The organism is Cupriavidus sp. GW822-FHT03E04, from assembly GCF_058801495.1.
This window is the reverse complement of sequence record NZ_JBXANI010000008.1, coordinates 227437-282808: the sequence shown is the minus strand read 5'-3', so window position 1 is coordinate 282808 and position 55372 is coordinate 227437. Positions and strand designations below refer to the sequence as shown.

Annotated in this window: 55 protein-coding genes (2 of these 55 running past the window's edge); 22 read left to right on the top strand and 33 right to left on the bottom strand. The window is 66.9% G+C overall.

Annotation, left to right across the window (positions count from 1 at the left end):
• Positions 1–2224: the 3' portion of a CusA/CzcA family heavy metal efflux RND transporter gene (locus tag AC1RQC_RS13820; RefSeq protein ID WP_492883675.1), read on the top strand. 983 nt of this gene lie to the left of the window's left edge; only the last 2224 of its 3207 coding nucleotides appear in the window; its start codon lies off the left edge, out of view; it ends in the stop codon at positions 2222–2224.
• A gap of 107 nt (positions 2225–2331) precedes the next feature.
• Here the strand turns inward: AC1RQC_RS13820 and AC1RQC_RS13815 are convergent, their stop codons facing one another.
• Positions 2332–3777 (bottom strand): heavy metal sensor histidine kinase, encoded by a 1446-nt coding sequence (locus tag AC1RQC_RS13815; protein ID WP_492883673.1) that lies wholly within the window; start codon positions 3775–3777, stop codon positions 2332–2334.
• 25 nt (positions 3778–3802) lie between these two features.
• Positions 3803–4477: a heavy metal response regulator transcription factor gene (locus tag AC1RQC_RS13810; protein WP_492374689.1), complete on the bottom strand. Its 675-nt coding sequence runs from the start codon at positions 4475–4477 to the stop codon at positions 3803–3805.
• Between the two features lie 156 nt (positions 4478–4633).
• On the opposite strand from AC1RQC_RS13810, the gene AC1RQC_RS13805 reads away from it, so the two are divergent.
• The 6 genes from AC1RQC_RS13805 to AC1RQC_RS13780 all read left to right on the top strand — a co-directional run bounded on the left by AC1RQC_RS13805 (position 4634) and on the right by AC1RQC_RS13780 (position 9268).
• Positions 4634–5170: a hypothetical protein gene (locus AC1RQC_RS13805; RefSeq protein WP_492387198.1), complete on the top strand. Its 537-nt coding sequence runs from the start codon at positions 4634–4636 to the stop codon at positions 5168–5170.
• 87 nt (positions 5171–5257) lie between these two features.
• Positions 5258–5566 carry a hypothetical protein gene (locus tag AC1RQC_RS13800; RefSeq protein ID WP_150986579.1) on the top strand — a complete coding sequence of 103 codons (309 nt, stop codon included), beginning with the start codon at positions 5258–5260 and terminating at the stop codon, positions 5564–5566.
• A gap of 9 nt (positions 5567–5575) precedes the next feature.
• The gene (locus AC1RQC_RS13795) at positions 5576–7000 is read left to right on the top strand and encodes a TolC family protein (RefSeq protein ID WP_492373634.1); all 1425 of its coding nucleotides are present in this window, start codon (positions 5576–5578) and stop codon (positions 6998–7000) included.
• A 2-nt stretch (positions 7001–7002) separates the two neighbouring features.
• On the top strand, positions 7003–8304 hold the full coding sequence (locus tag AC1RQC_RS13790; RefSeq protein WP_492883670.1) for a multicopper oxidase family protein: 1302 nt from the start codon (positions 7003–7005) through the stop codon (positions 8302–8304).
• A 29-nt stretch (positions 8305–8333) separates the two neighbouring features.
• A complete protein-coding gene (locus AC1RQC_RS13785) occupies positions 8334–8843 on the top strand; it encodes a cupredoxin domain-containing protein (protein WP_492828280.1) in 510 nt (169 codons plus the stop codon).
• Positions 8844–8908: 65 nt separating this feature from the next.
• Positions 8909–9268, top strand: a complete 360-nt coding sequence (locus tag AC1RQC_RS13780) for a copper-binding protein (RefSeq protein WP_492373636.1) — start codon at positions 8909–8911, stop codon at positions 9266–9268.
• Between the two features lie 19 nt (positions 9269–9287).
• Here the strand turns inward: AC1RQC_RS13780 and AC1RQC_RS13775 are convergent, their stop codons facing one another.
• The 11 genes from AC1RQC_RS13775 to AC1RQC_RS13725 all read right to left on the bottom strand — a co-directional run bounded on the left by AC1RQC_RS13775 (position 9288) and on the right by AC1RQC_RS13725 (position 19698).
• Positions 9288–9620, bottom strand: a complete 333-nt coding sequence (locus AC1RQC_RS13775; protein ID WP_492373637.1) for an H-NS family nucleoid-associated regulatory protein — start codon at positions 9618–9620, stop codon at positions 9288–9290.
• 250 nt (positions 9621–9870) lie between these two features.
• On the bottom strand, positions 9871–10269 hold the full coding sequence (locus AC1RQC_RS13770; RefSeq protein ID WP_441637696.1) for a DUF350 domain-containing protein: 399 nt from the start codon (positions 10267–10269) through the stop codon (positions 9871–9873).
• 60 nt (positions 10270–10329) lie between these two features.
• On the bottom strand, positions 10330–11073 hold the full coding sequence (locus tag AC1RQC_RS13765; RefSeq protein WP_492373638.1) for a hypothetical protein: 744 nt from the start codon (positions 11071–11073) through the stop codon (positions 10330–10332).
• Positions 11074–11099: 26 nt separating this feature from the next.
• Entirely contained in the window at positions 11100–12272 is a 1173-nt protein-coding gene (locus tag AC1RQC_RS13760; RefSeq protein WP_492883667.1) for a glutathionylspermidine synthase family protein, read from the bottom strand.
• Positions 12269–13678, bottom strand: a complete 1410-nt coding sequence (locus AC1RQC_RS13755) for a saccharopine dehydrogenase NADP-binding domain-containing protein (protein ID WP_492883665.1) — start codon at positions 13676–13678, stop codon at positions 12269–12271. The genes AC1RQC_RS13760 and AC1RQC_RS13755 overlap by 4 nt, the downstream gene beginning before the upstream one ends.
• An 83-nt stretch (positions 13679–13761) precedes the next feature.
• The gene (locus AC1RQC_RS13750; protein WP_241754747.1) at positions 13762–14724 is read right to left on the bottom strand and encodes a phosphatidate cytidylyltransferase; all 963 of its coding nucleotides are present in this window, start codon (positions 14722–14724) and stop codon (positions 13762–13764) included.
• Between the two features lie 6 nt (positions 14725–14730).
• Complete coding sequence (locus AC1RQC_RS13745; protein ID WP_416052836.1) at positions 14731–15357, bottom strand: lysophospholipid acyltransferase family protein; 627 nt, start codon at positions 15355–15357, stop codon at positions 14731–14733.
• A gap of 6 nt (positions 15358–15363) precedes the next feature.
• On the bottom strand, positions 15364–15834 hold the full coding sequence (locus tag AC1RQC_RS13740; protein ID WP_492373642.1) for a hypothetical protein: 471 nt from the start codon (positions 15832–15834) through the stop codon (positions 15364–15366).
• On the bottom strand, positions 15815–17236 hold the full coding sequence (locus AC1RQC_RS13735; RefSeq protein WP_492373686.1) for a phosphatase PAP2/dual specificity phosphatase family protein: 1422 nt from the start codon (positions 17234–17236) through the stop codon (positions 15815–15817). The genes AC1RQC_RS13740 and AC1RQC_RS13735 overlap by 20 nt, the downstream gene beginning before the upstream one ends.
• Entirely contained in the window at positions 17236–19026 is a 1791-nt protein-coding gene (locus AC1RQC_RS13730; RefSeq protein WP_492373643.1) for a bifunctional alpha/beta hydrolase/class I SAM-dependent methyltransferase, read from the bottom strand. Before AC1RQC_RS13730 ends, AC1RQC_RS13735 begins: the two co-directional genes overlap by 1 nt.
• A 6-nt stretch (positions 19027–19032) precedes the next feature.
• Positions 19033–19698 carry a CDP-alcohol phosphatidyltransferase family protein gene (locus tag AC1RQC_RS13725; RefSeq protein ID WP_492373644.1) on the bottom strand — a complete coding sequence of 222 codons (666 nt, stop codon included), beginning with the start codon at positions 19696–19698 and terminating at the stop codon, positions 19033–19035.
• 505 nt (positions 19699–20203) lie between these two features.
• Here AC1RQC_RS13725 and AC1RQC_RS13720 point away from each other — a divergent pair.
• Positions 20204–20470, top strand: coding sequence for a hypothetical protein (locus AC1RQC_RS13720; protein ID WP_253929871.1), 267 nt, complete (start codon positions 20204–20206; stop codon positions 20468–20470).
• 23 nt (positions 20471–20493) lie between these two features.
• Here the strand turns inward: AC1RQC_RS13720 and AC1RQC_RS13715 are convergent, their stop codons facing one another.
• Both AC1RQC_RS13715 and AC1RQC_RS13710 read right to left on the bottom strand, forming a co-directional pair.
• Positions 20494–21336, bottom strand: a complete 843-nt coding sequence (locus tag AC1RQC_RS13715; RefSeq protein WP_492828271.1) for a beta-keto acid cleavage family enzyme — start codon at positions 21334–21336, stop codon at positions 20494–20496.
• Positions 21337–21399: 63 nt separating this feature from the next.
• Positions 21400–22371, bottom strand: a complete 972-nt coding sequence (locus tag AC1RQC_RS13710) for a 3-hydroxyacyl-CoA dehydrogenase family protein (protein WP_492883663.1) — start codon at positions 22369–22371, stop codon at positions 21400–21402.
• Between the two features lie 203 nt (positions 22372–22574).
• Here AC1RQC_RS13710 and AC1RQC_RS13705 point away from each other — a divergent pair, with 203 nt between their 5' ends.
• Entirely contained in the window at positions 22575–23501 is a 927-nt protein-coding gene (locus AC1RQC_RS13705) for a LysR family transcriptional regulator (protein ID WP_492373687.1), read from the top strand.
• Positions 23502–23698: 197 nt separating this feature from the next.
• Positions 23699–25831 (top strand): cation:proton antiporter, encoded by a 2133-nt coding sequence (locus AC1RQC_RS13700; RefSeq protein ID WP_492883661.1) that lies wholly within the window; start codon positions 23699–23701, stop codon positions 25829–25831.
• Positions 25832–25883: 52 nt separating this feature from the next.
• Here the strand turns inward: AC1RQC_RS13700 and AC1RQC_RS13695 are convergent, their stop codons facing one another.
• The 3 genes from AC1RQC_RS13695 to AC1RQC_RS13685 all read right to left on the bottom strand — a co-directional run bounded on the left by AC1RQC_RS13695 (position 25884) and on the right by AC1RQC_RS13685 (position 30244).
• Positions 25884–27455, bottom strand: coding sequence for a sensor domain-containing diguanylate cyclase (locus tag AC1RQC_RS13695; protein WP_492373688.1), 1572 nt, complete (start codon positions 27453–27455; stop codon positions 25884–25886).
• 256 nt (positions 27456–27711) lie between these two features.
• Complete coding sequence (locus AC1RQC_RS13690; RefSeq protein ID WP_492373647.1) at positions 27712–28386, bottom strand: GntR family transcriptional regulator; 675 nt, start codon at positions 28384–28386, stop codon at positions 27712–27714.
• A 58-nt stretch (positions 28387–28444) separates the two neighbouring features.
• Positions 28445–30244 (bottom strand): IlvD/Edd family dehydratase, encoded by a 1800-nt coding sequence (locus tag AC1RQC_RS13685; protein ID WP_492373648.1) that lies wholly within the window; start codon positions 30242–30244, stop codon positions 28445–28447.
• 245 nt (positions 30245–30489) lie between these two features.
• Here AC1RQC_RS13685 and AC1RQC_RS13680 point away from each other — a divergent pair, with 245 nt between their 5' ends.
• On the top strand, positions 30490–31518 hold the full coding sequence (locus AC1RQC_RS13680; RefSeq protein ID WP_492373649.1) for a Bug family tripartite tricarboxylate transporter substrate binding protein: 1029 nt from the start codon (positions 30490–30492) through the stop codon (positions 31516–31518).
• A 202-nt stretch (positions 31519–31720) separates the two neighbouring features.
• Positions 31721–32311 (top strand): phasin family protein, encoded by a 591-nt coding sequence (locus tag AC1RQC_RS13675; RefSeq protein ID WP_492373650.1) that lies wholly within the window; start codon positions 31721–31723, stop codon positions 32309–32311.
• Between the two features lie 206 nt (positions 32312–32517).
• Here the strand turns inward: AC1RQC_RS13675 and AC1RQC_RS13670 are convergent, their stop codons facing one another.
• Complete coding sequence (locus tag AC1RQC_RS13670; protein ID WP_492373651.1) at positions 32518–32934, bottom strand: hypothetical protein; 417 nt, start codon at positions 32932–32934, stop codon at positions 32518–32520.
• A gap of 396 nt (positions 32935–33330) precedes the next feature.
• Here AC1RQC_RS13670 and AC1RQC_RS13665 point away from each other — a divergent pair, with 396 nt between their 5' ends.
• Both AC1RQC_RS13665 and AC1RQC_RS13660 read left to right on the top strand, forming a co-directional pair.
• On the top strand, positions 33331–34434 hold the full coding sequence (locus AC1RQC_RS13665; protein WP_492373652.1) for a GGDEF domain-containing protein: 1104 nt from the start codon (positions 33331–33333) through the stop codon (positions 34432–34434).
• A complete protein-coding gene (locus AC1RQC_RS13660; RefSeq protein ID WP_492373653.1) occupies positions 34431–35183 on the top strand; it encodes a GIN domain-containing protein in 753 nt (250 codons plus the stop codon). The genes AC1RQC_RS13665 and AC1RQC_RS13660 overlap by 4 nt, the downstream gene beginning before the upstream one ends.
• A 15-nt stretch (positions 35184–35198) precedes the next feature.
• On the opposite strand, the gene AC1RQC_RS13655 is transcribed toward AC1RQC_RS13660, so the two are convergent.
• The gene (locus AC1RQC_RS13655) at positions 35199–36299 is read right to left on the bottom strand and encodes a M14 family metallopeptidase (RefSeq protein WP_492373654.1); all 1101 of its coding nucleotides are present in this window, start codon (positions 36297–36299) and stop codon (positions 35199–35201) included.
• A gap of 17 nt (positions 36300–36316) precedes the next feature.
• Positions 36317–37165 carry a VOC family protein gene (locus AC1RQC_RS13650; RefSeq protein WP_492373655.1) on the bottom strand — a complete coding sequence of 283 codons (849 nt, stop codon included), beginning with the start codon at positions 37163–37165 and terminating at the stop codon, positions 36317–36319.
• Between the two features lie 255 nt (positions 37166–37420).
• Between AC1RQC_RS13650 and AC1RQC_RS13645 the strand changes: the two genes are divergently transcribed.
• The 7 genes from AC1RQC_RS13645 (at position 37421) to AC1RQC_RS13615 (ending at position 44203) form a co-directional block, all read left to right on the top strand.
• On the top strand, positions 37421–39022 hold the full coding sequence (locus AC1RQC_RS13645; protein ID WP_309403549.1) for an ABC transporter substrate-binding protein: 1602 nt from the start codon (positions 37421–37423) through the stop codon (positions 39020–39022).
• 7 nt (positions 39023–39029) lie between these two features.
• Positions 39030–40013, top strand: a complete 984-nt coding sequence (locus AC1RQC_RS13640; protein WP_492373656.1) for an ABC transporter permease — start codon at positions 39030–39032, stop codon at positions 40011–40013.
• Positions 40010–40840: an ABC transporter permease gene (locus tag AC1RQC_RS13635; RefSeq protein ID WP_492373657.1), complete on the top strand. Its 831-nt coding sequence runs from the start codon at positions 40010–40012 to the stop codon at positions 40838–40840. The genes AC1RQC_RS13640 and AC1RQC_RS13635 overlap by 4 nt, the downstream gene beginning before the upstream one ends.
• Complete coding sequence (locus tag AC1RQC_RS13630; protein WP_492883658.1) at positions 40837–42486, top strand: ABC transporter ATP-binding protein; 1650 nt, start codon at positions 40837–40839, stop codon at positions 42484–42486. Before AC1RQC_RS13635 ends, AC1RQC_RS13630 begins: the two co-directional genes overlap by 4 nt.
• An 86-nt stretch (positions 42487–42572) precedes the next feature.
• Positions 42573–43517 carry an NAD(P)-dependent oxidoreductase gene (locus AC1RQC_RS13625; protein WP_492373659.1) on the top strand — a complete coding sequence of 315 codons (945 nt, stop codon included), beginning with the start codon at positions 42573–42575 and terminating at the stop codon, positions 43515–43517.
• A 233-nt stretch (positions 43518–43750) separates the two neighbouring features.
• Positions 43751–43933: a glycine zipper 2TM domain-containing protein gene (locus AC1RQC_RS13620; RefSeq protein ID WP_150986604.1), complete on the top strand. Its 183-nt coding sequence runs from the start codon at positions 43751–43753 to the stop codon at positions 43931–43933.
• Between the two features lie 111 nt (positions 43934–44044).
• On the top strand, positions 44045–44203 hold the full coding sequence (locus AC1RQC_RS13615; RefSeq protein WP_150986605.1) for a DUF3309 family protein: 159 nt from the start codon (positions 44045–44047) through the stop codon (positions 44201–44203).
• A 129-nt stretch (positions 44204–44332) separates the two neighbouring features.
• On the opposite strand, the gene AC1RQC_RS13610 is transcribed toward AC1RQC_RS13615, so the two are convergent.
• The 4 genes from AC1RQC_RS13610 to AC1RQC_RS13595 form a co-directional block, all read right to left on the bottom strand.
• Complete coding sequence (locus tag AC1RQC_RS13610) at positions 44333–45505, bottom strand: acyl-CoA dehydrogenase family protein (protein ID WP_492373660.1); 1173 nt, start codon at positions 45503–45505, stop codon at positions 44333–44335.
• 7 nt (positions 45506–45512) lie between these two features.
• Positions 45513–46487, bottom strand: a complete 975-nt coding sequence (locus tag AC1RQC_RS13605; RefSeq protein ID WP_492373661.1) for a Bug family tripartite tricarboxylate transporter substrate binding protein — start codon at positions 46485–46487, stop codon at positions 45513–45515.
• Positions 46488–46589: 102 nt separating this feature from the next.
• Positions 46590–47567 (bottom strand): Bug family tripartite tricarboxylate transporter substrate binding protein, encoded by a 978-nt coding sequence (locus AC1RQC_RS13600; protein WP_492373662.1) that lies wholly within the window; start codon positions 47565–47567, stop codon positions 46590–46592.
• Between the two features lie 110 nt (positions 47568–47677).
• Complete coding sequence (locus tag AC1RQC_RS13595) at positions 47678–48076, bottom strand: cupin domain-containing protein (RefSeq protein WP_043355682.1); 399 nt, start codon at positions 48074–48076, stop codon at positions 47678–47680.
• A gap of 329 nt (positions 48077–48405) precedes the next feature.
• Here AC1RQC_RS13595 and AC1RQC_RS13590 point away from each other — a divergent pair, with 329 nt between their 5' ends.
• Positions 48406–49161, top strand: coding sequence for an IclR family transcriptional regulator (locus AC1RQC_RS13590; protein ID WP_492373689.1), 756 nt, complete (start codon positions 48406–48408; stop codon positions 49159–49161).
• A gap of 51 nt (positions 49162–49212) precedes the next feature.
• Here the strand turns inward: AC1RQC_RS13590 and AC1RQC_RS13585 are convergent, their stop codons facing one another.
• The 8 genes from AC1RQC_RS13585 to AC1RQC_RS13550 all read right to left on the bottom strand — a co-directional run.
• Positions 49213–50316 carry a Rieske 2Fe-2S domain-containing protein gene (locus AC1RQC_RS13585; RefSeq protein WP_492373663.1) on the bottom strand — a complete coding sequence of 368 codons (1104 nt, stop codon included), beginning with the start codon at positions 50314–50316 and terminating at the stop codon, positions 49213–49215.
• Positions 50317–50516: 200 nt separating this feature from the next.
• Entirely contained in the window at positions 50517–51215 is a 699-nt protein-coding gene (locus AC1RQC_RS13580) for a 4'-phosphopantetheinyl transferase family protein (RefSeq protein WP_492373664.1), read from the bottom strand.
• A gap of 16 nt (positions 51216–51231) precedes the next feature.
• On the bottom strand, positions 51232–51684 hold the full coding sequence (locus AC1RQC_RS13575) for an excinuclease ATPase subunit (protein WP_174427567.1): 453 nt from the start codon (positions 51682–51684) through the stop codon (positions 51232–51234).
• Between the two features lie 73 nt (positions 51685–51757).
• Complete coding sequence (locus AC1RQC_RS13570; protein WP_492373665.1) at positions 51758–52984, bottom strand: beta-ketoacyl-ACP synthase; 1227 nt, start codon at positions 52982–52984, stop codon at positions 51758–51760.
• The gene (gene fabG / locus AC1RQC_RS13565; protein ID WP_492373666.1) at positions 52981–53712 is read right to left on the bottom strand and encodes a 3-oxoacyl-ACP reductase FabG; all 732 of its coding nucleotides are present in this window, start codon (positions 53710–53712) and stop codon (positions 52981–52983) included. Before fabG ends, AC1RQC_RS13570 begins: the two co-directional genes overlap by 4 nt.
• Entirely contained in the window at positions 53709–54179 is a 471-nt protein-coding gene (locus tag AC1RQC_RS13560; protein ID WP_492373667.1) for a hotdog family protein, read from the bottom strand. The genes fabG and AC1RQC_RS13560 overlap by 4 nt, the downstream gene beginning before the upstream one ends.
• Positions 54180–54181: 2 nt before the next feature.
• Positions 54182–55363, bottom strand: coding sequence for a beta-ketoacyl-ACP synthase (locus tag AC1RQC_RS13555; RefSeq protein WP_492883655.1), 1182 nt, complete (start codon positions 55361–55363; stop codon positions 54182–54184).
• Positions 55360–55372, bottom strand: the 3' portion of a protein-coding gene (locus AC1RQC_RS13550) for a DUF3261 domain-containing protein (protein WP_492373669.1). 641 nt of this gene lie beyond the right edge of the window; 13 of the gene's 654 nt are visible here — the last part of the coding sequence; its start codon lies off the right edge, out of view — the gene reads right to left on this strand; its stop codon occupies positions 55360–55362. The genes AC1RQC_RS13555 and AC1RQC_RS13550 overlap by 4 nt, the downstream gene beginning before the upstream one ends.

The following is a 55372-nucleotide window of genomic DNA, read 5'->3' as shown; positions in this document are numbered from 1 at the left end:
CGTGTACGACCGCACCGTGCTGGTGGACCGCGCCATCGCCACCGTCAAGAAGAACCTGGTCGAGGGCGCGATCCTGGTGATCGTGATTCTCTTCCTGTTCCTCGGCAACCTGCGCGCCGCCATCATCACCGCGCTGGTCATCCCGCTGTCCATGCTGTTTACCTTCACCGGCATGGTGAGCTACAAGATCAGCGCCAACCTGATGAGCCTGGGCGCACTGGACTTCGGCATCATCATCGACGGCGCCGTGGTGATCGTGGAGAACTGCGTGCGGCGCCTCGCCCATGCCCAGCAACAGCACGGCCGCCCGCTCACCCGCAGCGAACGCTTCCACGAAGTCTTTGCGGCCTCCCGCGAGGCACGCCGCCCGCTGATCTTCGGCCAGCTCATCATCATGATCGTGTACATCCCGATCTTTGCGCTGACCGGCGTGGAGGGCAAGATGTTCCACCCCATGGCGATGACCGTGGTGCTGGCGCTGATCGGCGCGATGATCCTGTCGGTCACCTTCGTGCCGGCGGCCGTGGCGCTGTTTATCGGCGACAAGGTGGCCGAGAAGGAAAACCGCCTGATGCTGTGGGCCAAGCGCGCCTACGCGCCCATGCTCGGCAAGACCATCGCCAACACACCGGTGGTGCTGACCCTTGCCGCGGTGGCGGTGCTGTTGAGCGGCCTGGTGGCGACGCGGCTGGGCAGCGAGTTCATCCCCAATCTGAACGAAGGGGATTTCGCCGTGCAGGCGCTGCGCATTCCCGGCACCAGCCTCACCCAGTCGCTCGCCATGCAGCAGCAGATCGAGACGCGCCTCAAGGAGAAATTCCCCGAAATCGAGCGCGTCTTCGCTCGCACCGGCACTGCCGAGATCGCCTCGGACCCGATGCCGCCCAACGCCTCGGATGGCTACATCATGCTCAGGCCTCGGGCGAAGTGGCCCGATCCGTCCAAGACGCGCGAGCAGCTGCTGGCGGAAATGGAGGCCGAACTGGCAACCATCCCCGGCAACAAGTACGAGTTCTCGCAGCCGATCCAGCTGCGCTTCAACGAGCTGATCTCCGGGGTGCGCAGCGACGTGGCCGTGAAGATCTTCGGTGACGACAACGCCGTGCTGGAGGACACCGCGCAAAAGGTCGCCACCGTGCTGCGGGCCGTGCCCGGCGCAACCGAGGTCAAGGTCGAGCAGACCAGCGGCCTGCCAATGCTGACGGTGGACGTGGACCGCGCCCGCGCGGCCCGCTACGGCCTCAACATGATCGACGTGCAGGACACCGTGGCCATTGCCGTGGGCGGCAAGGACGCCGGCATCTTCTTCCAGGGCGACCGCCGCTTCAATATCGGCGTACGCCTGCCGGAAGGCATCCGTGGCGATGTGGAGGCGCTGCGCCGGCTGCCGATTCCCTTGCCGAAGGGAAATACGGCAGCCGCCAGCTATATCCCGCTGGGCGAAGTGGCCACACTAACGCTGGCCCCGGGCCCCAACCAGGTCTCGCGCGAGAACGGCAAGCGCCGCATCGTGGTCAGCGCCAACGTGCGCGGGCGCGACGTGGGTACCTTCGTGCCCGAGGCGATGGCGTCGCTGGATCGTCAGGTCAAGGTCCCGGCGGGCTATTGGGTCACCTGGGGTGGCACCTTCGAGCAGTTGCAATCGGCCGCCACGCGGCTGCAGATCGTGGTGCCCGTGGCGCTGCTGATGGTGTTCGTGCTGCTGTTTGCCATGTTCGGCAATGTGCGCGATGGCCTGCTGGTCTTTACCGGTATCCCCTTTGCGCTCACTGGCGGCATCCTGGCGCTGTGGCTGCGGGGCATTCCGCTGTCGATCTCGGCGGCGGTGGGCTTTATCGCTTTGTCCGGCGTGGCGGTGCTCAACGGGCTGGTGATGCTGTCCTTCATCCGCAGCCTGCGCGAAGAAGGCAAGCCGCTCGATGAAGCCATCCACACCGGTGCGCTGACCCGGCTGCGCCCGGTGCTGATGACCGCGCTGGTGGCATCGCTGGGCTTTATCCCGATGGCGATTGCCACCGGGACCGGGGCCGAGGTACAGCGTCCGCTGGCCACGGTGGTGATAGGTGGCATCCTGTCTTCCACCGCGCTGACCCTGCTGGTGCTGCCGGTGCTGTACCGGCTGGCGCATCGGCGCGACAAGGATGAGGCTGGCGTGGAAGATGACGCAGGCAGCGAACGCCTGGCTGGCAGCTTGCCGGTGCCACCGGCATTGCCCAACGGCTAATCCTGGCGGCAGCAGGAGTGGCACGCCGCTCCTGCCATCAAGCACCGCTGCGCCATGGCATGGTGACGCGTTCACATGTGTGGCAATGCGTGGCAACAAGCGGGCTCTTAACCTCTACCCGCCGGGTCTGCCGCGGACCGGGCATGTTGCATCGGAAACATCAGCTCCGCCACCGTCTCACCGGGCCGGCTGCGCATGCTCACACTGCCTCCGTGCAGCCGCATGATCGTATCCACGATGGCCAGCCCAAGCCCGGTCGAACCCGCCGAATTGCTGCGCGCGGGATCGCCTCGGTAAAAACGCCCGAACACATGCGGCAGCGCCTCGGCGGCAATGCCGGTGCCCCCGTTGCTCACCTGGATCCGGGTAGCGGCGGTGTCCGCCGCTACCCGGATGTCCACGGCACTGCCCGCGGGCGCGTGCCGCAAGGCGTTGTCGACGAGGTTGGTCACCGCGCGCCGCAGCAGCGTCTGGTCAGCGCGCACGGCGCCCTGGCCTGCAAGTTGTACCTTGATGTCGCGGTCCGCCGCCACGGCTTCATAGTACTCGGCAACCTTGTCCAGCTCCGCGCGCGCGTCCAGCTCTCGCACCTTCATGGCCACCTGGGCATGATCCGCGCGCGCAAGGAACAGCATGTTCTCGATCATGCGGGCCAGCCGCTCGTATTCTTCGAGGTTGGATTCCAGCAGGTTCTCGTACTCCTGCACCGGGCGGCTATGGCCCAGCGTGACCTGGGTCTGGCCGATCAGGTTGCTGATGGGCGTACGAAAATCGTGCGCCAGGTCGGCAGAGAATTCGGAGAGCCGATGGAAGCCGTCTTCCAGCCGTGCCAGCATGTCGTTCAGCGCGGCGACAAGCGCGCGCACCTCGGTGGGCGCCTGGCCGGCATCGAGCCGCGTGGCGAGCCGGCTCATGGTGACGGCGGAAGCGTCCTGCGCCATGCGCCTGAGCGGGCGCAGGCCGCGCCTGGCCAGCAGGTATCCCAGCCCCGCCGCGACCGCCGCGCCGCATAGCGTTGCCCACAGCATCTGCGTCTGGTAGGCCTTCATCAGCGCCACGCGATACCCGGCATCACGCAGCACCACGATCTCGACCGCGCGCTCGGAATCCCCCAACTGCCCGAGCGCGGAGATGCCGCGCGAGGCGACGCCATTGCGGGGATACCAAGTATGCAGCTGGGATTTGTCGGGCGGTGTGGCCGCCGGCAGCACCGGCAATGCCGGCACCGGCTCATGGCGTGGGTTCAGGGTGACCAGCGGCTCGCCGCCGCTGCCGCGCACCAGCAGGATCAATCCTTCATGGCCCAGCGCGAGATCGGCGAAGCGATGCGTGTCGGCGCGAATCTCCGCCTCCGAGCCCACCTCGCGCAGCAGATGGCGCACCAGCAGCACTTCGCTGACCAGTTCGCTCTCGTCGCGATCCTGCAACTGGGCGGCAAGCGCGCTCGCCAGGTAGGTGCCAACGGCCACCAGGATGGCCACAGTGGCAGCGCCGTAGGCCAGCGCCAGCCGTGCCGTGAGCGATGCCGGCAGGCGGAGTACGGCGCGGATCAAGCGGCGGCCCCTGACATGGACCGGCTCACCGGGCTTCCTCTTCCAGCACGTAGCCCATGCCCCGGCGCGTGTGGATCAGCTTGGCGGGAAATGGGTCATCGACCTTGGCACGCAGCCGGCGGATGGAGACATCGACCACATTGGTGTTGCTGTCGAAATTCATGTCCCAGACGTGGGAGGCAATCAGCGAACGCGACAGCACTTCGCCGCTGCGGCGCGCCAGCAGTTGCAGCAGCGCGAACTCCTTGGAGGTCAGTTCCAGCTTCTGGCCGTCGCGCGTGACGCGGCGCTTGACGGTATCGATCTGCAGGTCCGCTACTTCGATCAGCTCGCTTTCACGCAGCGGGCCGCGCCGCAGGATGGTGCGGATGCGCATGACCAGCTCGGCGAAGGCGAAGGGCTTGACCATGTAGTCGTCCGCGCCCAGCTCCAGGCCCTTGAGCCGGTCGGAAAGCTCGTCGCGCGCGGTGAGGAACAGGACCGGCGTATCGCGCTCGCGCCGCAGTTCCTGGAGCACCTGCCAGCCATCCATGCCCGGCAGCATCACATCCAGCACGATGAGGTCGTACTCCTGCCCGCGTGCGTGGGCCAGGCCGTCCACGCCATCGCGCGCCAGGTCCACCACGAAACCGGATTCGCTCAGGCCCTTGCGCAGGTAGTCACCTGCCTTGGGCTCGTCTTCGACAATCAATATGCGCATAGTTATTCACTCCGGGCCATCAGCCGGCCCCGCTAGACCGACACGCTATACGAGGAAGCACCGCCGCAGCCGAAGATGTCAGCATTGTCATGTTGGCGTCACGCTACCGCACCTTTCGATGCAGGTACAATATCGGCTGCTCATTCCCCTGCCCCGATGAAACGCGTCCTTAGCTACTTCCTGTTATGCCTTGCCATGATCGCGCTGCCCGCACAGGGTGTCGCGGCGGCAGTCATGATGGTCTGCAGCGCGGCGCAATCTGTGCAATCGTGGCCTTCGGCGCAGGTGCCATCCGTCGTACTGCCGGCCGATTCGCCGGCCGTGGAATCGATGATGTTACGCCATGCGGCCATGAAGTCGCAGGCGGAAACCGCCCTTGGCAGCCATGCCGGCGCGCATTGCCATGACGCGGCGGACCCGGCCCAGCAGCGGGACGAGATGGTCAGTGAATCTGGCATGACCGGCATGACTGGCCAGCCAGCCCATCAAGACCATCAGGATCACCACGCCAGCCATGGCGCCGGTGGCGCCTGCAGCGCCTGCTCGGCCTGCGCGCTCGGGGCCATCATGCCCACCATCCTGCCTGAGCTCGCCCTGGCCAGCCATGGCCACGCCGCACCGGTAGCCGCCCTGGCCGCCTACGCCGGCTTCCTCCCCGCCCCCTCCGACCGCCCGCCCGCCGCACGCTGCTGACACCCGAGGTGCGTCCAGCGCACGCTCGCCCCCCGTTCGTCTTACCCCGCGCCGTCATTCGCGCATCCCACGAACACTGAGGTTGTCATGCATTTCGTCCGCATTCTTGCGGCGGCTTGCCTGGTGCTCGGGCCGACCTTGTCGTCGGCCCAGTCCAGCGCACCCGCCGCCGATCCACTCGATCCGCGCGCATCCGTGCCGCCGCTGCCGGCACCGAACGTGCTGGCGGGCTACGTGCCATTCCAGGCGCAAGCCATCGCCCCATGGCGCGAGTCCAACGCGCAGGTCACGCCGATGGCGGGCAAGGACGCAACGGGCGCCAATGCGCCCATGTCCATGCCCGCGTCGACACCAGCGGCCAAGCCCGCTGCCGCCGGCCACGGCCACCACCACTAAGGAGGCCACATGTCTTTCCCATTGCCAATCCGGCCGGGACTGGCCGCGGCGGCCTGCGCCCTGCTGCTGGCCGGCTGCGCCGGATTTTCCGCCGATGGTGGCTTCGGCACCGCGGCCACCGCCGCGCGCGAGCGCCTCGGCAAGGAGGCCATCTGGGTCCGCTCCGACCAGGACCGCGCCGCCGTCTACGAGCGCACCCAGGCCTTGCTGGCGCAGCCGCTCGACGCCGACAGCGCCGTGCAGATCGCGCTGCTCAACAATGCCGGCCTGCAGGCGGCCTTTGCGGACCTGGGCATTTCCGAGGCCGAGTATGTCCAGGCAACGCGCCTGCCCAATCCGGGATTCTCCTTCAGCCGCACGCGCCAGGGCGACGACCTCAAGATCGACCGCGCCATCTCTGTCGGCCTGATGAACCTGCTGGTGCTTCCGCTGGCGGCCCGCATCGAGCAGGACCGCTTTACCCAAACCCGGCTCGCCGTGGCCGACACTTTGCTGCGCCAGGCGCTGGAAACTCGCAAGGCCTTCGTCAACGCGGTGGCCGCGGAGCAATCGGCGCGCTATGCGGAGCAGGTCAAGAACGCCGCCGAAACAGGCGCGCTGTTCGCCCGCGACCTGGCGCGTGCAGGCAACGTCAGCGCGCTCGATCACGCGCGTGAGCAGGCCTTTTACGCCGAGGCCGCGACCCAGCTGGCCCGCACCCGGCAGCAGGCACTGGCCGCGCGCGAGCAGCTCACGCGCCGGCTTGGCCTGTGGGGCACCGGCGCGCAATACCGGCTCCCCGAACGCCTGCCGGACTTGCCGAAGGGGCGTCCCGCCATGGCGGACCTGGAGGGCTATGCCATTGCCAGCCGCCTCGACCTGCAAGCCGGCAAGCTGCAACTGGATAGCCTGGCGCGCTCGCTTGGACTGACCCGCGCTACGCGCTTTATCAGCGTGCTGGACGTGAGCTACCTGCACAACTCGGAAACCGGCAAGCCGCGCGAGACCGGCTACGGCATCGATATCGAGATCCCGCTGTTTGACTGGGGCGGCGCCCGCGTGGCGCGTGCCGAAGCGGTCTACATGCAGGCCGCCAGCCGGCTCGCCGAGCGTGCCATCAATGCCCGCTCGGAAGTGCGCGAGACCTACGCCAGCTATCAGGCGCGCTACGACATCGCCCGGCATTACCGCGACGAGGTAGTGCCGCTGCGCAAGCGCATCTCCGACGAAGGCATGCTGCGCTACAACGGCATGCTGGTCAGCGTGTTCGAGCTGCTGGCCGACGCGCGCGAGCAGGTCGGCGCCGTCAACGGCTATCTCGATGCGCTGCGCGAATACTGGGTGGCCGAAACCGAGCTGCAAGGCGCGCTCGGCGGACGGCTGCCGGACGGCAGCGCATTGCCTGCGCCTGCATCCCCCACCCCGGCCTCGCCCGCCACGCCCAAAGGACAATGACCATGGTTACCCGAAGACAATTCCTGCATGGCTCCGGCGCCACCATGCTCGGCGCGGCGCTGGTGACGCGCGCCGGCGCCGCGGTGCTGCCCGAGGCCGCGCTGCAAGCCAGCCCCGCCACCCAGCCGCCGCTGGCGCCTGCCACTGGCCGCCCGTACAACCCGGTAGTGACCCTCAACGGCTGGACCCTGCCCTGGCGCATGCGCCAAGGCTGGAAGGAGTTCCACCTGGTGGCGGAGCCCGTCGAGCGCGAGTTCGCGCCCGGCATGAAGGCGCACCTGTGGGGCTACAACGGCCAGAGCCCCGGCCCCACCATCGAGTGCGTGGAAGGCGACAAGGTGCGGATTTTCGTCACCAACAAGCTGCCGGAACACACCACCGTGCACTGGCACGGCATCATCCTGCCGGCGGGCATGGACGGTGTCGGCGGCCTCTCACAGCCGCATATCCCGCCCGGCATGACCTTTGTCTACGAGTTCGAGATGAAGCACGCCGGCACCTTCATGTACCACCCGCATTCCGACGAGATGGTGCAGATGGCAATGGGCATGATGGGTTTCCTTGTGGTGCATCCGAAAGACCCGGCGCAGATGCGGGTCGATCGCGATTTTGTGTTCCTGATCTCGGCCTACGACATCGACCCCGGCTCCTACACGCCGCGCGTGGCCGAGATGACGGATTTCAATATGTGGACTTGGAACAGCCGCGTGTTCCCGGGCATCGACAGCCTGCCGGTACGCCTGGGCGATCGCGTGCGGATACGCTTTGGCAACCTGACCATGACCAACCACCCGATCCACCTGCACGGGCACCGCTTCGAGGTGAGCGGCACGGACGGTGGCTGGGTGCCCCCGTCCGCGCGCTGGCCGGAGGTGACCACCGACGTGGCGGTGGGACAGATGCGCGCCATCGAATTCATCGCCGACAACCCCGGCGACTGGGCCTTCCACTGCCACAAGTCCCACCACACCATGAACGCGATGGGCCATCAGCTGCCGACCATGATCGGCGTCAAGCAAAAGGACCTGGCCAAGCGGATGAACGCGCTGGTACCGGAGTACATGGCGATGGGCGAGGCAGGCATGGCGGACATGGGCGGCATGGAGATGCCGTTGCCGGACAACACCTTGCCGATGATGACAGGACAGGGACCATTCGGGCCGATCGAAATGGGCGGCATGTTCACGGTGCTCAAGGTGCGCGCCGGACTTGGCCGCAACGACTACCGCGACCCCGGCTGGTATCGCCATCCCAAAGGCACGGTTGCCTTCGAATACGCCGGCACGCCAGGCGCCAGCCAATGACCACGCCAGCCAGAAAAAGGAAAGACAACATGCGAAACAGGAAATCCCGCGCCGCTACCGCCTGGATGGCGGTGGCCAGTGCCGTTGCCCTCGCCCTCCCGTGCGCCGGCGCCATCGCCGCCGGCAACCACGGCGGCCATCATGCCGGCGAGGCCGCCAGCGCCGCCAGCGCTATTGGCGAGCCTGGCGACGCGGCCAGCGTGAGCCGCACTATCCAGGTCAGCATGACCGACAACATGCGCTTCAGCCCGGCCAATATCCAGGTCAAAGCTGGCGAGACCGTCCGCTTCGTGGTGCGCAACGAAGGCAAGCTACGGCATGAGATGGTGCTCGGCACCGAAGCCGACCTGAAGGCGCACTACGCCGAGATGCTGAAGATGCCCGAGATGGAACACGCCGACCCGAACGCCGTCACGCTCGAAGCCAGCCAGCGCGGCGACATGGTGTGGCGCTTTACGCGCAGTGGCCGGGTGGACTTTGCCTGCCTGCAGCCCGGCCACTATGACGCCGGCATGCGCGGCAAGGTCAGCGTGCGCTAAGCGATTTCGCGGCGCGGCGACACCGCGCCCTGTATTCAATACCAGCCAACCAGGAAGGAATGCAAATGAACCCCAGCAAGAACCTGCTCGCGCTGCTGCCGCTACTGGCAGCCTTCGCCACCTTGCCGGCCCAGGCCGCCACCAATGCCGGCAATGCTCTCGCCCCGGCCAGCGCGGCGCAAGCCGAGGCTGTGCCAATGACCGATGGGGAAATCCGCAAGGTAGATGCCGCGGCTGGCAAGCTGACCATCAAGCATGGCCCCATCACCAACCTGGATATGGGCGCCATGACGATGATCTTCCGCGTGCAAGACCCGGCCCTGCTGGGTCAGGTCAAGGAAGGCGACCAGGTGAGGTTCAGCGTGATCCGGGCCAACGGCGCGCTGACGGTAACCGCGCTGGTGGTGCAGCCGCCAGGGAAGTAAGAGGATGTTTTTCCGACGTTTATCCGACCCGGAAGAAATCGACCGTCTGCCCCGCGTTGACTGCCCGCTGTAGCCACTCCGGACGCTCGCCGGTACCGTCCCAACTCTGGCCCATGGCGTTGCGGTAAAGCGCCCGGGCTGGCTTTTCCGGGTCGGGGGCTGCCGCCGGCGCAGCAGCCGGGGGCGCAACGGCCAGCGTGGCCCTTGGCACTGCCTGAGCCGGTGCCGGCGGAGCCGGGGGGACAGCGAAACAGCCCGCTTCGAGTAAATCGTCGAGCGTGAGGCCGTGGCGATCCATCTGCTCACGGACCCACGTCGCCGCGGCTAGTTTGGCTTCATCAGACTCTGACATGACTTTCGTAATTGACTTTGCCGCCGGACAGATGGCCGGCAAAGCGGAGGAAGGGGGGGCAATCCAGCGGGTCAAGCCGCCTGTGAGGCAAGATTTTACAGGGTCTTGCGTCTTTGCTGGCGCAGACATTTCCTAAGCGTTAATGCCAGTTGCCGCGCGGCCCCTGGCACTCCCTCCGATCCCGCCAACGCACCGCAAGGTGCACACTCCGTCTCTCGGCGCCCGCCCGCATGCCAAAGCAGCGGCGACACTAGGCCAGGCAGGCGGCATTGACAATGCCGGCCGCCAGCGATACCACCCCCATCAGCGCACCCATGCCGCGATTATCCGCGGTGATTTCCTCGCTGACGCCGCGCAGCGCCCGCGCCACCAGCACATAGGCCAGCACCTGCACCACGAAGGCGCCAAAGCCCCACAGCACGAACATCGAGAAGGCGGCATTGTGCTGGATGCTGGCCGAGAGCGTCAGCGAAAACCCTAGCACCGCGCCGCCCAGCGACAAGGCCGCCGCCACATTGCCCTGGCGTATCAGTTCGAACTCACGGTGCGGCGTGATCCGCGTGTATACGAGCAGAAACAGCCCCAGCATGGCGAAGCTCGAGAGAATATAGATCAGGTAGGCGTAGACCGGTTGTAGGGGCAATGTCATGTGGATTCCTGGTTGGGTTGGACCGGATTTGGAGCGAATCTGAAAGGGTGCGATGCGGCCTTAGCCGCCGCCGGAGCGCCCAGACCCGCCAAAGCGGCTGGTAAAGCCGCCGCGCGAGGACACGGCAGGCGCCCGGCTGACAGCGGCCGCGCGCATCGACATGCCGCCGCTCGCGCCACGCCCGAGACTGCCGCGGCTCAGCGTGGCCTCCTCGACCATCGTCGCATGCGGCGTGCCCGGCGCCTGGCTCACGCGGGTCAGGTTGCCGTTGCTGTCATAGACACCCATGGGCCGCGAATTGCCGCTCGACATGTCGCGCCGGGTCTGCGTGCCGTCTGGGTGGTAGACGGTGCCGGACTCGGTGTAGTACGGGCCGTACCAGCGGGCCATGCCGCCGTGATATCCGCCGTAGTAGCCGCCGCCATGGCCACCGCTGCTCGTGCTGGCGCTGCTGCCGTCGCTACCACCCGTATCCGCCAGGCTGGAGGCGTAGATGTTGTCGAGCGGCACGCCCTCGCAATCCTCGGGCGCATTCCAGTCAGCCACGCAATCGGCTTGCGAGGCATAGCTGGCACGCCGCACGGTGACGGCTTCATCGTCGCCATCATCGCGGCATGAACCGATCACCGCCACGCCGGCCGCCAGCGCGCAAGCGCCGATCAGCCATAGCGCCGGCGAGCGGGACTTGCGCCGGAGCGCGGGCTGGCCGGACCATGCGGACCGGCTGGAGCCGCTCGCCCGCGGCTGGTAGGAGCTGCCGTACTTTGACGGCTGGCCGCCCTTCTTGCCTTTCTTCTTGGCCATTGCGCTGCGTTTCTCCTTTCTTCGGATTAGCCGTGCTGAAAATAATGCGGGACGAAGAAGCTGGTGTTCTTGGCGATCGGTCCCAGTTCCTCGCGCACGCACAGGCCACTGGGCACGTCGTCGACCAGCCATACGCCGAGCGTGGTGTAGCGATCGTCAAAGCGCTGCGCGCTCGCGTAAGCCTGGTAGATGAAGCCTTCCTCGCCGTACTCGCCGGGATTCTCGAAACGCCCCTGCGGGGTCACCAGCGCCACGCTCTCGCCCTCGCGCGACAGGAACGGCTTCCTGGCGTAAGAGCGCCCGGCAAAGGTGGCTTCGCGAAACGAGGCCTCGAGCAGATTCGGATGGCCGGGGAACAGGTCCCACAGGATCGGCAGGATGGCCTTGTTGGAGAGCACGGCCTTCCAGGGTGGCTCCACCCATCGCACCGCACTGCCCGCCAGCTCCGTGCGATAGTCGGAAGTGGCCATCCATTCCCACGGGTAGAGCTTGAAGACCAGCTCCATCGGCTGGTCGTCGCCGTCGTAGAAGCCGCCGCGCCCATCGGAGCCAACCTGCTCCAGGTCGGTGAGCTTGACCGACCACCCTGCCTGCAGCGCCGTGTCCATCAGGTACTCGACATTGCAGACATCCTCCTGGCTGTCAAACATGCAGGCAAAATGCAGGACCTTGGCGTCGCGATAGTGGCGGCGCAGCCATTGCCAGCGCGACACCAGCGCTTCATGCAGGCTGTTGAACTGGTCGGCATCCGGGCGCACCGCCGCCTTCCAGAACCATTGCGCCAGGCTCGATTCGATCAGCGAGGTGGGCGTATCGGCGTTGAACTCGTACATCTTGGGTACGCCAAGCGCATCCATGGTCATGTCGAAGCGGCCGAACAGCGTCGGCTCGTCGCGGTCCCAGGAGGTGCGGATCAACTCGGCAAAAACCGGGGCAATGGCGAGCCGCGCAAACAGGTTGTGGTCAATCACGTGCTGCACGGCTTCCAGGCAGCGCTGGTTCAGATCGAGCGCGGCGGCATACAGCGCCTCGATCTCATGCGCCTCGAACTCGTAGGCGACGTCTTCGCGCCAGTAGAAGAACGTGTTGCGATCCACCTGGCGCGGCAGGTTTTGCTCGTCGAGCGAGTGGAAGTGAAAACCGATGCGCTCAAGCTGCTGCGGCCAGTCGGCACGCGGGGTCTGGGCAATGCGTTTCATGGCAGGGCGATCTCCGCGGCGCTCGGCGTTGGCGCCGGCGCGGATGCGGTAATGAGGAATTCGTCGAAGGCCAGCGAGCGACGGCCCGGCCTGGGCGTCCAGTCGGTGAAGCGCGTGACGAGAGGCGCCCACCAGCCGGCTGCGTGCTCCAGCACCGCGTGGTGATCCATGGCATCGGACTCGGTCACACCGCGCGCCGGATTGGCCTGCGCCCAGCGCATCCCGGCGACGATGCTGGAGGCCACCTGCAGGCTGGTGGCGGAGTTGTGCGGCGCCAGCGCGCGTGCCCGGTGGATGTCGAGCTGCGAGCCGTGCCACACCGCACCATGGCGCCCGCTCATCAGCAGCACGCCAAGCTCATCCACGCCATCGACGATCTCGTCCTTGAGGATGCGGTGGCTGGCAATGCGGCTGGCGTCGCGCTCGCCCAGCCACTGCATGGATGCCATCGTGGCGCGGGTGGGACGGTAGGCGTAGTAGGCCGTGGGCCGGTAATGCGGCTCGCCGGGCGTGGCACAGCTGAAATACTCGGCAATCGAGATCGATTCGTTGTGCGTGATCAGGTAGGCATCGAACGGACCGTGCAGCGCGGACCAGGAGCGCACACGGGTGCGGTGCCCGGGCCGGTCCAGCACGATCGCCGCATCGCTGCCGTAGCCATGGCGCCGGCCACCGGCAGGCAGCGCGGGCTCGTGGCTGCCCCAGCCCAGTTCGGCGTCCTGCAGGCATTCCGTGATGAAGCCGTCGGCCGACCAGGTATTGGCGAATTCGCCGTGCGCCGGATAGCCCGGGGCGCACTGGCTGTCGTGCTCCGCCACCTGGATCACGCGCACGTCGAGCCGGCGCGCGAGCCGGGCCCAGCCAGCCTGGTCCTGCGGTGGGGTGTCCGGCACGCCGGCGTGCCGCGCGAGTTTCAGCAAGGCCGCCTTGACCAGTAGCGAGACCAGCCCGGGATTGGCGCCATGAGCAACCAGCGCGGTGGACATCCGCTCGCGGCCGCGGGCAAATGCCAGCATCTCGCTGCGCAGAGCGTAGTTGCTCAGATGGGATGAGGCGGCGCCGTCTTCGTAGTCCCATGGTTCGATGCCGCTATCTAGGTAGAGCGCATGGTGTGCCTGCGCCAGCGCGATCAGGTCGCGGCTGCACACGGCGGGCGCCAGGTTAAGCAGGCAGGTTTGCGCCCCCAGCAGCGGACTCAGCACCCGCGCAAAGTTGTCCGGCGCTACCGTGGCATGCAGCGGCGTGGCCCGGTATTGCCGGGCCAGCGCCAGGCGGTGGGCGTCCATGGCCCGGTCGACAACCGTAACCGCCGCTTCCGGGTGCGCCTGCGCCAGCAAGGGCAGGATGGCCTGGCCGATGCAGCCAAAACCGACAATGACGATATGCTCGATGCGCTTGCTAGACATGATGACAAACAACGTGCCGGGCCAACACGCGGGCTGGGCCGGCAAAATTCAAAGAAAAATGAGGACGAAGGCGATGGACCCGCTCAGGGCACCCACCAGTACCGCGTGATGTGAAAGAAGATCGGCGCGGCGAACACCACCGAATCCAGCCTGTCCAGCATACCGCCGTGGCCCTGGATCATCTGGCCCCAGTCCTTGATGTTGCGGTCGCGCTTGATGGCCGACATCACCAGCCCGCCCAGGAAGCCCATCAAGGCGATCACCAGCGCGATCAGCCCCGCCTTCCAGGGTGAGCCGTACGGCGTGATCCACCAAAGCGAGGCGCCCAGCGCGGTGGCGCTGGCCACGCCGCCGACAAAGCCTTCCACGGTCTTGGACGGCGACAGCAGCGGCGCGATCTTGGTCTTGCCTAGCAGCTTGCCCCACACGTACTGCAGCACGTCGCTGCCCTGCACCACGATCACCAGGAATGCGATCAACAGCAGGTTGCGATCCTCGAAGCCCGGAATCGGCAAGGTCAGCAACGCCGGCACATGCGATACGCAGAACACGCAGATCATCACCGCCCACTGCACCCCCGCGCAACGCTCGAGAAAGCGCGTGGTCTCCGCAGACAGCGCTGAAAGTATGGGCAGGATCAGGAAAGCGTAGACCGGGATGAAGATGGAAAACAACCCATACCAGCCGGTGTACACCAGCACGTATTGCAACGGCAGGAAGACGAAGAAGGCGGCGACGATGGCGCGATGGTCCCCCCGCCGCGTGGTGGTGATGGTGATGAACTCGCGCAAGGCGAAGAACGACAGCAGGTAGAACAACACGATGATGGCGGTGCGCCCCATCACGAACGCTACCCCTAGCACGCCGATCATCCACCACCATGCCGATACGCGCGCGGCAAGGTTGTCGATGACCGCGTGCGGGCCGCCCCTGGCCACGCGCCAGCGCAGCAGCGCGGTCACCGTGGAAGCCAGCACGAGTACGCCCAGCACGCCGCCAAACAGCAGCCAGGTCTCATGCATCATGGTCAGGTGAGGAAAGGTCATGGGTTCTTAGTCCAGCGCGGGCGCCAGCGTCAGCAGGCCGTCCCGGCAGCGCGCCAGGAAATCATCCTTGGCTTCTTCCGCGCCCAGGGTCAGCGGCTTGCCGAAAGTCACGGTGCACAGCAGCGGCACCGGCACGATCTCGCCCTTGGGCATCACGCGGTTGAGGTTGTCGATCCACACGGGCACGAACTCGATCTCTGTGCAAACCTTCGCCAGGTGGTAGATGCCGCTCTTGAAGGGCAGGAGCCGTTCGTCGGTGGTATTGCGCGTGCCCTCGGGAAACAGGATCAGCGAGTCGCCTTTGCGCACCGCCTGCTGCATCAGGGCCACGGGATCGCTGCCCGGCTCGCTGCGGGTGCGATCGATCAGCAGCGCGTTGAATACATCCTTGCCGATAAAGCGGCGCAAGGCCGACTTGTTCCAGTAATCCGCGCCGGCCACGGGCCGCGTGAGCGAGCGCAGCTCCGGCGGCAGGCAGCCCCAGATCAGCACGAAGTCGCCGTGGCTGCTGTGATTGGCAAAATAGATACGCTGCGCCGCGGCGGGCATGCAGCCGTTCCAACGCGCCTGCATACCGGTCAGCAAGCGCGCGAACAGGATGATGGCGCGCGCCACCAGTCTGGAAATCCACATCGTGTGTTATCTCAGCAGCAGTAGCAGCAAGGCCACCAGCAATTGCAGGGCAGCGAGTCCCGCGGCCCAGTGGAGAAAGCGCAAAGCGCCGCGAGCGCGCTGCACCAGGGATCGCCCGCCGGCCTCGGGACCCGCCCATCCGAGCAGCCCCAGCGCCTGGTCCAGCGAGGCCAGCGTCGAGACTGGATCGGCGATGCGCAAGGCCTCGGCAAGCGCCGCAAACAAGCGGCGGTCGATTGCCACGCGGATCAGCAGCCACAGCTGGACAGCGCCGAGCAACGCCGCCACGATGCCAAGCACCAGATAGACCTGCCCCGCCGGCGACAAGGTACCGGCCAGCAGCAGATTGATGAGTGCCAGCACCAACCCGGCCCAGAGCACGCGGCCGGCGCCATCGAGGCCACCCACCGCAGCCTGCGCCATCCAGTGCCCGGCGGCAGCATCCAGGTGATGGTCGTCATGCATCGGAACGGACATGGCCTGCTCCCCCAGAAGACTGTGCGGCCGCCTGCCGGCGGCGGATGAATTGCGACAGCGCCGCCACGCTATCCGGGCCCAGCACCACGGCCGGGCGCCCCTTGCGCAGCAGGGCCAGCGCCTGCCCGGCATCGCGCGCGCCGGCGTGGCCCGCGAGCCAGGCGGCGGCCACCAGCGCGCTGCGCGAATAACCAAGCGCGCAGCATACAAGCACCTTGCGGCCATCGCGATGCCATGATTCAAGCACGGCCACCGCTTCGTCCAGTTGCGCCGGCGCGGGCACCGTCAGGTCCAGCACCGGCACGCAGCGGTACCAGGCGGCATCCGCCAGCCGCGGCAACTCGGCGGTCAGGTCGAGCACGGCATCGGCCCCGAGGCGGCGCAATTCGGCGCCGCCGGGGAAGCGGCCGACCCAGAGGCCGGGCACGATCTGGCTGGCGCCGGGCTGGCGGCGCGTCCACCAGCGTGAGTTGGCCAGCGCGCCCAGCAGGTAGGGCGCCAGCACCCAGCGCGCGGCCATCGGCATGGTGCCGTCGTGCCGCTTCTGGAACATGGCCGGAACGCCCTGCCGGTAGATCGCCGCGACGCAAGCCAGCGACAGGGCCAGCCAGCCCAGCAGCAAGGCGGCCAGGGCCGAGGCGGGCAATAACGCCAGCGCTACCGCCCCGACGGACAGTGCGCCCACTGCGTAGCGCCCGGCCAGTTGCCGCGTTCGCACGCGGGCAGCGGGCACCGCATTGCCCTGCCCCATCCCGAAGGGAAACAGGAAAACGCAGAACCAGCCCACCAGCCAGCCGGTGGGCACGTCGATGACATGGTGCTGGTACGTGGTCAGCACCGACACACCGATCAGCGCGGTCCAGCCGTGCAGCAGCCAGCGCCAGGCCCCGCGCGCGTGCACGGCATAGGCCACCCACAGGATCACCAGCAGGCTGATGTGCAGTGACGGCGCCTGGTTGAACGGCTTGTCGAAGCCGCCCAGCAACGTGAAGAGGTGGCCGGGCACGCCGTCGGCCTGCGGGCGATCAAAGGCGAATCGCAGCGGAAAGGCAATGAAGCAGGCAACCGAGATCAGTTGCGCCGCCAGCAAGCGCTTGGCATGGACGAGCAGGTCGGCACGCGTGCGCCAGAGGAAAAAGGACAGGCCGTAGAGCAGGTCGATCGACCAGTACGGCACGATGCTCCAGGGCACAAAGGGAATATGCCGCTCCCATTCAAAATAGAAGAACGGGACGTCGGCACGCTGGCTCGCCAGCCAGTTGGCCAGCCCATAGGACGAGAAAAACAAGGCGCCCATGCCGGCCAGCAGGACCAGGGCAAGGCCCCAGGGGCGAGCCTCGGCAGCGCCCGGCTCCCCTGCGGCCATGTCCGCGGCCCCGTCTTCGGCCTGCTGGCGCAGCATCACGCGACCCTGCGCGCCAGGCTGACTGTGAAGATGCCCCACGGGTCGATGCGCTGCGCGATCTTCTCGAAGCCGGCTTGCCGGACCAGTTCATCCATCTCCGCTTGCGAGCGGCGCCGCATCACCCAGGCCGAGCCTGCGCGATGGCTGGTGAGCGCCCGCGCAATGAACTCGAGCTGCGGATGCCAGGGCTGCCCGGTATAGACCAGGTAGCCGCCCGGCGCCACCGCCCGCGACAGGCCGCCAAGCGAACGAGACACCATGCCGTTGTCGCCGAACAGCTCATACAGGCCTGAGACGATGGCCAGCGTGGGGGCCGGATCGAGCGCGGCGAGATCGTCGCCGTCGAAGGCGTCGCCCTTCTCGAAGCGGGCAATATCGGACAGGCCCTTGCTGCGGATCAGCGCGCGGCCCTGTTGCACGTTGATATCGCTGTAGTCGCGCAGCAGGATGCTCTGCACCTGTTGCGCGGCCGCTCCGTTGATGCCCTTGGCTGCCAGCGCCTCCAGCACGTAGCGGCCATGGCCCGCGGCGATATCGACGATGCGCACCGGCACGCCGGCGGCGCGCAGGCTGCCGATGGCAACGCCAAGCAGCTCCTCGATGTTCACCTTGCGCTGGCGGATGCCCCGCCAGCCAATCGCGTCCAGGTAGTTGCGGTCGACCATCGAGCCGACGCCAAACCGCCCCTGCGCCTTGTTGCAGTAGACGTAGTCGAGCGTGGAGCCAGAATCGAAACCGGTCTTGTGCCCGAGCCGCACCCCGTCGGACAGCAGGCCGCCGAACTTCAGGCCGGCGCGCGTGAGGCCCCAGTAAATGCCTGCCGGGCTGGCCGCGGACAGCGGCTGCGCCAGCCGGTCGGACTCATCCTTGAAGGCGCCGCCGCGATCGGCGTTCAGCAAGGAGACCGGCGCCGATGGCGTCTCGAATTCGCGCACGATAAAGCGCCGCGCCGCCGCCACGGCCTGCGCGCGGTCGCGCTCGCCCAAGGTGTCGTGGTAGAAGCCGTCCAGCACGATGCGCTCCTTGACGCTGGAGCCCAGCCGCTCATAGAACGCATCCTGCGGGCCGCGATGCACCACCCAGTCCGCGCCGGAGATCAGCAACTGCGTGGGCACGGTGATGGCGGCCGCATCGGCCACGATGCGATCAGCCGTCTCGTAGAGATCCAGCAGGATATTGACGGCAATCGGGCGCGTAATCAGCGGATCTTGCTGGTAACTGGCGACCCGGTCGGGATCGTGCGTGAGAAACCTGGCCTTGACGTAGCTGTTGACGAAGAACTTGCCCCGCAGCTTGTGCATGAGCTTGAGGCCCGGCCGCGCCAGCGGCACGTAGAGCTTGACCTTGAACGCCGGCGAAGCCAGCACAAGGGCGCGGATCCGCGGCGCGTAGTCGTGCACCCACGTTGACGCCAGGACAGCGCCAACGCTCTGCGCGACCACGGCAATGCGCTCTACCGGAATGCCGTGCTCGGTGGCGATGTGGTCGATGAACGTCTGGATATCGCGCACCGACGTGGCCAGGCTGGGGCTATAGCCGCGCTCGCCCGGCGAACGGCCATGGCCACGCGCGTCCCAGGCGAAGAAGGCGTGGCCGGGCAAGCCCAGTTCGTCCACCAGGTGGGCGATGCGGCCCGAATGCTCGTGCCCGCGGTGAAACAGCACAACGGCGCCCTGCGGCGCCTGGCCTGTGGCAGGCGCCGCAGGCCAGTGGCGATAGAACAGCGACTGGCCATCGTGGGTTTCGAACTGTGACTCAATAGCGGTACGGCCGGTTTGACTATCCACGTAGTATCACTCCACGGGTTGGGAAGACGATTTGGCGTGCGGGGCTGCCTGGGCACGGGCCTGGCGTGCCTGCTCGCCCTCGGCCACGCCGCGGCGCACCCGGTTGGCGATGGTCAGCAACGACAGCAGCGACAACAGCACCCACAGCCAGTGAGCGGCATGCGCCAGGCTCAGCCCGAGGCCTGCCCATAAGCCCAGCGCACCCAGCACCAGGGCCCGGTCGCTCTTGCCCAGGGGGCCATCGTAGCGGCGGCTGGCACCGGCCAGCGGCCCGATCAGGCCAGCGCACTCGACGATGACGGCCAGCAGCGCGAACACCATGATCTCGCCAGCGCCAAACGGCGCAACGAGGGCGAACGGCAGGATCAGCGCAATATCGGAGACGATGTCCCCAAGTTCGTTGAGATAGGCGCCCAGCAAGCTCTGCTGCCCGTGCTCGCGGGCCAGCATGCCGTCGATGGCGTTGAGCGCCATGCGCACGAACAGCCATAGCGGCATCAGCAGGAAGACGCCCGGCAGCCAGGCCAGCGCGGCCACCAGCGCCCCCACCACCAGTGACCCGCCAGCCGCCGCCAGCGTGACCTGGTTGGCGGTGACGCCGCGCGCGGCGAGGCGCTTCACCAATGGCCGCAGAAGGGCCTGGAACTTCGGTTTGATCTGGTAAAGCGTCATGTTTCACGACCTTTTCAGGCCTAATGTCATCTTCGGTCGTCATTTTCGGCCATGGTATCCGCGCCCGCGGCCACTGGCCATGCCGGACCCGTTGCTCAGCCTCGCTGCAGCCGCCTTTGACGCGCGGATGGTGTGCTGCACGCCCGACAATCGGGCAAGCATAGCTTGATTGCGCGTTTTCGCCAATCACTAAGAACTTATGAGATTTTTGGCACATTTTCGACACAGTTTGGGCGTGCCGAGCCAAGTTGCTACCCGCCAGGATTAGCGAGTCACGCCAGTTGGCAAAAGTTGGGGCGCAACGGGGAGAAATTGCGCGAACTTCGAAGGCGTTGGAACTTGTGGAAATCACGTGGCGGCGGACAAGGAGTGCCGCCGAGGCAACGCCCGCCGCATGACAGCATTGTCATGTGCCGGTCATGTTGTCGTGGGTGCCTGTTTGTTAGACTGCCAGCACGGTCGATCGAAAGAGATTGCCCGCCCCTCGAATCCTCGGAGAAAAACAATGCGTACACTCAAGCAAGCCCTGCTCGCCACTGCGCTGGCCGCCACCCTTGGCGGTGTCGCCAGCCTCGCCAGCGCCGCCCCGCGCAGCGTGGACCCGTATCTCGATGGCGCGGCCACCGGCCAGGCGCGAGACATTTACACCCAGGGCGCCAACAAGCTCGGCCCGCGCGACCCGTTCACCGACGGCGCACGCAGCGGCACGCGGGACCCGTTCACCGACGGCGCGCGCAACGGCACCCGCGACTCGTTCAGCGACGGCGCATAAGCATCGGCGCCGAGCGCCGCCGATCAGCGGATCTCGCTGTAGATTTGCCTGGCTTCGTTGGCCGAAGCTAGCGGGCGCCCAAGCGTGCGCGCGCCTTCGGCCGCCTGCCCGACAAGTGCCGCGTTGCCTGGCGCGGTGCTGCCGTCGCGCAGCTTCAGGTTGTTCTCGAAGCCCACCCGCACGTGCCCGCCAAACGCAGCGGCCGTGGTCACGCAGGCATTCTCCTCGCGCCCGAAGGCGCAGATTGCCCACGGCAGCGCGCCGTCATAGACCTGCAGGAACGGCAGCAGGTCGCGCGGCGACGATACCTGCCCCGCCGAATACCGGCCCAGCACAAACAGCACCGACCACGCACCCGGCGGCACCAGCCCGCGCGCGCGCAGCGCTTGCCAGCGCGCCACGTCGGCTGCGTCGTACAGGATGATCTGCGTCAACACCCGCTCGCGTGCCAGCCAGGCCAGGAAATCGGCCAGCTCGGCCTCGGCAATGTCCGGCACGGCGATCTCGCGCAGCCCGATGGAAACTGCCTCCGGGCGCAGCTCGCGCACCATGGCGATCTGCTCGGCCGCGCGGTAGATGCCGGCGGCTTCGCTGGTCACCTGGACCAGCAAGGCATCGCCCACTTCTTTCTTCACCACGGCAAGCGCTTCGCGATAAATCTGTGGATCCAGCGAATGACGGCCGTCGGGCTGGCGCACGTGCATGTGCATCATGGCCGCGCCGGCTTCCAGGCAGGCCCGCGCGTCCGCCGCCAGTGCCGCCGCGGTCAGCGGCACGGCCTGGTGGTCCTTGGCGGTCTTGTAGGCGCCGTTGGGCGCGACGGTAATGATCAGCGGCGAATCCGCCAGCAAGGTGTGTTCACTCATAGTGCGCTCTGGTCGACCTGGTCGATCTAATCGATTTAGTAAATCTGGTGGATCTGGCGAGGTTCAGGGTTCGATCTTGGGCAGCTCGGGCGCGATCAGGTCGAGCCCCGCGCGCAGCAGCCGATCATAGCGCTCACGTTCCGCGGCGATGGTCTGCGGCATCCACTGGTAAAAGCCTTCACCGCTCTTCATGCCGTGGCGGCCGTCCGCCGCGCGCTCGGTCAGGCACCGGGCCGGCTCCGCCGCGTTGTTGAACGTGGGATACATGGTAGCCCCGGCCGCCGCGTGCACGTCGATGCCAGCGTGGTCGCGCTGCATGACCGGCCCGGCGGCCAGGAAACGAAAGCCGAAGCCAAAGCGGACCGCCGCATCCACATCCTCGGGCGAGGCGATGCCGCGGTCGATCAGGTCGAAGGCTTCGCGCGACAGCGCGTGCTGCAGGCGGTTGGCGAGGAAACCCGGCAAATCCTTCTTCACCTTGACCGGCACCATGCCGCAACGCCGCATGAAAGCGATCAAGGCGTCGGCGCCCGCCTCGGCGCTGCCCTCGCCCAGCACCACCTCCACCAGCGGCACCAGGTGCGCGGGCATGAAGAAATGCAGGCCGAGCATGCGCTCGCGGGTGGGCAGGCCCGCGCCGATGGCGCTGATCGGGAAACTCGAGCTATTGCTGGCGAGGATGGCATCCGGGCGCGCACGCTGGGCCAGGTCGGCGAACAGCGCACGCTTGATGTCGAGCCGCTCGGGGATGCACTCGATCACCAGGTCGACCGTGCTCCAGTCGACCGTGTCGAGCCCTGCGGCTACCGTCAATCCCGCCAGGCCAACCTCGGCCGCAGGGCCAATCGCGGCGAGATTGGCGGCTACCCTTGCGGCGACTGCCTGCGCGCGCGGCGCATCCGGCTCCACGACGGTGGTGCGGCAGTGCGCACGGGTGAGCACCACGGCCACGTCGGCGCCCATGGTGCCGCCGCCTACCACCACGGCGTGTGCGGTGCCAGGTGCGGCTAGCGAAAAGTGGGCGGCGTCGGGCATGGCGTTCCTTTGAACTGTCTGGTGTTGTCGTTGGGCGGCTGAACCCGTGTTTGCCATGAAAATATGGCGAAAACATCGCCTGCGCCACGTCATGGCCCGGGTTCAGCGGGATTGACCATGAGTGTAGACAAGCCGCTTTGATTGATGAATCAGATTTTCTGGATAGAATGATCGACAATCAAGATCAATCCGCCGTCCATGCCGTGAAAATCAATCTGTCGATGCGCGATGTCGAGACCACCCTGGTGCTTGGCCGCACCCTGAACTTCCGCCAGGCAGCGGGGCAGTTGCACCTGTCACAATCGGCGCTGTCCACCCAGATCCTGCGCATCGAGGAATCCCTCGGCGTGCGGCTGTTCGATCGCACCACCCGCACCGTGCGGCTGACCGCGGCAGGCGAAGTCTTCATGCAGCAGGCTGCGATCCTGCAGGCCGCCTTCCGGGACGCCATCGACGCCGTGAGCGGCATTGCCAGCGCCGAGCGCGGCCATGTTGCGGTGGCCGCCCTGCCCTCGCTGGCCGCCCGCCTGCTGCCGCGCGTGCTGATGGCCTACCGGCGGGAGCATCCCAAGGTCACGCTCAAGGTCTTCGATACGCTCTCCGGCCCGGCCTTCGACCTGGTGCGTGCGGGCGAGGTGGATTTCGCGCTGACCGCGGCCGACCCGCAGCAGGCGGACCTGCACTACGACCCCATGATGTCCGACCGCTTCGTGTTGCTGATTCCCAGCGAGCACCCGCTGGCCCACGGCAAGGGGCCGGTGCGCTGGGCCGATACGGTGGACGCCGGCCATGTTTCCATGACGCACCCCAGCAGCGTGCGCCAGTACGCCGAATGGGCCTTCCTGCAGAACCGTATCCGCTTCCAGCCGGTGTTCGAGGCCGAGCACCTGGCCACCATCGCGGCCATGGTCGAATGCGGCTTCGGCGTGGCGGCGCTGCCTGAGATTGCGGCCGGCACGGTGCGCCAGGCCGGCATTGTCGAGCGCTTGCTCACCGCGCCGGTGACGGAGCGCTCGATCGGGCTGGTGACGGCACGCAACCGCAGCCTGTCGCCCGCGGCGGCGGCGCTGGTCGGCGTGCTGCGCGCCCACCTGGCCCAAGCCGACGGCGGTGTTGCCGATCCGGCATGAGCGAGCGGGGACGGGATCGCGAGAAGCGGTGGGCAAAGCGGTGGGCAAAGCGCACAAGGCTTGAAAGCGCGCGCGATATCGCGGTATGTTCGGAGCCGGCAGCCACCTAAGCGCAAGGATCCCTTAGTGACACAGTCGTCGCCCACAGTACACACAATGCAACCCGGGCCCTCCCGCGCCCGGCAACGGAGGCGCGCTTGAATATCGTCGTCGACGTGCTCATCCTGGCGGGCGCGCTGCTGGCCATCGTGGCGGTGGTGCAGGTCGCCGCCGCCAAGCTGGCACTGCCTGAGTCCACGCTGCTCTCGGCCATCGGCATCGCTATCGGCGCGGGCTATGTAGCCGTCGACGCCGCCTACCCGCAGTTCGCCTTGCATTTCCTCCATCCCCTGATCGACCCGGCGCTCCCGCCCGAGGCCTATCTGTGGATCTTCCTCCCGCCTTTGCTGTTCCACGCCGCGCTGACCGCCGATGTGCGCAGCATGTTGCCGGACGCCGCGCCGATCCTGCTGCTGGCCATCGTCGCGGTGATCGTGGCCACGGGCGTGATCGGGCTGGTCACCACGCTGGTCAGCGGCGCCAGCCTGGTGGTGTGCCTGCTGCTGGGCGCGGTGGTAGCCACCACCGACCCGGCCGCGGTGATCGCCATCTTCCGCGATGTCGGCGCGCCCGGCCGGCTGATCCGGCTGGTGGAAGGCGAGAGCCTGCTCAACGACGCCGCCGCCATTGCCATTGCCGGCGTGCTGGTGGCCATGCTGACCGGCCATGGCGCCGAGGCCACGCTGGCCGCTGGCGCGCGGGAACTGGCCTGGTCATTCGTGGGCGGCGTGGTGTGCGGCGCGATCGCCGGACGCCTGCTGGCCGACCTGCTGCCGCGCCTGGCCGGGCTGGCCATGGCCGAGGGCGCGCTGACGCTGGCGCTGCCCTATCCGCTCTACCTGCTTGCCGACCAGTTGCTCGGCGTGTCCGGGGTGGTGGCCGTGGTATGCGCCGGCCTGATGGTGAGCGCGCTCGGGCCCACCCGGCTGAGCCCGCGCAACTGGAACCACATGCGCATGATCTGGGAGCAGTACGCCGGCATCACGGGGGCCGTCGTGTTCTTGCTGGCGGCGGTGCGCGTGCCGTCCTTGCTGGCCGGGGTGACCGTGCATCACGGCTTGCTGCTGCTGGCACTCGTAGTGGCCGCGCTGGGGGCGCGCCTGCTCACGCTGTTCGGCTTGCTGCCACTGCTCTCCTGGCTGAAGGTCAGCGCGCCGATCAGCAATGCCTACAAGCTGGCCATTGCGTGGGGCGGCCTGCGCGGCGCGGTGACGCTGGTGCTGGCGCTGGGCATCGCCGAGAACGAGGCGCTGCCGTACGAGGCACGGCACTTCATCGCCATCCTGGCCACCGGATTCGTGCTGGTCAGCCTGCTGCTCAACGGCACCACCCTGCGCGGGCTCATCCACCGGCTCGGGCTGGACCAGCTCACCGCCCAGGACCGGGCATTGCAGCAGCAGGCCATCCAGCTCTCCACCGAGGAGGTCGAAACCACGCTCAACCACATCGCGCAGACCTTCGACCTGCCTCCCGCGGCGGCGCGCGAGGTGGCGCAGCACTACCGGCGCGACATCGAGCTGGGCGCGCTGGAGTTCGATTTCGACGCCGCGCTATCCGAGCGCGACCGCGTCACCATTGGCCTGGTCACGCTGGCCACGCGCGAGCGCGAACTGATCCCGGAGTACGGCGACGGTGTGATCTCGGTAGCCAACCTCGACGCCATGATGCGCAACACCACGCTGATGATCGACGCCGCGCGCGAGCATGGCCGCCTGGGCTACAACCGCGCCGCCCGGCATATCCTGGATTACCAGCGCGGCTACCGCGTGGCGCTCTTCCTGCACCAGCGCCTGTCGATCGACCGGCCGCTGGCCCACGCGCTGGCCGACCGCTTCGAGCTGCTGGTCTGCCGCCAGACGGTGCTGGAGCGGCTGCGCCAGTACAACCGCTCGCTGCTCACGCCGGTGTTCGGCGCGCGCATGGCGACCTTGCTGGACGGCGTGCTGGAGGAGCGCGTCAAATCGGCCGGCGGTGGCCTGGATGAGATGCGCGCGCAATTCGGCGGCTACACGGTGGCACTGGAGAAGCGCCTGCTGATGCTGTTTGCCCTGCGCAAGGGCCAGCGTTCGCTGGAGGCCATGCGCGAGGAGAAGGTCATTTCCAGCCAAGCCTACAACCAGATAGCGCGAGTGATCCAGCGCGCGTGGCGGGCCAACCTGGCGCGTCCGCCGCTACGCAGCGCGCTGTCCGCGCAACCGATGCCAGCGCCGGAGTCGCCGTCGCGCGAGTGAGGGCCGCCATGCTTCGCGCAAGTTGTCGCGCCAGGCGGCGCTGCCAGCGCGATCAGGGTGAATCCGCCTGGACGGCCGGTTCCGGCTGGTACCGGACCGTGTTGTTGCGTCCGTTGCGCTTGGCCTGATAGAGCGCGATATCCGACTTTTTCAGCACCTCGCCAACCTCCTCCGCCGAAGAAGGAAAATGCGCGACGCCAAGCGAAACCGTCACGACCCCACCGGTGGGGTTAGGCGTCTTTTCCACAGCCTCGCGCAAACGCTCCGCAATCAGGAACGCATTGTCCGCGGTCGTGCCGGGCAGCAAGATAACGAACTCCTCCCCGCCGTTGCGGCATGTCATGTCGCCGCCCCGGGAGCCGGCCCGCATCAGGCTAGCGATATGCGCCAGCACCTCGTCACCGACATCGTGCCCGTAGCGGTCATTGATCGACTTGAAGTGGTCCACGTCGAGCGTGATGACGGCAAAGGACTGCCCGCCAAGCGCGTACAGGCTGAGCGCATTGCCCAGCCCGCGCCGATTGCGCAGCCCCGTCAGTGCGTCGGTGATGGATTCATGGTTGAGCCGGTCCAGCTTGCTGCTGGTCAGGCTCATGCCCCGCAGCAGCGCCTTCTTGAGACGATCGGCTTCGACATACCTGGCCTGGATCCGCTCGATCCGCTCCATCCCGTCGGGCGTGGTGCCCATCCGGGCATCATCGGCCAACTGCCCCAGCGGCCGCGAGATCCAGCGGGAAAACCACAAGATAAAGACCAGCGACAGAAGCAGGATGGGAATGCTGTTGCCGAATGTCACCAGCACCAGGTCATTCAGATCGGCTAACGTGGCTTGCGTGGATCTTTGCGCCACGATGCCCCACCCGGTGGACGCGACCGGCGCATAGCCTGCAAGCATCTCGACACCGTACTGGTTCATTATCTGCTGCGCGCCCGCTGCGCCGCTGGTTACCGCCAGCACGACCGAATTCTTGAAGATCGACTTGCCAACATGGGTGTCGTCCGGGTGAAAAATCACGGTGCCCTTACGGTCCACCACATAGACATAAGAGCTATCCCGATAATAATGGCTATCGAGAATCTCATGCAGCAGGTTCTTGGCATTCAGATAAATCGTACCCCCGACATAACCAAGCAGCCGCCCCTCCGCATTAATTATGGGATGGGAAATAAAGATAATCAGCCGCCCGCTGGAAGTTGTAAAGGGCTCGCTGATCGCCGGGGTGCGGGTGGTCAGGAGCGTGTGCCCCCAATCGGACCTCACGCTCTGTCCGGCCCGGCGCAAGGCCGCTGGCGACACGGATAGCACCATGCCGTCCTGGCGGACGATGGCCACCGAGTTCAGGCTCCTGGTCTGCAAGCGCAAGCGCTCGGCCTCCTCGTTCACACGGGCCGGATTGTCCATGGCCGCAGCTAGCAAACTGGCGCTGTATGCCAGTTGCTGCATGGTGCTTTCAAGATGGGCTCCCGTGGACTCAGCCAGCTTGGCCGCATAGACACGGTTGGCTTCCAGCGTATTCCGGATCAGCAGGTCGCGCTGCACGCGGTAACTGGAGTACAGCGCATTGGCCATGGTCAGCAGGACCGATCCCAGGGCCAGGAGCAGGATCAGACCACCTAGCCCTATTTTGGGCGAGCGCTCCGGAGGCGGCTTACACGGTTGCGCTGACATCTCTTTTGCAGGCCGACAATCTTCAGAATCTTCAGAAGGGACCGATTTTAGCACGGTCCGCTGGCTAATATTCCTGCCACAACGCGCAAATGCCAGCCCTCGCGGTTAAGATTGGGAAATGGATTTCAAGTTTCCCCTCGACTGGCGTATTGATTTTCCCCAATATTTCCATTAACCATGCCCGGGAGACAAATAATGTAATGTTAATGTACTAAGCAGGCCCTCCGGCACGCTCTCGTTCTGCTGCGAGGTAAGCGTCGCGCGAGGGCAGCAGATGGCTACGGCATAGCGCGACAAGATCCTCGCGCCGGCCCTCGCGCAGGGCCTCGATCATGGCCCAGTGTTCCTGTCTGGCACGCTCGCGATAGCCCGCTGCAGCCAGCGACCCAAAGCGGATCGGATGGGCGCGGCGCGCGTATTCCTCGATGGCCTGCCGCAGCACCGCATTGTCGACCAGGGCGAACAACTCCCGGTGAAAGCGCTGGTTGATGCGGAACACCGCACGCGCATCGCCCGCGGCCACCGCAACGTCGTGCTCCTGCTGCACGGCCACCAGCGCCTGCAACCGCACCGCGGGCACCGGCAGCGCGATCAGGCCGGCGGCGTGCGTTTCCAGCACGTCGCGCAGTGCGTACAGCTCCATCACCTCGCGCGCCGGAAAGGCGCGCACCACCGCGCCAACATTGCGCTTGCGCTCGACCACGCCCATGCCTTCCAGCGTGACGAGCAGCTGGCGCACCACATGGCGCTTCAGGTTGAAACGCGCCATCAGGTCGTCTTCGACCAGCCGCTCGCGCGGACTTAGCAAGCCAAAGACGATGTCTTCCTCAAGGATCGCGGCGGCGGCCAGCATGGCTTGGGCACCGCCGGCGGTATCGTCCTGCATGCTATGCGCCGCTTGTGCGCGCGTTCCTGCACGGGTTGGTCGATCCATGACAGGACGCTCAGGACTTGCGCGGCACGGTTTCGCTGGTCCGCGCGGCACGCAGGAAATCGAAGTCCACGCCCTGGTCGGCCTGCGTCACCGTGGCCAGGAACAGCTTGCGATAGCCGCGCTCGGCGGTAGGCCGCACCACTTCGTGTTCGGCCGCGCGGCGGGCCAGTTCCGCGTCGTCGATCAGCAGGGAAATTTCGCGCCGCGCCACCGACAGGCGGATGCGGTCGCCGTTGCGCACGTGCGCCAGCGGGCCGCCGATGGCGGCTTCCGGCGTCACGTGCAACACGATGGTGCCAGCCGCGGTCCCGCTCATCCGGCCGTCCGAGATGCGCACCATGTCCTTCACGCCGGCACGCGCCAGCTTCCTGGGAATCGGCATATAGCCGGCCTCGGGCATGCCGGGCGCGCCGGTCGGCCCGATGCGCTTGAGCACCAGGATATCGTCGGCTTTCACGTCCAGCGCGTCGTCGTCGATGCGCAGCGCCATGTCCTCGGCATCTTCGAACACCACGGCGCGTCCTTCATGCTCCATCAGCACAGGATCGGCGGCGGATTGCTTGATGATGGCGCCGCCCGGAGCCAGGTTGCCGCGCAGCACGGCCAGGCCACCCACCGGATAGATCGGCGCGTCGAACGGGCGAATCACCTCCTGCGCGAACGGTGCGGGCGCGGCGTCGAGCTCCTCGCCCAGCGTGCGGCCCGACACCGTCAGCGTGTCCAGGTGCAGCAGCGGGCGCAGCTCGCGCAGCAGCGCGGGCATGCCGCCTGCCGCGTGGAAGTCTTCCATGTAGTGCTGGCCGGAGGGCTTCAGGTCCACCAGCACGGGGGTCTCGCGGCTCATGCGGTCCAGCCCGGCCAGGTCAATGTCGATGCCCAGGCGCCCGGCGATGGCGGTCAGGTGCACGATGCCGTTGGTGGAGCCACCGATAGCCAGCAACACGCGGATGGCGTTCTCGATCGCGCGGCCGGTGAGGATGCGGTCCGGCGTCAGGCCGCAGCGGGCCATGGCCACGGCAGTGGTGCCAGTGCGCTCGGCCACCCGCACGCGGTCGGCGGTGACCGCCGGGGCCGACGCACCGCCGGCCACCATCATGCCGAGCGCTTCGGTCAGGCAGGCCATGGTGCTGGCCGTGCCCATCACCGAGCAGGTGCCCACGCTGGCAACCAGTTGGTTATTCACGTCAGCAATCTCGGGCGCATCGATCTCCTCGGCGCGGTAGCGGCCCCAGTAGCGGCGGCAATCGGTGCAGGCGCCCACGCGCTCGCCGCGATGCGAGCCGGTGAGCATGGAGCCGGTGACCAGCTGGATCGCCGGCACGCCGGCCGAGGCCGCGCCCATCAACTGCGCGGGCACGGTCTTGTCGCAGCCTCCGATCAGCACCACGGCGTCCATGGGCTGCGCGCGGATCATTTCCTCGGTGTCCATCGACATGAGGTTGCGCAGGTACATGCTGGTAGGCGCCGAGAAGCTCTCATGCACGGAGATGGTGGGAAAGTCCACCGGCAGGCCGCCCGCCAGCATGACGCCGCGCTTGACGGCTTCCACCAGTTGCGGCGCGTTGCCGTGGCAGGGGTTGTAGCTGCTGTTGGTGTTGACGATACCGATCACCGGGCGCGACAACGCGTCGTCGGTATAGCCCGCGCCCTTGATAAAGGCCTTGCGCAGGAACAGCGAGAAGCCTTTGTCGCCATAGTTGGTCAGGCCCTTGCCCAAGCCGCTCTCGGCGTCTTGCGCTGGCTCGAAGGGGTCCTGGCCGGCCTGTGCCGAAGCGGAAGGGTCCTTGCGGGAATCGTGGGAGCCGGCCATGCACATCTCCAATAATATTATTGATAATCGAGGAAGGCATCATATCTGGCCTTGCCACTCAGCCGCAATGGAAAATTCAGCCCTGCACCTTTAATTGAAGATTCAGATCAGTCGATAGAAAACTTCTGATTCTTCTATCAAGCGACGCCCCCTACACTCTGCCGTAGCGACGAGCCGGGCGTCCCGCGCCGCACAGCCTTGCTGTGCCTTCCCATCCATACCAACCCGGCGCAGGAGATTCCCCTATGACCGGCATTCGACGCCACGCGCGAACGCGCGTTTCCGCGCCCAGGCGCCATCTGATTCTCTGCGCGCTAGCGGGCGCCATGCTGGCAGGCACAGCCGCCTTGCCTGGCCTGGCCGCTGCCGCCGACTATCCCACCAAGCCGATCCGCCTGGTCGTGCCCTACCCGCCGGGTGGCGCCACCGACGTCATCGGCCGCACCCTGGCGCAGCACCTGTCCACCGCGTTGGGCCAGCAGGTCGTGGTCGACAACCGGGCCGGCGCCGCCGGCAATATCGGCGCGGAGCTGGTCGCCAAGTCGCCGGCCGACGGCTATACCCTGCTGATGGGTGCTTTAACCAGCCACGCGATCAACGCGGCGCTGTACAAGAACCGCGTCTCCTACGACATCGAGAAGAGCTTTGCGCCGGTGGCCATCGTGGGTACGGTGCCGCTTGTGTTCGTGGTCAATCCCAGCGTCAAGGCCAACAGCCTGCCGCAGTTGATCGCGCTGGCAAAAACCACCCCTGGCGCGATCACCTTTGCCTCCGCCGGCAACGGCTCGCCCCAGCATCTGGCCGGCGAGATGTTCAAGCGCATGGCCGGCGTGGACATGCTGCACGTGCCTTACAAAGGCAGCGGCCCCGCCATGACCGACCTGATCGGCGGGCAGGTGCTCAGCATGGTCGAGACCGTGCCGGCGGCGCAGTCCTACGTGAAGGGTGGCAAGATCCGCGCGCTGGCCGTTACCACCAGCGAGCGCGTAGCGGCGCTGCCCGACGTGCCAACTGCCAATGAAGCGGGCCTGAAGGACTTCGAGGTCAACTCCATGTTCGGCATCGTGGCCCCGGCCGGCACCCCGGCACCAGTGGTGGACCGGCTCAACGCCGAGCTCAAGAAGATCCTGGCCGAGCCCGACGTGAAGGCCTCCCTGCTCAAGCAGGGCGCCATCGCCACCTGGACCACGCCAGCGCAGACCCAGGCCCGCATCAAGTCCGAGCTGGCGAAGTGGACCGCGGTGATCCGGGAAGCGGGCGTCAAGCCAGAGTAAGCCGCCCCGCAGCCGGATCCCGGAACGCAGGTTGCCCGCCCCGCCCTGATGTGACGGGGTGGGCGCCTGCCGTCGCGCGCCTTGACACCCTGACGATTGCGCCTATGATGACTAGCGCAATGCTGCGGCGCAGCAAGTGACGATTGCCACCGGCGAAATCCCTTCGGACGCGTTGCCTCGTCATGATCTATCGGAGACGCTCATGGCTACCCTATCTCACGCTGAACACGTCGAGGCGCCTCTGCCTTACCCCGTCATCGATTTTGGCCTGGCAAGCCCCTGGGCGCAGGTGGCGCAGAAGATCGGCGCGCTGAACCTGCAAACGGCAAAGACGCTTATTGCCGAAGGCACCGACTACTTGCGCGAGGCGGCCGCGCAACCGTTCAGCTTCACCACGTTCCGGCCCGAGCTGGCCGACGTGATGGCGCAGCACATTGCCGCCTACACCCACAGCCTGATCGAGATCGTGTTTGGCGCGAACGCCGATTTTTCCGACAACGTCCAACGCCATTTCGCTACGATCGGCGGCCAGGATCCGTTTCAATGGTGCCTGATGGGCCGGGATTTCCTGCCGGAGTACGGCAGCGGGCTGCCCACCATGGGCGCGGCGATGACGGGATGGGTCGCGGCCTACCTGCCAGGCGGCAAGCTGCTGCCGGAAGCAACCGTCGAAAACGCGCCGCGCAAGACTGCGCTGCTGGCGGCACCGGCCGACGTAGTGGAGGCGGTCGCGGAGCCGATTGTGGAGCCAGTCGTGGAGCCAGTCGTGGAGCCGGCCAAGCCAGCCGAATAAACCCGGCTCAGGTGACCCTTGCCGGTCACGTCCGCCAGTAGCAACTGCGGTGCCCGCCTTGAGCGGGTGGCGCGAACTGGTGTGGCGAAGTTTCAATGGCAACCGGCCTGAAGTGGGATTCCCCGGCTGCGTCGTCCTACGCGCGTAGCAAGAAAGCGCTGATCCGATGCGTCTGAATCAGCGCTTGCACAGCGCGCTTGGCTAGGTCATTGGCAGGCGGTGCCGGGCACAGGCTTGCCCGAATTGGTCATGCCCTGGCAGGCGTCGCCGACAATGGTGTCGGAATCGAAGGCGGCGTTGTTATATGGCTTGAGCCTGCCCGCTACCGTGCAGCAAAAGCGCGGCTCGCCCGGGACGGGCGTTGCCGGCGGCGCGCTCTTCGCCATGCGGGAGGACGCAGGCACCTGACTGGCGGCGGGGGTCGGCGCGGGAGCAATACGAGAGACTGGCGGCTTGGCGGGCTGGTCGACGCTCTGTTCGTCGTCATCTGGAGACACGCACTGGCCCTTCTGGCAGATCCGCTCCCCTTTGCACTGCATGTCGTATTGGCAACCCGCTGCGTATGCGTGCAGCGGCGAAGCCATCGCCAACGTGGTGGCGAACAGCAAGCCCAGCGTTCTCATGTTTCCTCCTACTCGACTGCCAGCTCGAATCGTACGAACCGCCCGCGCCGGATCGTATGTTCCGGCACTGGCGAGCGCCGGGCACCGCGCTGTTTTGCACGGGATACCCGACTCCGGCGTCAACCGCCACGTCAGCCGAAGCGATCCACCGCCACCTCTAGCATAGGCATCGGGACCCGACACAGGGAACCCCGCCATGCAAGCGTGTGAGCGCCGCACCACCAAGGGCGGCGACGACAAAAGAGCGCTGCGCGCCGTGCCCGGCCAGGGCGTGCAAACGCCCGTGTGAACCCGCTTGCGACCTGCGCCCGCACACTTCAAGTCCTTGTATGATTGCCGCTGGATTCATTGCACTACCCTGCCCCACACCATCCGACCCTTCCAGAGGCAAGTCGAATGATGTTTCGCACCGTTGAGTCAGAGTTGCTGAACAAGCCGGTGCCGGCGCCGGTGCAAGCGGAGTTTGCCCAGCATGAATTCGAGAGGCTGCAGCGCTTTTGCCTCATGACCTTCGCGGCCAGCGTGGGGATCTGGCTCGTGTTCGATCTGCTGGTCAGCTTCAAGGGAGGCCAGGGTTTCACGATCAACTCGATCCTCCACCTTGCCCTGTTGTCGGCACTGACCACGGCCGTGCCCTTCGTGCGGCGCGCGCAACAATTCCAGATCCTCAACTTTGCCTTTGTGCTGGCCTTCTGCGTGGGTGCCCGCCTGGTGCTGGACGGCACGCCGGACGACACCCGTCCGATCTGGTCCATGCTGGTGGCGGCCAGCGTGCTGTTCTGCGCCTCCACGCTGCCACTGAGCCCCAGGGCGTTTTTCGGCGTCATCGCGCTGGCCTGGGTCCTGCTCTTTCCCATGATGGCGGCGCAGGACCTGCTGGAACTCAAGGGCATCCTGGCCGTCTGCTACGCGCTCTATTTCACCGGCATCACGGTGTACACATTCATCACGCTGCGGCGCGCGAAGCTGCAGAACTTTGTCATGGCGAAGACCTTGCTGCAGCAGGCTTATGTGGACGCGCTGACTGAGATTCCCAACCGCCGGGCCTTCATGCTCAACGTTGGCAGCCTGGTGCCGCGCGCCACCGCGGAGCAAGACCACTACCTGGCGATGGTGGACATCGACGACTTCAAGACGGTCAATGACCGCTACGGCCACGACATTGGCGACGCAGTGCTCAAGCACGTGGCCGCGGGGATCAAGCTGGTGATGGGGGACTGCCAGTATGCGCGCCTGGGCGGAGAGGAATTCGGCATTTATCTCAAGGGGATGACGCGCGCCGAGGCGGAAATCCGCATCGGCATGCTGTGCCGCAGCATCCGGGATGCGCCATCGGAGCCCCCTGTGACCATCAGCATTGGCGTCACCCGCATGATCAGCGGCGACACGCTCACCAAGGCGCTCATCAAAGCCGATGAAGCGCTCTATGATTCAAAGAGGGCCGGCAAGGACAAGTACACGTTCCACCAGGAGCCCCGCCAGCCCGAAGGATCGCCATGACCCATATCAACCTGCTTTGCGCTGCCTGGCTGGCATCCGCCTGCCTTGCCGGCACGGCGCTGGCTCAGTCAAGCACCGTGGTTATCAACCAGAGCGGCATTTCTGCCTCGGGCACGTCCGGGAGCAGTGTCGTCATCGTCAATGGCCAGGTAGTGGCTTCCCATGACGCCATTAAGGGAGGCGGCCCCGAGAAGACCGAGCAGCGCATGGTTGGCGCGTTCTCCAGCGTGCAGCTCAATGCCCCGGCCGATGTGGTGTTCTCGGTTGCGCTCGCGTACTCCGTTTCCATCACCGGGCCCGCGGACATCCTGCCGCTGGTGCTCACCAGCCTGGACAACGGCAGGCTGACGATCGGCCTGAGCGCGCCAGTCGTGCTCGCGGCACCGCTCAAGGTGGCCATTACCGGGCCCTCGCTCCAGGCGGTCAGCATTCCCGGCGCCGGCACCCTGCGTGCGTCCGGCCTGCACGAAGCATCCATCGACCTGCGCCTGTCCGGTTCCGGCTCAATCGTTGCCGAGGGTACCGTGGGCAGCGTGCGCGCCGCGATCTCCGGCTCCGGCGAGGTGGATGCCAGCGCCTTGCGCGCGCAGAGGCTTGACGCGCAGGTCAGCGGCTCGGGCCGCATCCTCGGCTACGCGTCGGATGCGGCCAGCGTGGCGCTGACGGGCTCTGGCGACATCATCGTTGCCGGCAAGCCGCACCAGCGCGCCGTCAGCCGGACCGGTTCCGGCCAGGTATCTTTCGAATAGCCAGCCGCGCCGGACCTACCAGGCGGCCAGCCCGTCCACCGCCTGCTGGGTGATGGCAACGCCATGCCGTACCGTGGCGTCGCGCCACGGCTGGGCCACCGGGATGAAGGCGTCGAGCATGTCGGCACGCAAGTGCGCATAACGCGCCGTGCCACGCTCGGCCTTGAACCGCAGCCACTGGTCCAGCCGCAGGGCATGGCCCATATTGGCGCCCCGGGTACCGAACTCGACCACCGCCCCCACCAGCGGCCGCCCACCAAGGAAGCGCTCGATGCCGTGAAACACCAGGCCGGTGTAAGCGGGACGCGCCAGGCCATGCGGACGCACGCCAAGCACGCGTTGCTCGCCCCACCAGCTGGCCGCGCGGGCCTGCTGCTCGCTGCCGTCCGGGTTGAAGCACAGGAAGAACGGCTCGCCGTACTCGCCGATGCCGGTATGCCAGTCGATCAGCCCGATCCGCTCGGCGCTCGCCAGGTGCTCCCGCACGATCGCCTCCAGCGTCAGGTTTGACCACTCCCGGTGGTGGCCACCAAACACCAGGCCATCCGGATGGCTGTACTGCCCACGAGCGCGCGTGTCGAACAGGGCATCGGCACCGTGCGTGGCCCCGTAGGCGCGCGCCGCTGCATCCGCGGCGGCAATGCTATCCCAGCTCCATGCCTGCGGGATCAGGTCGGCGTGCAGTTCCGCATAGCCGGGGTTGGCCGGCACCGGCTGCGTCGCATCGAACAAGTGAGCGGCAAAGTTGCGGTTCAGGTCGACATTGTTCTCGGTGGTGCGGGTGCCATGCGCAAAACCGTAGGGGTTCAGCCCGTGCACCAGCAGCACGCCCAGGCCTGCCGGCAACCGGCTGGCCGGCCCGCTCGCCAGCCACGCTACCTGGGCCGCCGAGCCGGCGTAGCCTTCCTGCCCGTGGGTGCCGCTGATCAGCACCAGCTGGCGCGGCGCGCGCGCGTCGCCAAGGTGCGCGACGTCAATGGCCAGCGGCTCGCCGGCCGGGCCGGTTGCATGGGGGTGCGGGTAGACGCTGAGCGCAGCGCCCACGGCATCGGCCGCCGCGCGGAACTTGTCGCGGGCGCCGGTGTAGTCCAGCGCGTAGAAATCCGTGAAATCCATCGGGATACCGTCCGCGCTTATTCAGTAAAGGCAAGGGTGACGCCCGCCGCCTCGGCAGGCGGCACCACCAGCATGCCGTCAATCTCCTCGACGCCGCGGATCTCGCCTGCCGCCAGTGCGGCGCGCGCTGTTGCCAGCGCTGTGGTGCGCAGCACCAGCGCCACCATGCGGTCGCGGCCATCAATCAGCGGTGGCACGCTCGCGCCGAAGCGCCGCGCCGCCGCCTCCGGCGTCAGCACCACCACCGACGCACCGCCGGCGCGCAGCAGCTCGCCATGCGCACCCCTGCCCACGTGCTCGGCGCCGAACAAGCGCGACAGCAGGCCGATGGTGCGCGCCGGGTCCGCGGCCGCGATCACGTATTGCGCCACGCCGGTCACGCCGTTGGGATGGGCCTGCCAGTGCCCGCGCCAGACCAGTTCCGGCGTGAAGTGGTGGCAGAAGTAGAGGCGCCCGTTTGGCACCAGGTGCGCGGCCAGCCGCACCGTGCGAAAGCGCGCTTCGCCGGTGGCGCCGGGCAGCTCGACCGGGCGCGTGAACTCACGCGGCGGCCCTTCCACTTCCAGCCCGCGCGCCAGGATCTCCCGGTGCAGGCCGGTGGAGTCGGCGCTCTTGAAGACGAGCCCGGTCAGGCCAGCCGGCTCGGCCAGCAAGTCCGCGCGGCCGGTCACCGCCTTGCCTGCTTCGAAGCCGAGCAGCTCCAGGTAATCCGTATCGAAGATCGCGAGGTGGTTGCTGGACCCGAGCGAATGATGGCCGCGCGGCGTCAGTTGGAAACCCAGGCGGCGATAGCGGCTGGCGGCGTCGTCCAGGCCTTCGTGGACATTGACGACGACATGGTCGAGCAGCGGGATCAGGTTTGGCATGAGAGGGGTTCCGTTGGAATAACCGAGCGATGGGCGAGCGTACGCGAGCACGGCGCGATCCCCAACTGCGCGTTTCGTCTTTGCATATGCGCGCCGCGCCCGCCCGCCGGCTGCGCAGCGCGCCGCGCAGCCAACGTCTTTGCATAGACGAAAAGCGCGTTTCCCTCGCGCAGCGGCGCCCCCTACACTCGCTGGCTGTCCAGCCTTCGTGCTCCCTGCTTCCTGCATTCCTTCGGTTATTGTGGAACCCCTGCCATGTCCCTGACGCGACGCGACTTCCTGATTCAATCCGGTGCCCTTGCCGCTGGCGCCTCCCTCCCGGGCACGCTGCTGGCACAGGCTGCCGACACGCCGCGCAAGGGCGGCGTGCTGACGGTCCTGCTGGGCGGCGAGCAGCGCATCCTCAACCCCGCGCTGCGCGCGTCCACTGGCGTCTACGTGGTGTCCAGCAAGATCATCGAGTCGCTGGTGGACTTGGACGCCAGCGGCAAGCCCGCTCCCGTGCTGGCCACCAGTTGGAGCAGCTCACCGGACGGTAAGACCATCACCTTCAAGCTGCGCGAGGGCGTGACCTGGCATGACGGCAAGCCCTTCACCTCGGCCGACGTGCAGTACAACGCGATGGCGCTGTGGAAGAAGCACCTGAACTACGGCACCGCGCTGCACCTGTACCTCGATGCCGTCGATACGCCCAACGCACAGACCGCGGTATTCCGCTATTCGCGCCCGATGCCGATCGAGCTGCTGCTGCGCGCGCTGTGCGACCTTGGCTACGTGGTGCCGCGCCACAAGTTCGAAGGCACCAACGTGCTGGAGAACCCCGCCAACACCGCGCCGATTGGCACGGGGCCGTTTCGCTTCACCCAGTACGAACGGGGCCAGTTCGTGATCGCCGAGCGCAATGCCGCATATTGGCGCAAGACCGCGCCGTACCTGGACCGCGTGGTGTGGCGCATCATCACCGACAAGTCCGCCGCGGCTGCCGCGCTCGAAACCGGCGAGGCGCAGCTGACCACCTATTCGCATGTCGGCCTGGCGGATCTTGAGCGATTCAAGAAGGATGGGCGCTTCAAGGTGTCCACCAAGGGGCTGGAGGCCAACTCCTACAACAACACGCTGGAGTTCAACGTGCGCCGCAAGGAGCTGTCGGACGTGCGCGTGCGCCGCGCCATCGCGCACGCTATCGATGTCGACTTCTTCATCAAGAACTTCCTGTACGGCACCGCCAAGCCGGCCACCGGCCCGATTCCCTCAACCTCGTCGTTCTATCCGGGCGGCAAGCAGCCCTACCCGTTCGACCGCAAGCGCGCCGAAGCCCTGCTCGACGAAGCCGGCTTCAAGCGTGGCGCCGACGGCAACCGCTTCACGCTCAAGCTGGTGCCGATCCAGAACGGCGAGGACGTGCCACTGTTCGCCACTTACGTGCAGCAGTCGCTGGCGCAGGTGGGCATCAAGGTCACCGTGCAGCAACTCGACATCGCCGGTGCGTTGTCGACCGTGTACCGCGACTGGAATTTCGACCTTGCCACCGGCTGGCACCAGTACCGCGGCGACCCCGCTGTCTCGACTACCGTCTGGTACCGCTCCGGCAGCCCCAAGGGCGCGCCCTGGACCAACCAGTACGGCTGGCAGTCCGCCAAGGTCGACAAGCTGATCGACGACGCCGGCTCGGAGATCAACCCGGCCAAGCGCAAGGCGCTCTATGCCGAGTGGGTCAAGGAGGTCAACGACGAGCTGCCGGTCTGGATGGTGACCGAGCGCGAGTTCTACTCGATCACCAGCAAGCGCGTGCACAACGACCACAACACGCCGCGCTGGCCGTCCAGCAGCTGGTACGACACCTGGCTGTCGGCCTGAGCCGGCCATGCGCATCTTGTCACTTGCCCTGCGCAGGCTGGCAGCCAGCCTGCCCTCGCTGCTGCTGATCCTGTGCGGCCTGTTCCTGCTGCTGCAATTCGCCCCGGGAGACACCGTCGATGCCCTGGTCGCCGAAATGGGGGGAGCGGATGCCGCCGTCATCGGCCAGCTGCGGCAGTTCTACGGGCTCGACGCCTCCACCACGGTGCAGCTTGGCCGCTACCTGTGGCGTCTGGTGCATCTGGACCTGGGCTACTCCGCCATCTATGGCAAACCGGTGGCCACCGTCATCCTGGAGCGCCTGCCCGTCACGCTGCTGCTGATGGGCTGCGCGCAGGTGCTGGCCGCCGTGTGCGGCATTGCGCTGGGCGTGGCTGCGGCGCATCGGGTGGATCGCTGGCCGGATACGCTGGTGTCCATGCTCGGGCTGGTGTTCTATGCCACGCCGTCGTTCTGGTTCGGGCTGATGGGCATCGTGGTGTTCGCCATCCACCTGGGGTGGCTGCCGCCCGGTGGCTACCAGGACGTCGCCGCGGGTTACACGGGCCTGGCACGCCTGGCCGACATCGCCTGGCACCTGGTGCTGCCCACCGTGACCCTGGCGCTGATCTACCTGGCTATCTACCTGCGCATCATGCGCGCGTCGATGCTGGAGGTGCTCACGCTGGACTTCGTGCGCAGCGCGCGCGCCAAGGGCCTGTCCGAGTATGCCGTGCTGGTGCGCCATGTGCTGCGCAACGCGCTGCTGCCGCTGCTCACGCTGGCCGGGCTGCAGTTCGGCACCATGCTGGGGGGCTCGGTGGTGATCGAAAGCGTGTTCGCGCTGCCGGGGCTGGGCCGGCTGGCCTATGACTCGGTGGTCCAGCGCGACCTGAACACCCTGCTCGGCATCGTCTTCGTCAGCGCGCTGCTGGTGATCGCCATCAATTTCATCGTCGACATGCTGTATGCGCTGCTCGACCCCCGCATCCTTCACGAACGCAAGGCATGAAGCTGCTCCGACGTTACCTGCGCAACCCGGCCGCGGCGTTCGGCCTGCTGGTGTTGCTGGCGGTCATTGCCATGGCGGCCTGCGCCTCGGCCGTGTTTCCCGCCGATCCCCTTTCCCTTGCCGGCCGCCCGTTGCAATGGCCGCTGGAGGATCCGCATTTCTGGCTAGGCACCGACCAGACCGGGCGCGACATCGCCGCCCAGATCTTTCACGGCGCGCGCGTCTCGTTGCTGATCGGCTTCGTGGCCACGCTGATTGCTGTGTCCATCGGCATCCTGACCGGCGCGTTCGCGGGCTACTACGGCGGCTGGGCCGACAACCTGCTGATGCGGCTGACCGAAGGCTTCCAGACGCTGCCCAGCTTCTTGCTGCTGCTGGTGCTGGTGTCGGTGTTCGGCTCCGGCATCACCACTGTGACGCTGGCCATCGGGGTGGTGTCCTGGCCTGCCACCGCGCGGCTGACGCGCGCCGAGTTCCTGACCCTGCGCAACCGCGACTTCGTCCACTCCTGCCGCGCGCTGGGCGTGCGCGACCTGCAGATCATCTTTCGCGAGATCCTGCCTAACGCGCTGCCGCCGGTGGTGGTGTACGCCAGCGTGGTGATGGCGCTGGCCATCCTGCTGGAAAGCGCGCTGGCCTTTCTCAACCTGTCGGACCCGAACGTGGCCTCATGGGGCAACCTGATCGGAGGCGGGCGCAGCGTGCTGCGTTCGCAGTGGTATGTCTCGGCCATTCCCGGCGTCGCCATCCTGCTCACCGTGCTGGCTGTATCGCTGGTGGGACAGGGCCTGAACGACGCACTCAACCCCAGGCTGAAACGCGCATGAGCGGACCGTTGCCCTTCCTTCTCAGTATCGACGCGCTCAGCGTCGCCTTGCCCGCCGGCGCCGACCGCCCGCTCGCGCTGGATGGCGTCTCGCTGGCGCTGGCGCCGGGCGAAATCCTGTGCGTGGTTGGCGAAAGCGGCTCCGGCAAGTCCATGACCGCCGGCGCCGTGCTTGGGCTGCTGCCCGATGGCGTGCGCCGCAGCGCCGGGCGCATCCTGTTTGAAGGCCGCGAGCTGACGGCGCTGTCCGAGGCGGATCTGCGGCGCATACGCGGCGCCCGCATCGGCATGATCTTCCAGGAACCGATGACGGCGCTCAATCCGCTACGCACCATCGGCGACCAGATCGGCGAGGTGTTCCGCACCCATACCCGGTTGCCCAAGGCGGAAGTCGCGCGCAAGGTGCGCAGCCTGCTGGAAGACGTGCAGATCCCGCAGCCGCTTGCCGCCGCTGGCGCCTATCCGCATGAGCTGTCCGGCGGGCAGCGCCAGCGCGCCATGATTGCCATGGCGCTGGCGCTCGAGCCCAGCTTGCTGATTGCCGATGAGCCCACCACCGCGCTCGACGTCACCACCCAGGCCCAGATCCTGCGGCTGATCCGCGAATTGCAGCAACGCAAGGGCACGGCGGTGCTGTTCATCACACACGACTTCGGCGTGGTGGCGGAGATTGCCGACCGCATCGCGGTCATGCGCCAAGGCGAGGTGGTGGAGACCGGGCCGGCCGCCGAGATCCTGGCGCGGCCGCAACATCCCTACACCCAAGCGCTTCTGGCCGCCGTGCCCGCGCTGGAGCCACCGCCGCCGCGCGTGCAGACGGGTGACACGCTGCTCGCCATCGACGGCATCGGCAAAACCTACCGCGGCGGCGGCTGGCTCGGCCGGGGACGGCGCCAGGTGCAGGCGCTCGACCAGGTATCGCTCGCGCTGCCGCGCGGCGGCGCGCTTGGCATCGTGGGCGAGAGCGGCTCCGGCAAGAGCACGCTTGCGCGTTGCCTCGTGGGCCTGCTCGACCCGGATCGCGGCAGCCTGCGGCTCGATGGCGCCGATCTGCTGGCCAGCGGCTCGGGCCAGCGCCGGCAGCGCGCCCGGCGCATCCAGATGGTGTTCCAGGACCCGTTTGGCTCGCTCAACCCGCGCCGCCGCGTGGGCGAGCTGGTCGCGCAGGGGCCGCTGATCCACGGAGAACATCCGCTGCGGGCACGCCTTCGCGCCGCCGAGCTGTTCGAACTGGTAGGGCTGGATCCCAGCGCGCTCGACCGTTATCCGCACGAGTTCTCCGGCGGCCAGCGCCAGCGCATCGGCCTGGCCCGGGCGCTGGCCCTGTCGCCCGACGTGCTGGTGGCGGACGAGCCGGTGTCCGCGCTGGATGTCTCCGTGCAGGCACAGGTGCTGGCGCTGCTTGACGAACTGCGCGCGCGCACCGGCTTGTCGCTGATCCTGATCACGCACGATTTGCGCGTGGCGGCCCAGGTCTGCGACCGGGTGGCGGTCATGAAGGACGGGCGCGTGGTGGAAGAAGCGGATACCGCCACGCTGTTCGGCGCGCCCCGCCATCCGTACACGCAGGCCTTGCTGGCAGCCGTGCCGGGCAGGCGGGCGGTGGGCCGGGCAAGCGCAGCGGTGAGCGAGCGCAGCGTGCGCTGAGGCTTGTTGAGCGCCTCGCCGCCCTCGACATGCGCGTGCGCGCAACAATTTCCCGCGGCAACGCTTGTTGACGTTGCAGTGCAAGAATGGCAGCATTCCCGGCTTCGGTGGGCTGCCCACCTGCCCAACCACTCGCCCGCCGCCAACGCGGGCTTCGGAGTATTCAAGTCATGCGCGTTGCATTTATCGGCCTGGGTGTCATGGGCTATCACATGGCGGGCCATCTGGCCGCCAAGGGCCATCAGGTCACCGTCTACAACCGCACGGCTGCCAAAGCCGAGCAGTGGGTCGCCGCGTTCGGCGGCAAGTCGGCCGCCACGCCGGCGCTGGCCGCGCAAGACGCCGAAGTGGTCTGCTCCTGCGTGGGCAACGACGATGACCTGCGCTCGGTCCTCACTGGCAAGGACGGCGCCTACAGCAACGCACCGGCAGGCTGCGTGTTCGTGGACCACACCACCGCCAGCGCCAATGTGGCGCGCGAATTGTATGCCGCGGCTAATGAGCAGGGCCTGCACTTTGTCGACGCGCCCGTCTCGGGCGGCGAAGTCGGCGCGCAAAAGGGCATCCTGACCATCATGTGCGGCGCCGACGAGGCCGTGTTCGGTCGCGTCGAGGCAGTGCTGGGCGCCTATGGGCGCGCCGTCACCCGCATTGGTGGCTCCGGCGCGGGCCAGCTGGCCAAGATGGTCAACCAGATCTGCATCGCCGGCCTGCTGCAGGGCCTGTCCGAAGCCATCGCCTTTGGCGAGCGCGCGGGACTGGACATGAAGGTAGTGCTGGATGTGATCAGCAAGGGCGCCGCCGGCTCCTGGCAGTTGGAAAACCGCGGCCCCACCATGATCGAAGACAAGTTCGATTTCGGCTTCGCGGTGGACTGGATGCGCAAGGATCTGGGCCTGTGCCTGGACGAGGCGCGCCGCAACGGCGCCAGCCTGCCGGTCACCGCCGTGGTAGACCAGTTCTACGCCGACCTGCAGCAAGACGGCTGCGGCCGTGCCGATACCTCCTCGCTGATCAAGCGCCTGCGTTGATCCTGCGCTGACCGAATGGCTGCCGGGCACGTGTGCTGCCCGCGCCGCCGGCCGTTCTGCCGCCCTTTTCCCAGTTGCCCCCTTTCCTGACGCCGCGCTCGCGGCGTCATCCAATTCCTACATCCGTATCAGAGGCCATCCCGCTGGGCCGGACTGCGTGCCCGGCTATCTTGTAAGCATGGCAGGCGCGCCCGTTAGCGCCGTCAGCAGCATCATTCACGTAGGAGACCACTATGTTGAGACTGGCAAGCGCGCTCATCGCGAGCGCAGCGCTTCTGTTCGGATTGAACGGTTGTACCGCTACCGGCGCCGTGGCTGGCGGTGTGGCGGGTCATGAACTGTCGCACGGCAGCACCGCGGGCACCATCGGCGGTGCGGTGGCAGGCGGCGTCATCGGTCACGAACTGGGCAAGTAAACAACAGTTAACAACAGTTAACAACGAGATCAGCGACGACCCAGAATGCGAACCAAAACACGAACGAGATAGCGCGCGCCTCGCGCTGATCCACCCGTCAAGGAGCCAATCATGGCCATCGGTACGATCCTGCTTATCCTTCTTATCCTGCTGCTGGTCGGCGCACTGCCCACGTGGCCGTACAGCACGGGATGGGGCTACTACCCCAGCGGCGGCCTAGGCCTGGTCGTGCTGATCGTCGTGATCCTGGTGGTCATGGGCCGGCTGTAGCGCAAGCTGACTTCCTAAGATAAAAAAACGCGCCGCATCTTCATGCGGCGCGTGTTTTTTATTATTTTCATCGCTGAAAGAATGGCAGCGCCGCCGCACGGATTGGCGGGCAATGCATCAAGAGCGAGTTCAATACGACTTCGGCAAACCCAGCACGCGCTCGGCGATATGGCACATGATGAGCTGCGCGCTGACCGGGGCAATGCGCGGGATATACGACTCGCGCAGGTAACGCTCCACCTGGTACTCACGCGCATAGCCCATGCCGCCCAACGTCAGGACCGCGGTCTGGCAGGCCTGGTGCGCGGCCTCCGCCGCGAGGTACTTGGCGGTATTGGCCTCGGCCCCGCAGGGCTTGCCGTTGTCGTACAGCCAGGCCGCCTTCCACACCATCATGTCGGCGGCCTCCAGCGCCATCCACGCTTGCGCCAGCGGATGCTGGATGCCCTGGTTCTGGCCAATCGGGCGCCCGAACACGGTGCGCTCCTTGGCATAGCGCGTTGCCGCTTCCAGTGCGACACGGCCAAGGCCGACGGCTTCGGCGGCAATCAGGATGCGCTCGGGGTTGAGGCCATGCAGGATGTACTCGAACCCGCGCCCTTCTTCCCCGATGCGGTCGGCCACCGGCACCGTCAGCCCGTCGATAAAGAGCATGTTCGAGTCCACCGCGGCGCGCCCCATCTTGTGGATCTCGCGCACCTCGATGTGCTTGCGGTCCAGCGCCGTGTAGTACAGGCTCAGGCCCTGCGTCGGCTTGGCCACCTTGTCCAGCGGCGTGGTGCGGGCCAGCAACAGCATGCGGTCGGCCACCTGCGCGGTGGAGATCCAGATCTTGCGGCCGTCCACGCGATAGCTGGCGCCATCCGCCGACAGCACGGCCTGGGTCTTGAGATGGGTGGTGTCCAGCCCGGCGTCGGGTTCCGTCACGGCGAAGCAGGCCTTCTCGGCCCCGGCGATCAGCGGCGCCAGCGCTGCCTCCTTCTGCCGGTCGTTGCCGAACACCACCACCGGGTTGAGGCCAAACACATTCATATGGATGGCCGACGCGCCGGAAAAACCCGCGCCGGACGCCGACACCGTCTGCATGATCAGCGCCGCCTCGGTAATGCCCAGGCCGGCGCCACCGTACGCTTCCGGCATCGCGATGCCGAGCCAGCCCGCCTGCGCCATGGCCTGGTGGAAGGCATGGGGAAACTTGCCTTCGTCGTCCAGCCCCGACCAGTAGTCGGCGCCGAAGTCACTGCATAGCTGCGTCACCGCTTCGACGATGGCGCGCTGCTCGGGGGTTCTTTCAAAGTTCATGCCTACCTCATTCCGGCTGGATGCCTGCGTCCTTGACCAGCTTGGTCCACTTGACCAGCTCGCCGGCCACGAAGCCGGAGAACTGCTTGGGCGATTGCCCGAATGCCTCAAAGCCCAGCGCCTCGAAGCGCGGGGCGACTTCCTTGCTCGCGGCGATGCGCGACAGCTCGCGGTTGAGCCGCTCGACCACCTCCGCGGGCGCCTTCGCTGGCGCGAACACGCCATTCCAGGACGTAATATCGAAGCCTTTGAGCTCAGGCGTGTCGGCCAGGGGCGGCAGCTCCGGCAGCAGCCGGCTGCGCTGCGCGGTGGTCACCGCCAGTGCCCGCAGCTTGCCCGCCTTCACGTTGGCAATGCCGGCCGCCACGTCGACAAACATCATCGGCACCTGCCCCGCGATCACATCGGTCATGGCCGGCGGCGTGCTCTTGTACGGCACGTGCAGCAGGTCCAGCCCGGCCATGCGCCCGAGCGTAGCGCCCGACACGATGCCGGTGCTGTTGCCGCTGGCGTAAGACATGCCCGGATGCGTGCGCGCGTAGGCGATCAGGTCCGCCACGGTCTTGACCGGCAATTTCGGGTTGACCACCAGCATGAACGGAAGGTTGCCCATGCGCGCCACCGGCGTGAAGTCGCGGATCGGGTCATACGGCAGCTTCTTCATCAGCGAAGGATTGGCCGAATGGGTCGTGTTGGTGGTCATGAACAGCGTGTAGCCGTCCGGTGCGGCCTGCGCGACGATCTCGGCGGCAATCGCGCCATTTGCACCGGGGCGGTTGTCCACCACCACATTGGTCTTGAGCGCGTCGCCGAGTTCCTTGGCGGTGATGCGGGCCACCGCGTCGGTGCCGCTGCCGGCAGCGAACGGCACCACCATGCGGATCGGCTTGCTGGGATAAGCGTCGGCCGCCGCCACGAACGGCGCCGCGGCGAGGCTCAGCAATGGCAGCGCGGCGCGCAGCAGCGTGATGAGGCTTGGCATAGTCTTGTCTCCTGTTTTTTGGCTAGCTATCTCGTTGTCGTGGATTAGCCTTGTCAGCTTTGTCAGCTTTGTCGTTGCGATGCCCGCGGGCACCATGCCGCCTCACCGCGCGGTCTTCTCTTTGTAGTTCGTGTCCTTGACGAGCTTGGCCCAGCGCGCAGCGTCGTCGGCAATGATGGTGGCAAACTGCTCGGGCGTGCTGCCGACGGCTTCATAGTCGATGGCGGCAAGGCGTTCCCTGATATCCGGCATCGCGACGATCCGCACGATTTCCTGGTTCAGACGCGTGACGATTTCCTTCGGCGTGCCTGCCGGCGCCAGCAGCCCGGCCCAGGAATTGAAGTTCATGCCCTGGATCCCGGCCTCCTGCATGGTCGGCACATCGGGCAGGGCCGGCGAGCGCTTGGGCGACAGCACGGCCAGCGGGCGCAGCCTGCCGGCCCGGATCATCGCCATCGAGTTGAAGGGATCGATGGTCATGTCGACCTCGCCCGCCACCACGGCCTGCATCTGCGGGCCGGTGCCCCGGTACGACACACTGACCACGTCCGGGGTGCCGGCGGTGGATTTGAATGTCTCCCCGATCAGCTCGATCATGCTGCTGCCGGCCGACAAGCTCAGCGGACGGCTCTTGGCGCGGGCCAGCCCGACGAACTCCTGCACGGTCTTGGCCGGCACCGACGGGTGGACCACCATCACAAAGCCGATGCTGCTGATCAGGCTGATCGGCGCAAAGCTCTTCAGTGGCTCGTAACCTGCCTTGTACAGCACGGGGCTGAGCGTCTGCGCGCCAGCGGTGTTGAGCAGCAGCGTATAGCCGTCGGGGGCGGCACGCGCGACCATATCGGTGCCGATGATGCCATTGGCGCCGGGGCGGTTCTCAACCACCACCGGCTGCTTCAAGGCCTCCGCCAGCTTCTGCGACACCAGCCGCGCTACCACGTCGGAGGCGCCGCCCGGCGCAAAAGGCACCACCATGCGGATCGGCTTGGTGGGATAGGTGCTGCTCCACGCCAATGCGGGCATGGCGCTCCAGATGGCAGCGCAAACGAGCAAACGGCGTCGGGAAGACAGTGTCATCGGAATCTCCTACCAGGCTTGAACAACAAACGTCGTATCGGGTATCGGGTGCGGGCACCCAGGCGAAATGGCAGCGTTCTGCGGCGTTCAGCAGAACTCGGCAGCAGTCCTCAGGCGGGACGGATCACGCGCTCCGGGGATTCCTCGTAAGGCGGGGCGTAGATCACCAGCAGTTTCACGGGCTCGTCGCTGATTACCGTGAACACATGCATGGCCTCGGCCGGGAAGAAGCAGCAATCGCCGGGGCCAAGCTCGCGCGATTGCCCGTTCACCTCGGCGCGCGCCCTGCCCTCCAGCACATAGCAGACCTGCTCGATGCCGGGATGCGCGTGCGGCAAGGCACCTTTGCCGCGCTCGATGGTGCCGTGAATGACTTCTAGCTGGGTGGCGCCGACGTTCTCGCGGCCGATGATGCGGCGGTTCAGCGTGCCGACGTGATTGGCCGGGTGGTAGCCGGGCACGTCTTCGGCACGGACAAAGTAGATCGGTGAGGACGACGAGGGGGTCATTGCAGTCTCCATGCCGGCTACGCCGCGCCCCCATGAGGGCGGCTGTGATACCCGGCTGTTTTTCATGTTTGTGAAAGTTATTTTATCCCCATGAAAATAACCATGTCCAGCAGAGCCATACCCTGTAACGGATTCCGTACCAGGATGCTCCGGTATACCGTCATAAACACAATCTACAGATAAATATTTAAACAAAATATTTCTTGAGAAATATTCTGGTGCGCCGGAATGGGTGTTCGGCAGGAACGATCGACTAAGATAAGTGCTTCTCTTCCGACCAATCCGGGCCTGCCCCACTCATGACCGCCAACGACAACAAAGCGCCGCCGATGAACGTGAAGACGGCGTTGCGCGTGCTCGAGATCATCGAAACCTTCGCGCGCGAGCGGCGCGCGCTGTCGCTATCGGAGCTGGCCCGGTTGCTGGCGGTGCCGGCATCGAGCTGCCTGGCGCTGATCCGCACCCTGACTTCGCTGGGTTACCTGTACGAGACCGGCCGCCGCCAAGGCTATTACCCCACGGGCCGCCTGCTGGCCATGGCGCAGCAGATCGCGCGGCACGACCCGGTGCTGGACCGGGTGCACGGCACCATGAACGAGCTGCGTGCGGCCACCGGCGAGACCGTGGTGATCGGCAAGCTGCATGAAGGCCGGTGGGTGGTGTACCTGGACGTGCTCGAATCCCCGCATGCGATCCGCTATATCGCCACCGCAGGCGAGCGGCGAGAGCTCCATGCGAACTCGATCGGCAAAGCCTTGCTGTCCGTCATGCCCGAGGACGAGCGCAGCGCGCTGATCGCGCAGCTCAGCTTCGAGCGCTTCACGCCACGCACGGTAGCCAACGCGGCGCAGCTGGAAGCCGAGCTGAAGAAGTCCGCCGAGCAAGGCTGCTTCATCAACCTGGGCGAGTCGCTGCCCGACGTTGGCGCGCTGGCCTGGCCGGTGCGGCTGTCGGGAGAATGCTACGGCATTTCCATTGCCGGGCCGGCGTACCGCATCGAGCCCGCGCTGACGCGGTTCTCGGCCATCCTCAGGACGGCCTGCTCCGCGCTCGAGCGCGACGAGCGCAGCCGGTTCGCGCAATAGCCATCTGCCTGCTCGTCGTCAATTCGCCGCCAAACCGCCGCCAAACCGCCGTCAACTCCCGGCCGACGCTTCCGGCATGCCGCATTCGCGCAGCAGGTCGCGCAGTTCGTTGATGACCGGGAACACCTCCTGGTTCCAGTCGGCGCCCTGCTCGTCGTGCGCCGCCTGCTCGCTCTCGACAATCCAGCGGTCCTCCTTGAAGATCCGCTCCGTAAACCACACCAGCAGCGGCCAGGCCAGATCCAGTATGCCGGGAATGCCGGGCTTCTTGATCGACAGCAGCCCGAACGTGCGGTTGGTGCGCTGCTCGGCGTCGAGCGGCACGTAGACGATCCACAGGTCCATCACCAGCGTGGCATCCGAAGTGCGGATCTGCAGGGTCTGGTAGGGATACAGGGTGCGGACCGTCATCACGTCCTTGCCGCCTTGCCCGCCCTTGTTGCCCTTGTTGCCGCCACCGAACACCAGCGCTTCGCCCACCGGCTGCTTGCCTTGCTCGCGAGCGAAGGTGTAGTCCACCTCGACCCATCCGTCGCCGCGCCGGCGGCCCAGCGAGCTGGCGCGCATCTGCCCCATCTGCCGCCGGTGCAGGAACTGATGGTTCATGTCCATCAGGTTCTCGTGCATGAACGAGTAATGGCATTTGACCTCGCGGCCAAAACGCCGCGTCTTGTACGCCTTGTTGGCCACCGAGCCCAGGCTGGGCAACGGGGTTTCGTCGGCCAGCACCGCGCTGCCGGGGAACACGAAGATCAGCCCTTCCACCTCGCGGCAGGGGTAGGAGCGCACGCCGTTGGGCAAGCGCTCGCGGCCCAGGTAAGGCACGTCGATGCAGCGGCCGGTGCAATCATAGGTCCAGCCGTGATAGCAGCAACGGATCGATTCGCCCTCGACCACGCCCGCGTGCAGCGGCACCTGCCGGTGCGCGCAACGATCCTCGAGCGCGAACACCGCGCCGGACGCCGTGCGCACCAGCACGATCGGCTCTCCGGCAAAGCGCACGCCATGCGCCTTGCCGCGCTTGACCTCGCGCGACCAGGCCAGGGGATACCAGTGATCGGGATGAATGGTGACGCGGCGCAGGTCGCGCAGCGGGACTTCGGTAGGGCTATCGCTATCGTTGGCACTGCTATCTAGCAACGGAACTGCATGCATGGGGGACTTCTCCTTGCAAGACTGGTATCTCGATTAGCCGACTGCATGGGCGGGAGGACGAAACCAAGGGCTAAGTCTAACCGAAGGCTTGCCAAGAGATGTGTTGCCCGCCGCGGGGTAATGACGGGTATCCGGGCTTACCCCGACACAGGCCGAACGTACCGGTAGTGGCGTGGATAGCGCCCTCGATGACGTGATGCTCAGGGCGCATCCGCCGCTGGCGCCAGGCACCAGTAGCGCAGGCCCGCAGGCACGGTATCCGACAACGAGATAGCGGGCGCGGCGTGGATCGCCAGCACAGCGTCGCCGTGGCGCCAGCTGCAAGCATTGGCGGTGGCCAGGCTGGCCGCCGGCGACACCGCCACCGCCTGCCCGAGCATGGTCTGGAACAAGCCCCCGCCGCCACGCTTGAGCCAGGCTTCCTTCAAGGTCCAGAGCTGGAAGAAGGCCTCGCGTTGCGCCGCCGGATCGCCGCCCGGGCGCAATGCCGGCAAGGCGGCGCGTTCGGCTTCGCTGCTGACTGCGAGCACCAGCGCGTCCAGCCCCTTGCGCGGCAGCACGCGCTCGATGTCCAGGCCGAGCGGTTCCAGCCCGACGGCACAGGCAACGTGGTCGCCGGAATGGGAGAGGGAGAGAAAAGCGGACACAGGCCCAATGGCCTGCGGCGGGCTGTCCGGCGCGGCGCTCAGCGTCCAGTCCTGCCAGCCGCCGCCGTAAGCTTGCGCCAGCAATTGGCGCGCAATCCAGCGCCCAGCCACGAACTGGGCGGCGCGCTGGCCGGCCTGCAGGGCGTCCAGGCGCCGCGCTTCGTCCGCGCCCAGCCATTGCCTGGCGGGCGGAACCTGTCCCGCCAGGCCAGCTACCGACGCAACGCGAACGTGGATCGGGGAGGCCGGCATGGCGTGGCGCGCGGCCTTACTTGCCCGCCACCTTGGCGTACGTGCCCTTGAGCGCCACACCGGCCACCACCGCGCCGGCATGGCATTCGTACTCGGTCGGGCTGGCGACCGAGTCCTTCTTGTAGTAGCTCACCACGTCGACCACGGCATTGGCGCCGAGCGTCTTGGCCTTGTCCTGGAACGCGATCAGCGCGGACAGCGCGGCCCAGCGGCAGGCGTCTTCATCGCTCTTGCCGAAGCTGTTGGTCTTGCGGTTGGACACATCGCTCTCCTTGGTCTCAAGGACCTTGGGCTTCTTCTGCCCCGCCAGGAAGAACTTGACCGAGCCATCGAGCTTTTCCTGGGCTTCCGGCATATCCAGCACTTCCTGGAACGGCAGCATGTACTTGGTATCGCGCGCCGCGGCGGGCGTGGACAACAGCATGGCGGCCGAGGCGGTAGCGGCCAGGATGGAGAGAGCGTGCTTCATTGACCTTCCTTTCTTGGTGTTGTTGGTGTTGTTGATTTTATTGATGAGGAAAATGCGCGGTAGTACTGGCAGATCAACGCCAGCGGCGGAACACCAGCGACGTGTTGATGCCGCCAAAGGCAAAATTGTTGCTCATCGCATGATCGATGTCGAGCCGCCTGCCCTCGCCCATGATGTAGTCAAGGCAGGCACAGCGCGGGTCTGGGTTGGACAGGTTGATGGTGGGCGCAAACCAGCCGTCGCGCATCATCTCGACCGTCATCCATGCCTCGAGCGCGCCGCAGGCGCCTAGCGTATGGCCCATATAGCTTTTCAGCGAACTCACCGGCACCGCGTCACCCAGCACCTCGCGGGTGGCATGGGACTCGGCGATATCGCCCTGGTCCGTGGCAGTGCCGTGGGCATTGACGTAGCCGATCGCCGAGGCCGGCAGGCCGGCATCCTCCAGCGCCAGGCGCATGGCCTGCGCCATCGTGTCCGCCTTGGGCTGGGTCACGTGGGCGCCGTCGCTGTTGGTGCCAAAGCCGACAATCTCGGCCAGGATGCGCGCGCCGCGCGCCAGCGCGTGCTCCAGCTCCTCCAGCACCAGTGTGCCGGCACCCTCGCCCAGCACCAGGCCGTCGCGCTCGCTGTCGAACGGGCGCGGCGTGCCATGCGGCGCATCGTTGCAGGTGCTGGTGGCGAACAGGGTATCGAACACGGCGGCCTCGGTGGGATCCAGTTCCTCGGCGCCGCCCGCCAGCATGGCCACCTGCCGGCCGCTGCGGATGGTTTCGTAAGCGTAGCCGATGCCCTGGCTGCCCGAGGTGCAGGCACTGGAGGTGGTGAGGATGCGCCCGGTAATGCCGAAGAACACGCCGATGTTCACCGCCGTGGTATGCGGCATCATGCGGATGTAGGTGGTAGCGCTGACGTCCTCGGTGGTGCGATCCATCATCATGCGGCCAAAATCGGCCACGGCCGACGGCGTGCCGGTGGACGAGCCGTAGGCTATGCCAAGCTTGCCGCTCGCGACCAGCGGATCGCCAAGCAGCCCCGCATCGCGCAAGGCGGCCTCGCTGGCCAGCACCGACATCACCGCCACGCGGCCCATGGCGCGCGTGACCTTGCGGGTGTAATGCGCCGGCAGCGTGAACGGCGGCACAGGTGCCGCAAGCTGCGTGTTGAGGCCCTTGTAGACGGCCCACTCCGGCATCTGCACGACCGCGTTGCGGCCGCTGGCCAGGCGCTCGCGCACGCTCGCCCAGTCGTTGCCCAGCGAGCAGACTGCGCCGGCTCCGGTAATGACGACTCGCTTCATCCGAACATCCCCCCGTTGACCGAAATCACCTGCCGGGTGATATAGCCCGCATCGGCGGACATCAGGAACGCCACGGTGGCGGCCACCTCGTCCGGGGTACCCGTGCGGCGTGCCGGGATCATGCGCAAGGCTTCCTCCAGCACGTGTTCCTCCACCATCTCCGTATCGATCAGGCCAGGGGCCACGCAATTGACGGTAATGGCGCGCTTGGCCAGCTCGATGGCCAGCGCCTTGGTCGCGCCGATCACGCCGGCCTTGGCCGCGCTGTAGTTGGTCTGGCCCCGGTTACCCACCAGCCCCGACACCGAGGACAGCGTGACGATGCGGCCCGGCTTGCGCCGCTGCACCATGGGCATCACCACCGGGTTGAGCACGTTGTAGAAGGCGTCCAGGTTGGTGTGGATCACCTCGTCCCACTCTGCCCCGGTCATGGCCGGGAACGCCGCATCGCGCGCGATGCCCGCGTTGCAGACCACGCCGTAGTAGCAACCGTGGGCTTCGATATCGGCCAGCAGCGCGGCCGCGGCCTGTTCCCGCTGGCTGACGTCGAAACAAAGCACGCGCGCGGTGCGGCCCAGGGCACGGATCGCATCGGCCACCGATTCGGCTTCATCGCGCCGGGCACGGCAATGCACCACCACATCGTAGCCCTCGCGCGCCATGCGCAGCGCGATGGCGCGGCCAATGCCGCGCGAAGACCCTGTGACGAGCACGGTTCGGTTCGTCATGGTTGTTGTCCTTGCAAGAAAGCCTGCGCGTCGGCAGGCTGGAAAACGGAAACGTTGGCGCGCGCCACTTCGTGCTCGCCCAGCGACAGTGAGCAGGCAAACATGCCGAGCCCGTTGTCGCCGACCAGCTCGGCGCGCACTTGTATGGTCAGCACGCTGCCCACCGGGAACGCCGGCACATCGCATTCGTAGCGCCGTGAGCCGAGCAGGAAGCCGATGCCAGGCGCCCGCCCGGCGCGCCAGTCCTGCGCGCCGGCCCAGGCGGCGATGGTCTGCGCCATGTACTCGATGCCGACCCAGCCCGGCATGCCGGACTCATCGACAAACAGCTGGGTGGCGCGCACCGTGGTGCGCGCTGCCGCGTGTTCCTCATCGGCGCGCAACAGTTCATCCAGCAAGCGCATCCCGCCGGCGTGCGGCAGCACCTCGGCGATTGCCGGCAACGCGGCAAGGGACGTCGTGGTCATGGTCAGCCGGCTCCCAGTATCACGGCGCTGTTGCTACCGCCGAAAGCGAAGGAATTGCTCATCACGTAGCGCGGCGCGCGGCCCAGCGTTTCGCCGGGGGCCACCACGCGCAGCGCCGGCAAGGCCGGATCGGGCACGCCATCCCACCAGTGCGGGGGCAGGCGGCCGTCCGGATTGTCGACCAGCGTCAGCCACATCAGCGCGGCCTCGATGGCACCGGCCGCGCCGAGCGCGTGCCCGGTCATCGGCTTGGTCGAGCTGAGCGGCAGATCGGCGCCGAACACCGCGGCGCATGCCAGCGCTTCCATGGCGTCGTTCTGCGGCGTGGCGGTGCCGTGCAGGTTAAGGTAATCGATGTCCGCAGGCGCAAGCCCGGCGCGCTCCAGCGCCTGCAGCATGGCGGCCCGGGCACCGGCGCCGCTGGGGTCCGGCGCCGACATGTGATGCGCGTCGGAGGTCTCGCCGCAGCCGGCCAGGCGCACCGGCCCCGGCTCGGCGGACAGCAGGAACAAGCCGGCGCCTTCGCCCAGGTTGATGCCGCAACGGTTGGCCGACAGCGGGTTGCAGCGCGACGCCGAGACGGAATCCAGTGCACTGAAGCCGGCGACGGTGAAGGAGCACAGGGTGTCCGCGCCGCCCGCGATCACCACGTCCGCCATGCCGCTGCGCAGCAGGCGCGCGGCAGCCCCTAGCGCCTTGGCGCTCGACGAGCAGGCGGTGGACAGCGTGTAGGCCACGCCAGTCACGCCCAGCACGCCGGCCAGGAACTGCGCCGGCGAACCCAGCTCCTGCTGCCCGTAGTGGAAACCCTCCGGCCACGCGCCGGTGGCAGCGCGCGCGCGCACGGCCACGCCGCCCTCGGCAATGCCGGAGGTACTGGTGCCCAGCACCACCGCCACCCGCGCCGGGCCAACCCGGGCGATGGCGGCCTGCGCCTGCGCAATGAACTGGAGCGCGGCGTGATACAGCAGCGCATTGTTGCGGGTACGGTGCACCTGTGGCGTGTCGTCCGGCAGGCTGAGCGCGGCGTTGACCGTGCCGAGCTGCAGCGGGCGGCCCGGGCTGTAAAGCTCGGTCACCTCGCCGCCCTGCGGGGCGTCGCCGCGCCAGAGCACCGCGCGCACCGCATCCGCGCCGTCGCCCAGCGCGCAGGTCATGCCCAGTGCATTAATAAAGACATTCATTTCGTCCCT

Excerpts from the sequence above, each read along its gene's own strand:
- AC1RQC_RS13810 (WP_492374689.1), bottom strand. The coding sequence starts at position 4,477 with ATGCGCATATTGATTGTCGAAGACGAGCCCAAGGCAGGTGACTACCTG.
- AC1RQC_RS13805 (WP_492387198.1), top strand. The coding sequence starts at position 4,634 with ATGAAACGCGTCCTTAGCTACTTCCTGTTATGCCTTGCCATGATCGCG.
- AC1RQC_RS13800 (WP_150986579.1), top strand. The coding sequence starts at position 5,258 with ATGCATTTCGTCCGCATTCTTGCGGCGGCTTGCCTGGTGCTCGGGCCG.
- AC1RQC_RS13795 (WP_492373634.1), top strand. The coding sequence starts at position 5,576 with ATGTCTTTCCCATTGCCAATCCGGCCGGGACTGGCCGCGGCGGCCTGC.
- AC1RQC_RS13790 (WP_492883670.1), top strand. The coding sequence starts at position 7,003 with ATGGTTACCCGAAGACAATTCCTGCATGGCTCCGGCGCCACCATGCTC.
- AC1RQC_RS13785 (WP_492828280.1), top strand. The coding sequence starts at position 8,334 with ATGCGAAACAGGAAATCCCGCGCCGCTACCGCCTGGATGGCGGTGGCC.
- AC1RQC_RS13780 (WP_492373636.1), top strand. The coding sequence starts at position 8,909 with ATGAACCCCAGCAAGAACCTGCTCGCGCTGCTGCCGCTACTGGCAGCC.
- AC1RQC_RS13775 (WP_492373637.1), bottom strand. The coding sequence starts at position 9,620 with ATGTCAGAGTCTGATGAAGCCAAACTAGCCGCGGCGACGTGGGTCCGT.
- AC1RQC_RS13770 (WP_441637696.1), bottom strand. The coding sequence starts at position 10,269 with ATGACATTGCCCCTACAACCGGTCTACGCCTACCTGATCTATATTCTC.
- AC1RQC_RS13765 (WP_492373638.1), bottom strand. The coding sequence starts at position 11,073 with ATGGCCAAGAAGAAAGGCAAGAAGGGCGGCCAGCCGTCAAAGTACGGC.
- AC1RQC_RS13760 (WP_492883667.1), bottom strand. The coding sequence starts at position 12,272 with ATGAAACGCATTGCCCAGACCCCGCGTGCCGACTGGCCGCAGCAGCTT.
- AC1RQC_RS13755 (WP_492883665.1), bottom strand. The coding sequence starts at position 13,678 with ATGTCTAGCAAGCGCATCGAGCATATCGTCATTGTCGGTTTTGGCTGC.
- AC1RQC_RS13750 (WP_241754747.1), bottom strand. The coding sequence starts at position 14,724 with ATGACCTTTCCTCACCTGACCATGATGCATGAGACCTGGCTGCTGTTT.
- AC1RQC_RS13745 (WP_416052836.1), bottom strand. The coding sequence starts at position 15,357 with ATGTGGATTTCCAGACTGGTGGCGCGCGCCATCATCCTGTTCGCGCGC.
- AC1RQC_RS13740 (WP_492373642.1), bottom strand. The coding sequence starts at position 15,834 with ATGTCCGTTCCGATGCATGACGACCATCACCTGGATGCTGCCGCCGGG.
- AC1RQC_RS13735 (WP_492373686.1), bottom strand. The coding sequence starts at position 17,236 with ATGCTGCGCCAGCAGGCCGAAGACGGGGCCGCGGACATGGCCGCAGGG.
- AC1RQC_RS13725 (WP_492373644.1), bottom strand. The coding sequence starts at position 19,698 with ATGACGCTTTACCAGATCAAACCGAAGTTCCAGGCCCTTCTGCGGCCA.
- AC1RQC_RS13720 (WP_253929871.1), top strand. The coding sequence starts at position 20,204 with ATGCGTACACTCAAGCAAGCCCTGCTCGCCACTGCGCTGGCCGCCACC.
- AC1RQC_RS13715 (WP_492828271.1), bottom strand. The coding sequence starts at position 21,336 with ATGAGTGAACACACCTTGCTGGCGGATTCGCCGCTGATCATTACCGTC.
- AC1RQC_RS13710 (WP_492883663.1), bottom strand. The coding sequence starts at position 22,371 with ATGCCCGACGCCGCCCACTTTTCGCTAGCCGCACCTGGCACCGCACAC.
- AC1RQC_RS13690 (WP_492373647.1), bottom strand. The coding sequence starts at position 28,386 with ATGCAGGACGATACCGCCGGCGGTGCCCAAGCCATGCTGGCCGCCGCC.
- AC1RQC_RS13685 (WP_492373648.1), bottom strand. The coding sequence starts at position 30,244 with ATGGCCGGCTCCCACGATTCCCGCAAGGACCCTTCCGCTTCGGCACAG.
- AC1RQC_RS13680 (WP_492373649.1), top strand. The coding sequence starts at position 30,490 with ATGACCGGCATTCGACGCCACGCGCGAACGCGCGTTTCCGCGCCCAGG.
- AC1RQC_RS13675 (WP_492373650.1), top strand. The coding sequence starts at position 31,721 with ATGGCTACCCTATCTCACGCTGAACACGTCGAGGCGCCTCTGCCTTAC.
- AC1RQC_RS13670 (WP_492373651.1), bottom strand. The coding sequence starts at position 32,934 with ATGAGAACGCTGGGCTTGCTGTTCGCCACCACGTTGGCGATGGCTTCG.
- AC1RQC_RS13665 (WP_492373652.1), top strand. The coding sequence starts at position 33,331 with ATGATGTTTCGCACCGTTGAGTCAGAGTTGCTGAACAAGCCGGTGCCG.
- AC1RQC_RS13660 (WP_492373653.1), top strand. The coding sequence starts at position 34,431 with ATGACCCATATCAACCTGCTTTGCGCTGCCTGGCTGGCATCCGCCTGC.
- AC1RQC_RS13655 (WP_492373654.1), bottom strand. The coding sequence starts at position 36,299 with ATGGATTTCACGGATTTCTACGCGCTGGACTACACCGGCGCCCGCGAC.
- AC1RQC_RS13650 (WP_492373655.1), bottom strand. The coding sequence starts at position 37,165 with ATGCCAAACCTGATCCCGCTGCTCGACCATGTCGTCGTCAATGTCCAC.
- AC1RQC_RS13645 (WP_309403549.1), top strand. The coding sequence starts at position 37,421 with ATGTCCCTGACGCGACGCGACTTCCTGATTCAATCCGGTGCCCTTGCC.
- AC1RQC_RS13640 (WP_492373656.1), top strand. The coding sequence starts at position 39,030 with ATGCGCATCTTGTCACTTGCCCTGCGCAGGCTGGCAGCCAGCCTGCCC.
- AC1RQC_RS13635 (WP_492373657.1), top strand. The coding sequence starts at position 40,010 with ATGAAGCTGCTCCGACGTTACCTGCGCAACCCGGCCGCGGCGTTCGGC.
- AC1RQC_RS13630 (WP_492883658.1), top strand. The coding sequence starts at position 40,837 with ATGAGCGGACCGTTGCCCTTCCTTCTCAGTATCGACGCGCTCAGCGTC.
- AC1RQC_RS13625 (WP_492373659.1), top strand. The coding sequence starts at position 42,573 with ATGGCAGCATTCCCGGCTTCGGTGGGCTGCCCACCTGCCCAACCACTC.
- AC1RQC_RS13620 (WP_150986604.1), top strand. The coding sequence starts at position 43,751 with ATGTTGAGACTGGCAAGCGCGCTCATCGCGAGCGCAGCGCTTCTGTTC.
- AC1RQC_RS13615 (WP_150986605.1), top strand. The coding sequence starts at position 44,045 with ATGGCCATCGGTACGATCCTGCTTATCCTTCTTATCCTGCTGCTGGTC.
- AC1RQC_RS13610 (WP_492373660.1), bottom strand. The coding sequence starts at position 45,505 with ATGAACTTTGAAAGAACCCCCGAGCAGCGCGCCATCGTCGAAGCGGTG.
- AC1RQC_RS13605 (WP_492373661.1), bottom strand. The coding sequence starts at position 46,487 with ATGCCAAGCCTCATCACGCTGCTGCGCGCCGCGCTGCCATTGCTGAGC.
- AC1RQC_RS13600 (WP_492373662.1), bottom strand. The coding sequence starts at position 47,567 with ATGACACTGTCTTCCCGACGCCGTTTGCTCGTTTGCGCTGCCATCTGG.
- AC1RQC_RS13595 (WP_043355682.1), bottom strand. The coding sequence starts at position 48,076 with ATGACCCCCTCGTCGTCCTCACCGATCTACTTTGTCCGTGCCGAAGAC.
- AC1RQC_RS13590 (WP_492373689.1), top strand. The coding sequence starts at position 48,406 with ATGAACGTGAAGACGGCGTTGCGCGTGCTCGAGATCATCGAAACCTTC.
- AC1RQC_RS13585 (WP_492373663.1), bottom strand. The coding sequence starts at position 50,316 with ATGCATGCAGTTCCGTTGCTAGATAGCAGTGCCAACGATAGCGATAGC.
- AC1RQC_RS13580 (WP_492373664.1), bottom strand. The coding sequence starts at position 51,215 with ATGCCGGCCTCCCCGATCCACGTTCGCGTTGCGTCGGTAGCTGGCCTG.
- AC1RQC_RS13575 (WP_174427567.1), bottom strand. The coding sequence starts at position 51,684 with ATGAAGCACGCTCTCTCCATCCTGGCCGCTACCGCCTCGGCCGCCATG.
- AC1RQC_RS13570 (WP_492373665.1), bottom strand. The coding sequence starts at position 52,984 with ATGAAGCGAGTCGTCATTACCGGAGCCGGCGCAGTCTGCTCGCTGGGC.
- fabG (WP_492373666.1), bottom strand. The coding sequence starts at position 53,712 with ATGACGAACCGAACCGTGCTCGTCACAGGGTCTTCGCGCGGCATTGGC.
- AC1RQC_RS13560 (WP_492373667.1), bottom strand. The coding sequence starts at position 54,179 with ATGACCACGACGTCCCTTGCCGCGTTGCCGGCAATCGCCGAGGTGCTG.
- AC1RQC_RS13555 (WP_492883655.1), bottom strand. The coding sequence starts at position 55,363 with ATGAATGTCTTTATTAATGCACTGGGCATGACCTGCGCGCTGGGCGAC.